We start from the raw sequence: 56,645 nt of genomic DNA on the forward strand, positions 1-56,645 counted from the left end.
GCCCAACGCCATGGTTTCGACCATGACCTTCATGCCGTTCATCCTCACCGGCGCCATCGGCACTCTGACGGCTCTGGATTTTCTCGGTTTCGGCCTGCCGCCCGGCGCGCCGTCGCTCGGCGAACTGGTCGCCCAGGGTAAATCCAACCTGCAGGCGCCATGGCTAGGTATCAGCGCCTTCGTGGTGCTGGCGCTGATGCTGACGCTGCTGGTGTTCATCGGCGAAGCCGCCCGCGATGCCTTCGATCCGAGGAAATAGGATGACCGAGAATCTGATTGAAGTACGCGAGCTCGCCGTCGAGTTCACCCACGGCAGCCAGGCCCAGCGTGTGGTCGAGGGCGCCAGCTTCGATATCCGCCGGGGCGAGACACTCGCGCTGGTCGGTGAAAGCGGCTCGGGCAAATCGGTCACCGCGCATTCGATTCTGCGCCTGCTGCCCTACCCGCTGGCGCGCCACCCCGCTGGGCAGATTCTCTATGGCGGCGAAGACCTGCTGCAGGCCGACGAGAAGCGTATGCGCGGCATTCGCGGCAATCGCATCGCAATGGTGTTTCAGGAGCCGATGACCTCGCTCAACCCCCTGCACACGGTCGGCACGCAGATCAACGAGGTACTGGAAATCCATAAGGGTCTGCGCGGCAAGGCCGCTACCGCTCGAACCTTGGAGCTGCTCGAGCTGGTAGGCATTCCTGATCCGCGCAAGCGCATCCGTGCCTATCCGCACGAACTTTCCGGCGGGCAGCGGCAGCGCGTGATGATTGCGATGGCGCTGGCCAACGAGCCGGAGCTGCTGATCGCTGACGAGCCGACCACCGCGCTGGACGTCACTGTTCAGCTGAAGATCCTGGAACTGCTGCGCGACCTGCAGAACCGCCTGGGCATGGCCATGCTGCTGATCAGCCACGATCTGAACCTCGTGCGGCGCGTGGCGCATCGCGTATGTGTCATGCAGCGCGGTTGTGTCGTCGAACAGGCATCGTGTGAAGAGCTGTTTCGCTCACCGCAGCACCCCTATACCCGCGAGCTGCTGGCGGCGGAGCCCAGCGGCGGCCCGCTGGCGGTCGAGGCGGCAGAGCCACTGCTGGAAGTCGACGACCTGCGTGTCTGGTTTCCGATAAAAAAGGGCTTACTGCGACGCACCGTGGATCATGTGAAAGCCGTGGATGGCGTCAGTTTCAGCCTGCCGAAAGGACAGACACTGGGCATCGTCGGAGAAAGCGGTTCCGGTAAGTCGACGCTGGGTCTGGCGATCCTCCGTCTGATAGGCAGTCGCGGAGCCGTTCGTTTCCAGCAACGCGATCTGCAGTTGCTTTCGCAGCGTGAAATTCGCCCGCTGCGAAGGCAGATGCAGGTGGTGTTCCAGGATCCGTTCGGCAGTCTGAGTCCACGGATGTCCGTAGGCCAGATCGTCGGCGAAGGATTGCGCATCCACCACATGGGCAGTGCGGCCGAGCAGGAACAGGTGATCATCGATGCGCTGCGGGAAGTAGGCCTGGATCCGGAAACCCGGCATCGCTACCCGCACGAGTTTTCCGGCGGGCAACGGCAACGTATTGCCATTGCCCGGGCTCTGGTATTGAAACCGGCGCTGATATTGCTCGACGAGCCCACCTCGGCGCTCGATCGAACGGTACAGCGCCAGGTAGTTGAGCTCCTGCGCTCGTTGCAGGCCAAGCACAACCTGACCTACCTGTTCATCAGCCATGATCTGGCGGTGGTCAGGGCACTGAGCCACCAAATGATGGTGGTCAAGCAGGGCCAGGTGGTGGAACAAGGTGCGGCCGCCGATATTTTTGCCGCGCCGCAACATCCATATACACAGCAGTTGCTGGAATCCGCCTTCATGGCGCCCGGCGCTGCCGAACAACCAGAAGAGGGACAAGCACATGGGTTTTCTCACCGGTAAGCGCGTACTGATCGTCGGCGTTGCCAGCAAACTGTCGATTGCCTCTGGCATCGCCGCCGCCATGCACCGTGAAGGCGCTGAACTGGCGTTCACTTATCAGAACGACAAGCTCAAGGGTCGCGTCGAGGAGTTCGCCGCCGGCTGGGGCTCCAGCGCCGAGATGTGCTTCCCTTGCGACGTCGCCAACGACGCGGATATTGCCAAGGTGTTCGAGGAGCTGGGCAAGAAGTGGGATGGCCTGGACTGCATCGTCCACTCGGTCGGCTTCGCCCCAGGCGATCAGCTCAATGGCGATTTTACCGAAGTAACCACCCGTGAAGGCTTCAAGATTGCCCACGACATCAGCGCCTACAGTTTCGTGGCACTGGCCAAGGCCGGTCGCGAAATGATGAAGGGTCGCAACGGCAGCCTGCTGACCCTCTCCTACCTGGGTGCCGAGCGCACCATGCCCAACTACAACGTGATGGGCATGGCCAAGGCCTCGCTGGAGGCCGGCGTGCGCTACCTGGCCGGCAGCCTCGGCCCGGAAGGCACCCGTGTGAACTGCATCTCCGCTGGCCCGATCCGCACCCTGGCCGCTTCCGGCATCGCCAGCTTCCGCAAGATGCTCGCTGCCAACGAGAAGCAGACCCCGCTGCGTCGCAACGTGACCATCGAGGAAGTCGGCAACGCCGGCGCCTTCCTCTGCTCGGATCTGGCCTCGGGTATTAGCGGCGAGATTCTCTATGTCGACGGCGGTTTCAACACCACCGCAATGGGCGCTCTGGAAGACTGATCGCTTCGCGAGATACAAAAAACCCGCGTTAAACGCGGGTTTTTTGTATCTGCAGATCGTGCGTCAGTAGCGTTCGATTTCTGCCTGTTCCTGCAGCTTCTGGCGATAGGCGGCAAAGTCCTGCTGGCCAACCCGCGAGGCCAGGAAGCGCCGATAGTTATCGCGCTCCGCATCGGAAAGCGCCTGCTCCGGCTCATTCACACCATTGAGTCGCAGCACCACAAAGTCACCATTGGCCAATGACATTCCGGAATAGGTCGGCTGATCCTTGGCGGCAGGTTTGGGCATACGAAAAACAGCCTGCAACACGGCCGGCTGCACGCCTTCCTGATTACGGGTGGCAGCCTCGACGACCTGCCACTGCCGCTCAACAACCTGACCGTCGCGCAGCTTCGTCAGCAACTCCTCGCCTTCGCTACGTGCTTTCTCGGCAGCTTTGCTACGTTGCAGCTGCTGCACGATCGTGTCACGCACCTGATCTAGCTCTAGTGCCTTTGCTTCGAGGTGCTGCTTGACCCGCACGACGACCGTGGTGTTCGGGTCCAGCTCGATCACCGAGCTATTCGCACCATCGACCAGTACTTCGTCGCTGAATGCAGCTTGAATCACCTGCCTGTTGGCAGCAATACCTTCTCCACCTTCACGCGGAAACGCCGGCGTGGTTTGTACAGTGAGGCCTAGTTCCTGCGCTGGCTGCGCCAAGTCAGAAGCTTCGAATGCCGAATCTTCCAGCTGTTTGCTCGCCTCGACGAATCGCTGCTCGACCTGCTGCGCCTTGAGCTCGCGCACCAGCTCCGGCTTCATGCTGTCGAAACTCGGAATTTCCGGCGATTGAACGCCGAGCAGCTTGATCAGGTGCCAACCGAACTCGGTTTGCACGGGCTCGGACACCTGGCCCTCCTGCAGCGCATACAGAGCATCTTCGAAAGCCGGGTCATACACGTCGCGACCGGCAAAACCGAGATCGCCGCCCTCGCTGGCCGATCCCGGATCTTGTGAAAACTCCTTGGCCAGCGCAGCGAAGTCCTCTCCGGCCTGCAGGCGCTTGGAAATGTCCTCAAGCGTGCTCTTGGCCTTGGGATCGTTACCTTCGATCAAGATGTGCGCGGCCCGGCGTTGCTCTGACAGGTTAGCAATCTGCTTCTGGTAGAGCTCCTGCAGCGCCTCGTCAGATACCTCTACCTGATCGAAAAACGCTTCTTTATTCAGCTCGACATACTCGAGAACAACCTGCTCGGGCGAACGAAAACGCTCAGCGTTCTCCTTGTAGAATTTGCGAACTTCATCGTCGGTGGGCGTGACTGCGCTTGAGTCCGCAGATACGACTAGGCTGGAGAAATCGCGCGTTTGCATTTCCAAGCGGGCGAAATTGTCGACCTGCTGCTCGGTCACGAACCCCGTACCGGAAATGCCGGCACGTAGTTGACCGATCAGCATCTCCTGTTTGAGCAGATCGCGGAACTGCAGGCGCGAATAGCCCATCTGCTGGATCACCTGATCGAAGCGTGCAGCATTGAAGACGCCGTCAACCTGAAACTCTGGCGTCTGCAGAATCAGCTGATCCAGCGCCTGGGTCGAAAAGTCGAAGCCGTTTTGCTGCGCGCCCTGAAGCAGCAACGTGCGCTCGATCAACGAGCTCAGGGCTGCATCACGAAGCAGCTTATCGTCCAGCAGCGAGGCATCAAAATCGCCGCCAAGCTGCTGAGCCAGCTGACGACGCTGCATGTTCACTGCCTGATCCAGATCGTAGCGAGAAATCTTCTCGCCATTGACCTCGGCCGCACTGTTGTCATTGCCTACGGTATTGAATATCGCGTCGAAGCCAGTCAGTGCCAAAAGCACGACGATGACTCCGATGATGGTTTTGGCAATCCAGCCTTGTGAATTGTCCCTGATGTTCTGAAGCATGCGTCCCCCAAGGAGTCTGCGGCGCGATGGGTTGCGCAGCACGCGGGTCGAACTGGATAAAAGAAAGGCGCATCCAGGGATGCGCCTTCTCGGAGTTTTGCGGCAGCTGGGAATCGATCCCCAGCGCTTGACCCACAGATTGTAACTGTCGGCAACCGCCTCGCCAGCGTGACATGTGTCAGCCGCCAGCCGGATAGAAAAGACGCTTAGTTGACGGCGTCCTTCAGAGCCTTGCCGGCCTTGAAGCCCGGGATCTTTGCGGCAGCGATGTTGATCGGCTTACCAGTCTGCGGGTTACGGCCAGTGCGTGCAGCGCGCTCCTTGACAGCAAAGGTTCCGAAACCAACCAGTACGACGGAATCACCAGCCTTCAGGGCACCGGTGACAGATTCGATCACTGCATCCAGCGCGCGGCCAGCAACAGCTTTAGGAATATCAGCAGATGCAGCGATAGCATCGATCAGTTCCGACTTGTTCACTCTAAGTCCCCTTATTTCTGTTGAGTCGTATCTTTAATTTTCGGGTGTAAGCAAAGCGGTGCTGGAACGGCACTGACATAAAGGGCCGTTTTATAACAAGGGCCCTGAAAATATGTCAAGAAAGCCTCCCCGGCTAATGCGTGCTGATTCGCTCCTTGGAATCAGACTCGCGCGTATCGTCCTTTGCAACAATCTCGGGAGCCGCATCAGGCAAGGGCTCCGGCGCGTATTGCAGCGCAATTTGCAGGACCTCGTCAATCCACTTGACCGGTTTAATCTGTAGGTCCTGCTTAATATTTTCAGGAATCTCTTTCAGATCACGCTGATTTTCTTCCGGGATGATTACCGTCTTGATCCCGCCGCGATGAGCAGCAAGTAGCTTTTCCTTTAAGCCACCGATGGCGAGCACTTGTCCACGGAGGGTGATTTCACCGGTCATTGCGACATCCGCACGCACCGGAATCTGCGTCAGCGCCGAAACCAAAGCCGTGCACATGCCAATACCTGCGCTGGGACCGTCCTTCGGAGTTGCGCCTTCGGGGACGTGAATGTGAATGTCCTGCTTCTCGTGGAAATCCGGAGCAATACCCATCGCCCGCGCACGGCTGCGTACCACGGTCAAAGCCGCCGTGATCGATTCACCCATCACCTCGCCGAGCGAGCCGGTCTTGGTGAGCCGGCCCTTGCCCTGCACAACCGCCGCTTCGATAGTCAGCAGCTCGCCACCGACCTGGGTCCAGGCCAACCCCGTGACCTGGCCGACCTGATCCTGCAGCTCTGCCAGTCCGTAGCGAAACTTACGAACCCCTAGAAAATGCTCAAGCGAATCAGCCGTCACGTCGACATGGAAACTCTTTTGCGTTGCATGCTCCTTGACCACCTTACGGCACACCTTGGCCAGCTGTCGCTCTAGGCTACGCACGCCCGCTTCCCGGGTGTAGTAGCGGATGATGTCGCGAATCGCTGATTCATCAATGCTGAGCTCACCCTTCTTCAACCCGTTCGCCTGGATCTGCTTAGGCGCCAGGTAGCGGGTAGCGATGTTGATCTTCTCGTCTTCGGTGTAACCCGGCAGACGGATCACCTCCATACGGTCGAGCAGCGGCGCAGGGATGTTCATTGAGTTGGCCGTACAGATGAACATCACATCCGAAAGATCGTAATCCACCTCAAGATAATGATCGTTGAAATTGTGGTTCTGCTCGGGATCGAGAACCTCCAGCAATGCCGAGGCCGGATCGCCACGCATATCGCTGGCCATCTTGTCGATTTCATCGAGCAGGAACAGCGGGTTACGTACACCAACCTTGGTCATTTTCTGGATCAGGCGCCCCGGCATCGAGCCAATATAGGTGCGTCGATGCCCACGAATCTCCGCCTCGTCACGAACGCCGCCGAGGGCCATGCGAACGAACTTGCGGTTGGTTGAGCGTGCAATGGACTCCGCCAGCGAGGTCTTGCCGACGCCCGGCGGCCCAACGAGACACAGGACCGGCCCCTTGAGCTTCTTGACCCGTTTTTGCACGGCGAGATACTCAAGAATACGATCCTTGACCTCATCCAAACCGTAATGGTCGGCATCCAGAACCTCTTCAGCCTTAGCCAGATCCAAGCGCACCTTGCTGGCCGCCTTCCAAGGCACATTTACCAGCCAGTCGATATAGGTGCGCACAACCGTGGCTTCGGCCGACATCGGTGACATCTGCTTGAGCTTGTTCAATTCCGCCTGGGCCTTGGCGTAGGCATCTTTGCTCAGACCAGCGTTCTCGATGCGCTTTTTCAGATCATCGATCTCGTTATGCCCTTCATCGATGTCGCCGAGCTCTTTCTGAATAGCTTTCATCTGCTCGTTCAGATAGTACTCGCGCTGGCTGCGCTCCATCTGCTTCTTCACGCGACCACGAATACGTTTTTCCACCTGCAAAAGGTCGATTTCGGCATCCAGCAGCGCAAGCACGTGCTCGACGCGAGCCGCAAGGTCCGTGATCTCCAGAATTGCCTGTTTCTGCTCGATCTTCAGCGCCATATGAGCCGCCATGGTATCCACCAGGCGCGCCGGATCATCGATGCCGGCCAGAGATGTCAGCACCTCTGCCGGCACCTTCTTGCCCATCTGCACGTACTGCTCGAACTGACTAAGCAGACTGCGGATAAAAACCTCCGCCTCACGAGCATCCGCCTCGCTCTCGTCGATCAGCCGAACCTCGACGCGGCAATGCTCATCCACGTCAAAGAAACGTTCGATGACGCCACGCTGCTCACCTTCCACCAGAACCTTCACCGTTCCATCGGGTAGCTTCAGGAGCTGCAGCACGGTCGCGATCGTACCGACCCGGTACAGCGCTTCTTCGGCTGGATCATCGTCGGCAGGGTTTTTCTGTGCGACGAGCAGAATCTGCTTATCACCAGCCATAGCCGATTCGAGCGCTTCAATAGATTTTTCACGGCCAACGAAGAGCGGGATCACCATGTGCGGGTAAACCACGACGTCGCGCAGCGGCAAAAGGGGCAATTCGGTGGTTGTCTTCATAAATTCTGCTCTACGACGGCCATACGGCGAAAACGGGCGGGTTGCCTAGCAACAAGATGGGGGCATACCGGAGGAAAAACAAGCTGCCCAAAATGCGAAGGGGCCCGCAGGCCCCTTGTTCATCATGCGTCAGGTGCAGCCTTTGCTGGCGGCTCATTGTTCTCGTAGATCAACAACGGTTTGGACGCACCTTCGATCACGCTCTCATCGATGACGACCTTGCTAACGTCCTTCTGCGAAGGAATTTCATACATGGTGTCCAGCAATACACCTTCCAGAATCGAGCGCAAACCGCGTGCACCGGTCTTCCGCTCAAGCGCACGACTGGCGATCGCCTTGAGCGCGTCCGGACGGAACTCCAGATCAACGCCCTCCAGCTCGAATAGCTTGGCGTACTGCTTGGTCAGCGCATTCTTGGGCTCGGTGAGAATCTGAATCAGCGCTGGCTCATCGAGTTCATCGAGCGTAGCGATCACAGGCAAGCGCCCTACAAACTCGGGAATCAGACCGAACTTGACCAAATCGTCCGGCTCGACCGAACGCAGAGCCTCGCCAATCTTCTTGCCCGGATCCTTGCTGCGCACCTCGGCACTAAAGCCGATGCCGCCTCGCGTCGATCGCGCTTGAATGACTTTCTCCAGACCGGCAAACGCTCCACCACAGATGAACAGGATGTTGCGCGTATCCACTTGCAGGAACTCCTGCTGCGGATGCTTGCGTCCACCCTGAGGCGGAACGGAGGCAACGGTGCCTTCGATCAGCTTGAGCAGCGCCTGCTGCACGCCTTCGCCCGAAACGTCACGCGTGATGGAGGGGTTGTCGGATTTGCGAGAAATCTTGTCGATCTCGTCGATATAGACGATGCCCATTTGGGCCTTTTCGACGTCGTAATCACACTTCTGCAGCAATTTTTGAATAATGTTCTCGACATCTTCGCCCACGTACCCCGCTTCAGTCAGGGTTGTGGCATCGGCAATGGTGAACGGGACGTTCAGCAACCGAGCCAGGGTCTCGGCCAGCAGCGTCTTGCCCGAGCCCGTCGGCCCGATCAGCAGAATGTTGCTCTTGCCCAGTTCGACTTCTTCTTTTTTGTCGCGCTGATTGAGGCGTTTGTAGTGATTGTAAACCGCTACCGCCAGGATCTTCTTCGCGCGCTCCTGGCCAATAACGTACTGGTCAAGAATGCCGCTGATTTCCTTGGGCGCAGGCAGCTTGTGCGCGCTGCTTTCCGCCTGGGCTTCCTGCACCTCCTCGCGGATGATGTCATTGCACAGGTCGACGCACTCGTCGCAGATGAAAACGGAGGGACCAGCGATCAACTTGCGCACTTCGTGCTGGCTTTTGCCACAGAAGGAGCAATAGAGCAGTTTGCCGGAATCCTCGCCGTTGCGGGTGTCAGTCATTCGAACAATCCAATCGGGAAGGCTTGAAACACAAGATGAAGGCAATCGTGGGCTTTTTCAAGCCCACGGAGCAGCCGCATATCGCGGGCTGTGGAGATCAGACAGCCAGCTGGCGCTGCGTCAGAACCTGGTCGATCAGCCCGTACTTAACGGCCTCATCACCACTCATGAAGTTGTCGCGGTCGGTATCTCGGGCAATGACATCCATCGGCTGACCGGTGTGGTGCGCAAGCACCTTGTTCAGCCGCTCGCGGATGGTGAGGATCTCGCGGGCGTGAATCTCGATGTCAGATGCCTGCCCCTGAAAACCGCCCAACGGCTGGTGGATCATCATCCGTGAATGCGGCAGGCAGTAACGCTTGCCGGCAGCACCGCCAGTCAACAGCAGAGCGCCCATGGAACAGGCCTGCCCGATGCAAATCGTTGAAACATCCGGTTTGATGAACTGCATGGTGTCGTAGATCGACATGCCTGCGGTGACCGAACCGCCCGGCGAGTTGATATAGAGGTGGATGTCCTTTTCGGGATTTTCTGCCTCGAGGAACAACAACTGGGCCACGATCAGGTTCGCCATGTAGTCCTCGACTTGGCCAACCATGAAGATCACCCGCTCCTTCAGGAGGCGAGAGTAGATGTCATAAGCCCGCTCGCCGCGTGCGGACTGTTCGATCACCATCGGGACCAGACCGCCAGCGGCCTGAATGTCCGGAACTTGCATAAAAGGATTGCGGGACATGTTCCAACGATACTCCCTTGTCATGCCTCAAAGACACAAGCCAGCACGAGGGCTGGCTTGTGTCTGTGCACTCGAACGTTTTGAAGATCAGGCTGCTTGCGGAGCTTCCGCAGGCTTGATGGCTTCTTCGTAAGAGACCGATTTGTCGGTCACTTTCGCCTGCTGCAGAACAGTATCTACAACTTGTTCTTCGAGCACAACCGAACGGACTTCGTTCAGTTGCTCGTTGTTCTTGTAGTACCACGCAACGACCTGCTCAGGCTCTTGGTAGGCCGACGCCATTTCCTCGATGAGTTCGCGAACGCGCGCCTCGTCGGGCTTCAGCTCTTTCTGCTTGACGACTTCAGCGACGATCAGACCCAGAACAACGCGGCGCTTGGCCTGCTCCTGGAACAGCTCTGCCGGCAGCTGGTCAGGCTTGATGTTGCCACCGAACTGCTGGACCGCCTGCACACGCAGACGATTGACTTCGTTGTCGATCAGCGCCTTCGGAACCTCGATCGGATTGCCGGCAACCAAACCTTCCATTACCTGGTTCTTCACCTTGGTCTTGATGGCCTGGCGCAGTTCGCGCTCCATGTTTTTCTTCACTTCCGCGCGGAAGCCTTCTACTCCACCTTCCTGCACACCGAACTGGGCGAAGAATTCATCGTTCAGCTCCGGCAGCTGCGGTGCCGCAACGCTGTTCACGGTAACGGTGAACTCCGCGGTCTTGCCGGCCAGATCAAGGTTCTGGTAATCCTCGGGGAAGGTCGGATTGATCACGCGCTCTTCACCTGCTTTGGCGCCGATCAGAGCGTCCTCGAATCCGGGGATCATACGACCTGAACCCAGGACCAGTTGGGTGCCCTTGGCTGAACCACCAGCAAAGGCCTCGCCATCGATCTTGCCTACGAAATCAATGTTCAGCTGGTCGCCGTTCTCAGCCGCACGATCGACATTTTCGAAACGAGTGTTCTGCTTGCGCAGGATTTCCAGCATGTTGTCGACGTCGCTGTCGGCCACTTCGGCTTGCAGACGCTCGACTTCGATAGCGTCGAAGCCGCCGACTTCAAATTCCGGGAACACTTCGAACGTAGCGACGTACTCGAGATCCTTGCCCTTTTCGAACACCTTCGGCTCGACGGACGGAGCGCCCGCCGGGTTCAGCTTCTCGGCGACAATGGCTTCATAGAAGGTCGACTGGATCAGATCACCCAATGCTTCCTGGCGAGCGGCTTCCTCGTAGCGCTGACGAATAACGCTCATCGGCACCTTGCCGGGACGGAAACCGGGGATCTTGGCACGACTGGCGGTCTGTTGCAGACGCTTGTTGACTTCGGTCTCGATGCGCTCGACCGGCACGCCAATGGTCATGCGGCGCTCAAGAGCGGAGGTGCTTTCAACAGAAACTTGCATGGATTTTCCTCGTTGCACAGACATAAGCCGGGCGTTCCGGCCCCAGAATGGGCAAGCATTCTAGTGGCTCGATAAAGAGAAGTCACCCCGTCGTGGGGCAGAGGCCGCGGCGCTCTACCGCACGATTGGATACGGCAAAGCGCCGGACTGGCGGCGACGCGGGCTATTAAGAAGTGAAGAGTGACAGCTCGCTCAGCGCTTGAGTGTCATCTGCCGACGTTCGAATTCGACGATACGCTGGCGGTAATGCTCGATGGTCTGAGCGGTAAGAACGCTGCGCTGATCGTCTTTCAGTTCGCCATTCAGCTCAGCGGAAAGTTTGCGGGCAGCCGCAACCATCACATCGAACGCCTGCTTCGGATGGCGCGGGCCGGGCAAACCAAGGAAGAAGCTCACCGCTGGCGTGGTGAAATGATCGATATCATCCAGATCGAAAGTGCCGGGCTTGACCGCATTAGCCATGGAGAACAGCACTTCACCGTTGCCGGCCATGCTCTCGTGGCGGTGGAAGATATCCATCTCACCGAAGCGCAGACCGCTTTCGAGAATGTTCTGCAGCAACGCCGGCCCCCGAAACCCCTGAGGGTCACGGCATATCACGTTTATGACCAACACCTCCTCCACCGCTGCCGGGTCACGCGGCTCGTCGCTCGTCTCGTCTGCCTCATCAAGTACAGGATCGAGCAATGTCGGAACCGGTTCATCCGCCGCAAAATGCAGATCGCCCTGGCGCGGCTCGACTGATGCGCGCCGCTTAGCGGGCTCACGGGCACTCATCGATGGCATGTCAGTCTCATCGAGCGACGGCTCGCTGGTGCGACTGACCACTCTGGGTGGTCCGAGCAGCTCTTTCGAATCTTCATCGAGCTCCGGCAGATTCGCAGTCAAATTGCGGTCCAGCTTGAATTTCAGCTTTCCCTTGCCGCCTCGCATACGGCGCCAGCCATCGAACAGAATGCCCGCGATGACAATGATGCCGATGACGATCAGCCACTCGCGCAGACCGATATCCATTAATCCGTTTACCTCTGAACTCGATGATAACGGCGGGAATTCAACCACTTAGGTCAACTTTTCCCGCATCATAAAAAATTGTGCATTAAGCTAGCACGACGAACGGTAGGTTTGCACTGTGCGACAGTTCTCTTTGTATCGCCGAATGAGAATGCCGAAGCGGCGCTACCGTGCCGTGGCGCACCCTGCTCATGCTTCCACCAGCGCTACTGCCTGTTCCACATCCACAGTCACCAGCCGCGAGCAGCCGGGCTCGTGCATGGTCACGCCCATAAGCTGGTCCGCCATTTCCATAGCGATCTTATTGTGGGTGATATAGATGAACTGCACCTTCTCCGACATCTCCTTGACCAGTCGCGCATAACGGCCGACGTTCGCGTCATCCAACGGCGCATCGACCTCGTCGAGCATGCAGAATGGCGCTGGATTCAATTGGAAGATCGCGAACACCAGCGCCAGGGCAGTCAGCGCCTTTTCGCCACCGGAGAGCAGGTGGATGGTGCTGTTCTTCTTGCCGGGCGGGCGCGCCATGATCGCCACCCCGGTATCGAGTAAATCTTCTCCGGTAAGTTCCAGATAGGCGTTGCCGCCGCCGAAGACTTTCGGGAACAGTGCCTGCAGCCCGCCATTGATCTGATCGAAGGTTTCCTTGAAGCGATTGCGCGTCTCCCGGTCGATCTTGCGGATGACGTTCTCCAGCGTATCCAGCGCCTCGACGAGATCGTCATTCTGCGCATCGAGATAACGCTTGCGTTCGGACTGCTGCTGGTACTCGTCGATCGCCGCGAGGTTGATTGGGCCGAGACGCTGAACGCGCTGAGCAAGGCGCTCCAGCTCCCCTTCCCAGCCCTGCTCGCTGGCTTCGACTGGCAAGGTCGCCAGAACACCGTGCAGATCGTAGCCATCTTGGTGCAACTGATCCTGCAGCGCCTTGCGCCTCACGCTCAGTTCCTGCCAGCTCAACCGCTGCTGTTCCAGCTGGCCACGCAACACCTGCGCCTGCTGCTCCGCCTGAGTACGGCGCCGTTCGGCCTCGCGCAGTTCGCGATCGGCATCCTCCAGCGCCAGGCGCGCGTGCTTGAGCTCATCCTCGACACCCATGCGCCGCTCGAGCAACTCTTCGAGTTTCATCCGCAACTCTTCCAGCGGCGCCTCGCCCTCTTCGAGATTCAGGCTCAGCTGTTCGCGCCGCTCGACAGTGCGTTCGAACTGCTGCTGCAGGCGCTCCAACGCTTGGCGGGTCGAGTCGTGTTGCGCCCTGAGCGATCCGACCCGCAGTGCCAGCTGGTGTGCGTGGTCCTTGTGCTGGCGGGCATCCTGACGGATGCGATCGAGCTGTTCACGCAGACCGTCACGACCGGCCAGCAGCGCTTCGCGCTGCTCGGTGTCCTGCGACATGGCGTCCAGCGCCTCCTGCAGGTGCAACCGCGCCTTGCCCAGCTGCTCGATCTCCAGCGCGCGCTGCTCCTGATGCTCGGCCAGCTCCTCATCCAGCCGTCGACGGCGCAGCACCAGCTGCTCGACCTTGGCCTGTCGTGCCGACAGCTGGGCCTTGAGTTCGCCCTGCCGACGCGCCTCGTCCTGTTGCTGACGACGTCGCGCCTCGCGCTCCCCCTCGAGCTGCTGCTGCCTCGCCTGCGCCTGCTGCAGGCGCTGCTGCAGGTCGTCGAGACTCGCCTCTCGCTCGCCGCGCTCGGCGTGCAGGTGCTCCAGTTCCTGGCCGCGCGCGATCAGGCCGGACTTCGCCTCGCCGCCACGGCGCACACGCAGAAAATGCCGACCGACCCAATAGCCTTCACGACTGATCAGGCTTTCGCCCTCGCCCAGCGCAGCACGACCGGCCAGCGCCTGTTCCAGCGACTCCACCGGCCGCACCCCAGCCAGCCACGGCGCCAGGTCGTGCGGGCTGTCGACCTTATCGAGCAGGCTACCCGAGCGCGCGACAGCGCGATCAGCGGAGCAGACCAAACGCAGTTCGCCCTGCTCCAGATCGTCGAAACTCAGCCCGGCGAAATCCTCCAGCACCACCGCCTGCAGGTCGGCACCGAGCACGGTCTCCACCGCCCGCTCCCAGCCGGGCTCGACGCGCAGGCCTTCGGCCAGCCGTGGCAGCTGTTGAAGTTGCTGTGCCTCCAGCCAATCGCCGACGCCCTTGCCCGGGTCCAGCGCGGCCTGTTGCAGGGTTTCCAGTGAGGCGATACGGCCATTGAGCCGCTGCAGATCGCCATGCGCCTGCTGCTGGGCCTGCATCAGTTGCCGCACCTGCTCGCGCTGCTGCTCCGCCTGCTCATCGAGCAGTTCGCCCGCCGCCAGCAGGTCCTCCAGATTGAGCTCGCCGATCGCCAGCTGCTCGCCGAGTTCGAGAATCGCCGCATCCTCGGGATCGGCGGCAAGCAGGGCGCGCTCATCATCCAGTCGGCGCTGGCGCTCGGCCAGTCGCTCCAGGCTCTGCTCGAGCTGGGCGATACGGGCCTGCTGTACTTCAGCCGCCCGACGCGGCTCGGCACTGCGCTGATTGAAGCGCTCCCATTGCTCCTGCCAGGCCTGCATCAAGGTTTCCGCTTCTTCCAGCTGAGCCGCGGACTCCTCCGCCGCCGCGCCGGCCAGCTCCTGTTCCGGTTCGAGCATGGCCAGCTCTTCGTCGAGCGTCGCCAGCAAGGTGCGGTCGTGGCTCAGATGCGATTCGGTTTCCAGCCGCGCCTGTTCGGCCTCGCGCAGATCGTCCTGCAGCTGGCGCAGGCGCTGCTGGCCGTGCTGGATGCTCTGTTCGACGCGGGCGATGTCGCCACCAACCGAATAGAACCGCCCCTGCACCTGATTGAAACGTTCGGACAGCTCATGATGACCGTCACGCAGGCGCTCGATGCTGGCGTCGGCATTGCGTTGCTCGGCCACCAGCGCCTCGAAGGCGACCTCCTGATCGCCAATGATCTGCTCGCGCTGGCCGACCTGCTCGTTCAACGCTTGCCAGCGCAAGGCCGACAGCTGCGCCTTGAGCTGGCGCTCCTCGGCCTTGTACTCCTGGTACTTTTCCGCCGATTGCGCTTGGCGGTGCAAGCGTTCGAGCTGGCGCTCCAGTTCCTCGCGCAGGTCGCTCAGGCGCGCCAGGTTCTCGTGGGTTCGACGGATGCGGTTCTCGGTCTCGCGACGGCGCTCCTTGTACTTGGAGATGCCGGCAGCTTCCTCGATGAAGTTGCGCAGATCCTCCGGCTTGGCCTCGATCAGCTTGGAGATCATTCCTTGCTCGATGATCGAATAGCTGCGCGGGCCGAGGCCGGTGCCGAGAAAGATGTCGGTGATGTCGCGCCGCCGACATTTGGTGCCGTTGAGGAAGTAGGTGTTCTGTCCATCACGGGTAACGCGACGGCGGATGGAGATTTCGGCGAAGGCCGCGTACTCGCCGGTCAGGCTGCCGTCGGAGTTGTCGAAGATCAGCTCGATGCTGGCCTGCGTCACCGGCTTGCGGGTGTTGGAGCCGTTGAAGATGACGTCGGTCATCGACTCGCCACGCAGGTTCTTCGCCGAGCTTTCACCCATCACCCAGCGCACGGCGTCGATGATGTTGGACTTGCCGCAGCCGTTAGGCCCGACCACCGCCGACATGTTGCTGGGAAAGCTCACCGTGGTGGGGTCGACGAAGGATTTGAAGCCGGCGAGTTTGATGCTTTTCAGTCGCATGCGGCCTGTCCGTGGCGGTCAGCGTGAGAAGAAACGAGCAGGGTCGCCGCGAGCATCGGATGTCCTGGCATCGAATGGTGGGTGCAAGGCGGCGGAGTTTATCACGCGGCTTCGCGGCCACGGCACGGGTGATGCGCAGCCGTTCGCAACGCTGATGCCGCGTACGGGCGAGAGTCGCGCGCGACATCCGGGGCAGATTCAGCCGCCGGTCATGCTCATGAAGCGCACCACCTGGACCTGATCGTCGGTATTGAAGTGATGCTTCTCCGGCTTGAGCTGTAGGGCATCGACCAGCGCATTGCGCAGACGCTCGGCGTCGCCCGGATGGGCACGCATCAGGCTTTTGAGGTCCAGCGCCCCCTCATGCCCCAGACAGAGCACCAGCTTGCCCTCGGCGGTGACCCGCACGCGGTTGCAGCTACCGCAGAAGTTGTTGCTGTGCGGGGAGATGAAACCGACCTGAGTCTGCGTCCCGGCCACCTGCCAGTAACGCGACGGCCCGCCAGTGGCATGGCTGCTACGCACCAGCGGGTAGCGCGTTTCGATGCGTTGGCGCACTTCGTCGCTGGAGCAGAAGGTGACGTGCCTCTCGTGGCTGGATACGCTGCCCAGCGGCATCTCCTCGATGAAACTGATATCCAGCCCGCGGTCGATGGCGAACGTCACCAGATCGATGATTTCGTCGTCGTTGCGTCCCTTCAGAATCACGCTATTGAGCTTGATGCGCTTGAAGCCGGCCGCGCGTGCCGCCTCGATCCCGGCCAACACGCGCTCCAGGCGATCACGCCGGGTCAATTCGGCGAAACGCTCGCGCTTGAGCGAATCCAGGCTGATGTTCAAGCGTTTCACGCCCGCCTCGCGCAGCGTCGAGGCCAGCGCGTGCAACTGCGAGCCGTTGGTGGTGATGGCCAGGTCTTCCAACTCCTCGCGCGCACCGAGCCGCGCCAGCAGCGTCGGCAGTCCCTTTCGCACCAACGGCTCGCCGCCGGTCACGCGAATGCGCTTCACGCCCAGGCCGATGAAGGCATCGGCGACGGCGTACAGCTCTTCCAGGCTGAGGATTTCCTCGCGCGGCGCGAAGACCATGTCCTCGCTCATGCAGTAGGTGCAACGGAAATCGCAGCGATCAGTCACCGACAAGCGGAGGTACGTGATGCGCCGGCCGAACGGGTCGACCAACTGTGAATCGGACATGAGCGTCTCCAACTGCCTTGCTGTCCCCTTGTGCCCAGCCTATGCGCTCGGAGCGATTCAGGCAAAGTCTTAAGCCCACCGTTCGGCGCCGGGAGCGCCAGCAATCACCCGAACGGCATCGGCAGCGGGCTGTCACAGCTTCAGATTCGCTACCAGCGGGACGATGCGCATGCCTTTGCTGAAACTGCTGCACTTCACAGCCCTGCTCTGCTGGTGCGGGTCGCTGCTGTACCTGCCGGCGCTGATCAGCGCTGGAACGCGGTCGGGCGATCGGCTGTTCTACCGCGACCACGCGCACCTCACCCGCCTGGTTTTCACCCTGGTCAGCACCCCGGCGGCCCTGCTGGCGATCGGCTCCGGTACGGCTCTATTCCTGCACGATGGCACGCTCGCCGGCTGGCTGATCATGAAACTCACGGTAGTCACCGCAATGGCGCTCTGCCACGCGCTATGCGGCGTGCTGGTGCTGCGCGTCGAACGCGCGCCCGAGCGCAGCGTGACACGCCAGTGCCTGGCCATCGGCGTGCTGGTACCACTGCTGATCGTCCTTACGCTCTGGCTGGTGCTGGCCAAACCCTTCTGACCGAGAAATGACCGTCCGCATGACCGCTCAACCGGCGTCGCCCGAAACGATCCTAGCTATCGAGCTCGACGCCCACGGCATGCTCGTACACCAGCCTTCCGCCGAGAAACGCGGCCAGCGAAATGAGCACGGCCGTCAGCAGCGAGAGAAACAGCCCCCACAGCGCATCGCTGTCACCGCCATCGATGCCCTTGTAGCGCAGCAGCCAGTTCAGCGACGCCAGCGAGAGCATCATCACGGCAAGGATCGCGTGGCACCAGGCAGTGACCTTGCGGCGTATCTGCGCCACGCTGAGCAAATCGACCACCCCGGCGATACTCGCCAGCCAGCCGCCGATGGCGCCGACGCCGGCCAGCCAGAGGCCGGCACGCGACCAGAACGGATCGAGTGTCCACAGGTAGGCAAGATCGGCCGGTACCAGGCCGAGCAAGGCGGCTACCGGAAAGTGGATCATCATCGGATGCAACGGATGGCCGGCAATCGCGGCGTTGCTGCTGATGGACTCGCGGTCGATGGCCATTGGGCACTCCCAGGCGCAGAGGTGGGTGCCGCCCGCGAGATCGCGAAGCGTGGCGGCAGGCTCTTGCAATGGACCACGCTGGCGCTGGCAGTTCCTTGGCTCGCCGGCTGCGGCGGTGCGCAATCGGCGCTGGCGCCAGCCGGGCCGATGGCGCGCGACGTGGCGAACATCTGGTGGGCGATGTTCGGTTTCTCCGCGCTGGTGCTCGCGGTCGTCAGCGCGCTGTGGATACACGCCATGCTGCGCCAGCCGCGCGAAGTCGATGCCGAGCAGGCCGAGCGCATCAACCGGCGCTGGCTGGTCGGTGGCGGCCTGATATTACCGACCGTCAGTATCCTCGCCCTGCTCGCCTTTGGCGTGCCCGCCGGCCGCGGCATGCTGCCGTTACCCGTGCCCGGCAAGCAGCCGCTGCGCATCGAAATCACCGGTCACCAGTGGTGGTGGGAGGTGCGCTACCCGGACAGCGGTGTGGTGACGGCCAACCAGTTCATCCTGCCGGTCGACCGACCGCTGGACGTCGTGGTGACGAGTGCCGACGTGGTCCATTCGTTCTGGGTGCCGCGCCTGGGCGGCAAGCTGGACATGATTCCGGGCCGGACCAACACCCTGCGCCTCGCCGCCAGCGAAACCGGCGTGATGCGCGGGCAGTGCGCCGAATTCTGCGGCAGCCAGCACGCGCACATGATCCTGCATGTCGAGGTATTGGAAGCAGACGCCTTCGACCGCTGGCTGGCCGCACGCGGTTCGCTTGCACACAGCCCGGCGCCTGGCGCTGCCGGCCAGGTCTTCGACGAGCGCTGCGGCCAGTGCCACCGCGTCGCTGGCGTCAGCGACGGCCAGCGCGCGCCGGATCTTAGCGATCTGGCCAGCCGGCCCACGCTGGGCGCGGGCGTCATCGCCAACGATGCGCAAGGCCTGCGCCGTTGGCTGCGCGAGCACCAGAGCCTCAAGCACGGCAACGCGATGCCGAGCCATGACGATATTCCCGCCGAGACGCTCGGCCAGCTCGCCGACTGGCTGGAGACCCTTGCACCATGAGTACGCGATCCAACAGCGCCGCGCCCGCGACCGATCCCGACCAGCTGCATGACCAGTTCAATGAAGTCTGGGGCAACCCGCGCGGCTGGCGCGCGTTGACCATCGTCAACCACACCACCATCGGCCTGCGCTTCATGGTCACCGGCGGGTTTTTCTTCCTCGTTGGCGGGCTGCTGGCGATGCTGATCCGCACCCAGCTTGCCCTGCCCGGCTATCAACTGATGGAGCCGGACGTCTACAACCAGGTCTTCACCATGCACGGCACGGTGATGATGTTCCTCTTCGCGGTACCGATGATGGAGGGGCTGGCGGTCTACCTGATCCCGAAGATGCTTGGCGCGCGCGATCTGGTGTTTCCACGGCTCTCCGCGCTGGGCTACTTCTGCTATCTGTTCGGCGGGCTGATCCTGTTGTCGAGCATCTTTCTCGACGTCGCACCCAAGGCCGGCTGGTTCATGTATACGCCGCTGTCCAGTTCCGCCCACACGCCGGGCGTGAATTCGGATTTCTGGCTGCTGGGCATCACCTTCGTCGAGATTTCCGCGGTGAGCGCGGGCGTCGAGCTGGTGGTGTCGATCCTACGGACCCGCGCCAACGGCATGGCGCTGCACAAGATGCCGCTGTACGCCTGGTACATCCTGGTGATGGCCATGATGATCGTGGTCGGCTTCCCGCCGCTGATCCTCGGTTCGATCCTGCTGGAGCTGGAACGCGCCGCCGGCATGCCGTTCTTCGACGTCGCCCGCGGCGGCGACCCGGTGCTCTGGCAACACCTGTTCTGGCTGTTCGGCCACCCGGAGGTGTACATCATCTTCCTGCCCGGTGCCGGTATCGTCTCGACACTGATTCCGGTGTTCTGTCAGCGCCCGCTGGTGGGCTACCGCTGGGTGGTACTGGGCGTGCTGACCACCGGCTTCATCAGCTTCGGCCTGTGGGTTCACCACATGTTCACGGTCGGCATCCCGCAGCTGGCACAGGCGTTTTTTTCGGCGGCGAGCATGCTGGTGGCAATCCCGACCGGCGTGCAGATCTTCGCCTGGATCGCCACGCTCTGGCTGGGCCGCCCGGTCTATCGGGTGCCCATGCTCTGGCTGGTAGGCTTTCTGCTCGTCTTCGTCGCCGGTGGGCTGACTGGGGTCATGCTGGCGCTGGTGCCGTTCAACTGGCAGGTGCATGACACCCACTTCGTCGTCGCGCACATGCATTACGTACTGGTCGGCGGCATGTTCTTCCCGTTGATGGCCGGACTGTACTACTGGCTGCCGCACTTCTCCGGACGCATGCCATCGGAACGGCTAGGTCGCTGGGGCTTCTGGCTGTTCTTCATCGGCTTCAACGCGACCTTCCTGATCATGCACTGGACCGGCCTGATCGGCATGCCGCGGCGCGTCTACACCTACGACACAGGCCTGGGCTGGGACCTGCCCAATCTGGTGTCCTCGATCGGCAGCTTCATCATGGCCGCCGGGGTCGCTACCATCCTGCTGGACATCCTGTTGCACTTTCGCTTCGGCCTTCCGGCGCCGAAAAACCCCTGGCACGCCGATACCCTGGAGTGGGCGACCAGCCTGCCGCCCAGCGCCTACAACTTCGTCAGTCTGCCGGATGTGACGGATCGCCACCCTCTGTGGCGAGAACCGGACCTGCCGGACAGCATTGCCCGCGGCGAGCATGCGCTGACGGTAATCGACCACGGTCGGCGCGAAACCTGGGGCGTCGACCCGCTGACCGGCAGAATCCGCGAAATCATCCATCTGCCGGGCAATAGCTGGCTGCCCTTCATCGCCGCGGTGTTCCTTGCGGTGCTCTGCCTGAGCCTGCTGAACAAGGCCTACATCCTCTCCATCGTCGCCGCCGTGGCCACGCTGATCGTGCTGCTGCGCTGGTCGTGGGAAAACGGCGCGCATCCTGCCGCCGCACCGGATGCCCGCACCCAGCCTGGCGAGCCGCCGCTGCACTCGCGCACCTTCGACGGGCCGGGCCTGTGGGGCATGGGCGTCACGCTGCTGGCCGATGGCGCGCTGTACCTGTCGTTGCTGTTCGGTTGGTTCTACCTGTGGACCGTATCGCCGCAATGGCGCGTGCCGGACGATCAGCTGAACGGCGGGCCGATGCTGGTGAGCGCACTGCTGCTCAGCGCTGGCACCTTCTGGCTGCATCGCCTGATCAAACGTCTGCGCGCCGGCGATCATCGTGGCCTGCTAGGACAACTGGCGCTGCTCGCGCTGCTGGCCCTGGTGCAGTCGGCGCTGCTGCTTTGGCTGTTGCTCGACGCGGAACTGGCGCCAACCGAAACGGCCCACGATGCGGTGATCTTCGTCCTGCTCGCCTACAGCCTGTTCCATTGCGCGCTGGCGGCAGTCGCCACCGGCCTGCAGGCCTGGCGGGTGAGCTACGGCTATGTCGGCGAAGCCGCGCCGTACGAGCCGGTGGTGGTCGAACAGCTCTGGTACTACAACCTTGGCGTGCTCTGGGTCAGCTATGCGGCGATCGTACTGTTCCCGTCGACCTGGGGAGGCGTTTGATGAAACCTGCGCTCGGCTCGCCGTTCCACCCGCTGCAGATCATCGTCGGGCTGGTCGTCTGGAGCCTGTGGTTCGTGGCGATCTACGGCGGTCAGGCGATTGCCTGCCGAGTCAGCCCACCCGACCCCGCAGAGGGGGTGTGGAACTGGCTGAACGGCAGCCTCGGCCTGCTGACGTTGCTGACCCTTGTGCTGCTGCTTGGCCTGATGCGCTATTTCTGGCGGCTGTCTCGCCAGCGTCCGTCATTGAACGAGCGCGAGCTGTTCGTGACGAAACTGGCCGCTGGCGTGCACCTGATTGCCGCGCTGGCGACTGCGTTCGTCGGCGCACCGCTGCTGCAGCTGCCGCCGTGTCTGTGAGCGCGTGGGCGCTGGTACCGCTGCTGGGCCTGTCGACGCCGGCCCTGGCCCACGGCTTGTTCGACGCGCAGCTGAGCGAACGTGCCCCGCTGCTGTTGAGCGCGCTGCTCATTGGCAGTGCCTGGCTGCTCTACGCGCTCGGTGCGCGCCACGTGCCGCCCAGGCGCAGCGAAGCGTTCTGCCTTCACAGCGCCATGCTGGTGGCCGCGTTTGCCGTCTTCGGCCCCATCGACAACTGGGCGCAACGCAGCACCAGCTGGCACATGACCCAGCACATGCTGTTCATCGTGGTGATCGCGCCGTTGTGGGCGCTGGCGCGCCCGCTGCCGCAGTGGCGCGGCGTCACCGGCCGCTTCGCGCAACCGCTGTGGACGTCCATCCTGCGCGCCGGCCGCTACCCGACCCTGCTGGCGCTGCTGCATGGCGCGGTGATCTGGATCTGGCACACGCCGAAGCTCTATGTGCTGGCGCTGGACAACCTGTGGTGGCACGCCGTCGAGCACGCCTGTTTCCTGTTCAGCGGCTGGCTGTTCTGGTGGTCGGTGCTGCGCGCCAATCCGAAGCAGGTGCCGCAGGCGCTGATGGCCGTGGTGCTAACGCTGATGCACACCGGCCTGCTCGGCGCCCTGCTCACCTTCGGCACAGTCTCGTTCTACGGCACGGGACGTGCGGTGGAAGATCAGCAGCTGGCGGGGCTGCTCATGTGGGTGCCGGGCGGGTTGGTCTACTTGCTCGGTGGCGGCTGGATCGCCTGGCGCTGGCTCACCCGCATCTGGCGACGCCAGCCAGCGCATCGGCTCGATCAGTCGCCCTGACCACGCTCGTTCGACAGCACCGGCTCCTGCTGCAACTGCTCGATCTGCCAGCCACCACCGAGCGCGGCGATCAATTGCACGCTGGTCAGCAGACGGTCGCCCAGCAGCGTCAGATTGGTGCGCTCGTTGTTCAGCGCGGTGGTCTGCACGGTAACCACGCTGAGGTAATCGACGGTACCGGCGCGATACTGGTTCTCGATCAGCCGCAGCGATTCCTGCGCCGCCTCCAGCGCCTCGCGCTGCACCACGCTCTCGTCGCCGAGCACGCGCAGTTGCACCAGGTAGTCCTCGACCTCGCGGAAGCTGTCGAGCACAGTTTGCCGGTAGGTCGCCACGGTCTGATCGTAGGCCGCCTCGGCCCGCTCCAGTTCGGCACGCCGGCCGCCGAAATCCAGCAGCGTCAGCGCCAGCTGCGGGCCAAGCGACCAGAAGCGATTCGGCACCTCGAACAGCTGGTTGAAGCTGCTGTTGCGATAGCCACCGCTGGCCGACAGGGTCAGGTCCGGATACCAGGCCGCCTCGGCGATGCCGATCTCGGCATTGGCGGCCATTACCTCGCGCTCGGCCGCGGCGACATCCGGGCGCCGCTCCAGCAGTTGCGACGGTAACGCCAGCGGCACCTCGGGCAGCGATGGGATGTCATCGCGCACGGCGATGCTCAGCTCGGCCGGCGGCACACCGATCAACACCGCGATGGCATGTTCCAGCTGTGCCCGCTGCCACTTCAGATCGATGGCCTGCGCCTGCGTGCTCTTGAGCTGAGTCTGCGCCTGGGCGACGTCGGATTTGGGCACGATGCCGGCGCGGTACTGATTCTCCGTGAGGCGCAGCGAGCGCGCGTAGGCAGCAACCGTCTGATCGAGCAGACGCTGCTGCTCGTCCATCACCCGCAATTGCAGGTAGGTCTGCACAAGCTCGGCCTGCAAACTCAGACGGACCGCCGCGAGATCGGCCGCGCTGGCCTGCATGGTTGCGCGATTGGCTTCCAAACCGCGGCGCAGCCGGCCCCAGAGATCCAGCTCCCAGGAGGCGCTGAGCCCCGCCTCGTAGCTCTCGCTTACACCGGCACTGACATTGGACGAACTGCTGCCAGTGGTCTGCCGCGAGCGCGTCACTCCGGCATTACCGGACAGCGTGGGGAACAGCTGCGAGCGCGCGCTGCGCACAAGCGCGCGCGCCTGGCGATACTGCGCTTCGGCCACGGCGAGGTTCTGGTTGGACACGTTCAGTCGGCTCACCAGCGCATCCAGCTCGGCGTCGCCGTACAGCTTCCACCAGTCGCCGCGCTGCAGGGCGTCGGCCGGTGCCGCGCTCTTCCAGCCTTCGGCCTGCTTGAACGCGTGGGTAACCGGCAGCGGCGGGCGCTGGTAATCCGGGCCGAGGGTGCAGGCGCCAAGCGCAAGGGACATGACGATCATGGCCAATGGACGGAGGGTGCAGCTCGGACTCATAGCGGATTTTCCATGGCGGCATCGGTACGCACACCGCGCCAGTTATTGAAGCGATGACGCAGGCGGTCCAGGTACAGGTAGACCACCGGCGTGGTGTAGAGGGTCAGGATCTGACTGAGCACCAAGCCGCCGATGATGGTCAGACCTAGCGGCTGGCGCATCTCCGCGCCTTCCGAGCCCCCCAGCAGCAGCGGCAATGCGCCGAGAATCGCCGCCAGCGTGGTCATCAGGATCGGCCGGAAGCGCAGCAAGCAGGCCTTGTGAATCGACTCGGCCGGCGGCAGGCGGTCGTTGCGCTCGAACTGCAGCGCGAGGTCGATCATCAGGATGGCGTTCTTCTTCACCACGCCGATCAGCAGGAACAATCCGAGCAGCGAGATCAGGCTGAATTCGTCGCCGGTGACGATGATCGCCAGCAGCGCGCCGACCCCGGCCGACGGCAGCGTCGAGAGAATCGTCAGCGGATGGATATAGCTCTCGTAAAGCACGCCGAGCACGATGTACACCAGCAACAGCGCGCCGAGGATCATGAACGGCTGGCTTTCCTGAGCGGCCTTGAACACGTCGCCGGTGCCGCCCAGGCGACCCTGCACCGAACTCGGCAGACCGATCGCAGCGACCGCGCGCTCAATGGCCAGCGTGGCCTGATCCAGACTGACGCCCGGGGCGAGGTCGAAGTCGATGTTCTCCGCGGCGAACTGCCCCTCGTGCGTGACGCGATCTTCCTCCAGGCTGCGCTCGTAGCGGGCGAAGGCGGACAGCGGCACGCGGCGACCATCTTCGGTGACCACGTGGATCTGCTCCAGCACCTCCGGGTGCTGCGCGTAGCTCGGATCGATTTCCATCACCACGCGGTACTGGTTGAGCGTCTCGTAGATGGTGGAAATCTGCCGCTGACTGAAGGCGTTGTTGAGCAGCGTGGTCACCGTGCTCATGTCGACGCCCAGCCGCTTGGCGGCGTCGCGATCGACCTGCAGGCTGATCTGCTGCGCGCCCTCGCCTTCGTTGGCATCGATGCTGGTCAGCTCGGGCAGCGCCATGAGCGCCTGGGTGACCTTCGGCAGCCAGGTGCGCAGGTCGGCCAGATCGCCCGCCAGCAACGAATAGGCATACGCCGAACTGCTCTGCCGGCCGCCGCCGAACTGCAGGTCCTGGTCGGCCATGAGGAACAGCCGTCCACCCGGCACCTGCGGCTGATTCTTGCGGATGCGCTCGATCACCTGCTGCGCGGACAGCTCGCGTTCCTCCAATGGCTTGAGCCGCACGATCATGAACGCGTTGTTGATGCCGCCCTGCCCGCCGATGAAGCCGGCCACGCTCTCCACCGCCGGATCGGCGAGGATCGCCTTGCGGAATATCTCCATCTTCGGCTGCATGACCTGGAACGACAGACCGTCGTCGCCACGGATGAAGCCGGTCAGCTGGCCGGTGTCCTGCTGCGGCAGGAAGGTCTTGGGCACCTGCACGTAGAGCACCACGTTGAGTGCGATGGTCGCCAGCAGGCTCAACAGCGTGATGCGCCGATGCCGCAGCGCCCAGCTCAGCGAGCGGTCGTAGTAACCGAGCAGCCACTGGTGCGCGTCGTGACTCCAGCGATGCAGGCGGCTGTCGCGCTCGGCTTGGTAGGGTTTGAGCCAACGCGCACAGAGCATCGGCGTCAGCGTCAGCGACACCAGCAGCGAAACCAGAATCGCCGCCGCCAGCGTCAGCGAGAATTCGCGGAACAGCCGCTCGACGATGCCGCCCATGAACAGGATGGAGACGAACACCACCACCAGTGACAGGTTCATCGACAGCAACGTGAAACCGACCTCGCGGGTGCCGATGTAGGCCGCGCGCAGCGGCGGCACGCCATCGTCGATATGCCGGGCGATGTTCTCCAGCACCACGATGGCATCGTCCACCACCAGCCCCGCGGCGAGGATCAGCGCCATCAGCGACAGGGTGTTGAGCGAAAAGCCGAACAGGTACATCACGGCGAACGTGCCGACCAGCGAGACCGGCACCGCCAGCGCCGGAATCAGCGCGCTGCGCACATGGCCGAGAAACACGAACACCAGCACGATCACCAGCACCACGGCGATCAGCAGGGTGCGCTCGGCCTCATGCAGGGTGGCGCGGATCACCGGAGAGCGGTCCATCGCCACGTTCAGCTCGACACTGCCCGGCAGGATCGCCTGCAATGCCGGCAACTCGGCGCGGATGCCGGCGATGGTCTCGATGATGTTGGCGCCGGCCTGACGGTTGACGATCAGCAGCACCGCCTGTTCGTTGTTGAAGAACCCGCTGTTGTAACGATCCTCCACCGCATCCTCGACCTTGGCCACATCGCTCAGGCGCAGGGTCGCGCCATCCTGATAGCGCAGGATCAGCGGCATGTAGTCGGCGGCGGCGTGCAACTGGTCGTTGGCGCGCACCTGCCAGTGCCGCTCGGCGTCCTCGACCATGCCCTTGGGCCGGCGCACGTTGGCGTTGGCGATAGTGTTGCGCACGTCGTCCAGCGAGACGCCGTACTGCTCCAGCTGCTGCGGCTGCAGCTCGACGCGCACGGCCGGCAGCGAGCTGCCGCCGACCTGTACCTCGCCGACGCCGGGCACCTGCGAGAGCTTCTGCGCGAGGATGGTCGAGCCGATGTCGTACAGCTGGCCCTTGTCGAGCACCTCGGAGGTCAGCGACAGCACCATGATCGGCGCCTGCGAGGGGTTGATCTTGCGGTAGGTCGGCATGCTGCGCATGCCGCTGGGCAGCAGGTTGCGTGCAGCGTTGATCGCCGCCTGCACATCGCGGGCGGCGCCGTTGATGTCGCGCTCCAGATCGAACTGAATAATGATCCGCGTCGAGCCCTGGCTGCTGCGGCTGCTCATCTGGCTGACCCCGGCGATGCTGCCCAGAGAGCGCTCCAGCGGTGTCGCCACGCTGGAAGCCATGATCTCCGGGCTGGCGCCGGGCAGGCTGGCCTGCACGGTGATCACCGGGAAATCCATGTTCGGCAATGGCGAAACCGGCAGCAGGCCGAAACTGACCCCGCCCAGCAGCAGAATCGCCAGGCTGAGCAGCATGGTCGCCACCGGCCGCGCGATGAACGGCGCCGACAGATTCATCGCACGCTCCGTTGCGCCACGTTCGGCTGCAAACGGCCCCGGCTCACGCCTGCGCCTCGCTTGGCACCGCGCCGCGACGGCCGAAGCGCTGGCTCAGGCGGTCGAAGAACAGGTAGATCACCGGCGTGGTGAACAGCGTCAGCAGCTGACTGAGCAGCAGGCCGCCGACCAGCACCAGACCCAGCGGCTGGCGCAGCTCGGCGCCCGAGCCGGTGGCGAGCATCAATGGGATCGCGCCGAACAGCGCGGCCAGCGTGGTCATCAGGATCGGCCGGAAGCGCAGCAGCGCGGCGCGATAGATCGCCTGCTCCGGCGTCATGCCCTGGTGGCGTTCGGCCTCCAGCGCAAAGTCGATCATCATGATCGCATTCTTCTTGACGATGCCGATCAGCAGGATGATGCCGATGATCGCGATCAGCCCCAGGTCATTGCCCGTCAGCAGCAACGCCAGCAGCGCGCCCACCGCCGCCGACGGCAGCGTGGAAAGAATGGTGATCGGGTGGATGTAGCTCTCGTAGAGCACGCCGAGCACGATGTACATGGTCACCACTGCCGCCAGGATCAGCAGCAGCGTGCTCGACAGCGACGCGCGAAACGCCTCGGCCGCGCCCTGGAAGTGGCTCTGGATGCCAGCCGGCAGGCCGATGTCCTGCTTCACCGCTTCGATCACCTCCACCGCCTCGCCCAGAGAAACGCCCGGCGCGAGGTTGAACGACAACGTCACTGCCGGGAACTGGCCGATGTGATTGATCAGCAGCGGCGCCGAATGCTGCTCCAATCGCGCCAGGCTCGACAGCCGCACCGGCGTGCCGCCCTCGCTCTGCACGAACAGCTGCTCCAGCGCCTGCGGACCCAGGCGATTGCCGGCCTCGGCCTCGAGCACCACGCGGTACTGACTGGCCTGGGTGAAGATGGTGGAAATCTGCCGTTGGCCGAAGGCGTCGTACAGCGCATTGGTGATCGCCGAAACCTCGATGCCCAGGCGCGCGGCGGCGTCGCGGTCGATATCCAGGTAAATCTGCAGGCCGTCGCTCTGCAGGTCGCTGGCCACATCGGTGAGTTCCGCCCGTTCGCGCAACGCCTCGACCAGCCTGGGCGTCCACTCCTGCAGCAGCGCGCCATCTGGCGACTCCAGGCTGAACTGGAACTGCGTGCGGCTGACCCTATCCTCGATGGACAGGTCCTGCACCGGCTGCAGGTACAGCGCGATGCCCGGCAGCTTGGCCAGCTCCGGGTGCAGACGTTCGATCACCTCGCTGGCAGTGACGTCGCGTTCGGCGTGCGGCTTGAGGTTGATCAGCAGACGGCCGCTGTTGAGCGTGACGTTGTCGCCGTCCACCCCGATATAGGACGACAGGCTGGCGACCGCCGGATCAGCCAGGATCACCCGGCTCAGCGACTGCTGGCGCTCGCTCATGGCGCGGAAGGAGATCGACTGCGGTGCCTCGCTGATGCCCTGGATCACGCCGGTGTCCTGCACCGGGAAGAAGCCCTTGGGCACGGCGAGATAGAGCACCACCGTCAGGCCGAGGGTGGCCACCGCCACCAGCAGTGTCAGCGTCTGGTGACCGAGCACCCAGGTCAGCCAGCGCGAATAGCCGCCGATCAGCCGCTCGACCCAGTCCGGGCGCGCCGGATCATGGCTCACCGGCTTGAGCAGGCGCGCGCACATCATCGGCGTCAGCGTCAGCGACACCACCAGCGAGATCAGGATCGCCACCGCCAGGGTGATGGCGAACTCGCGGAACAGCCGGCCGACCACGTCCTGCATGAACAGCAGCGGAATCAGCACGGCGATCAGCGAGAAGGTCAGCGAAATCAAAGTGAAGCCGATCTGCTTGGCGCCCTTGAGCGCAGCATTCAGCGGCGTCTCGCCCTCCTCCAGATGCCGGGCGATGTTTTCCAGCATGACGATGGCGTCGTCGACCACGAAGCCGGTGGCGATGGTCAATGCCATCAGCGTCAGGTTATTCAGCGAGAAGCCGCACAGGTACATCACCGCGAAGGTACCAATCAGCGACAGCGGCACGGCGATCGAAGGGATGACGGTGGCCGAGAGCTTCTTGAGGAAGATGAAGGTCACCATCACCACCAGGATGGTGGCGAGGATCAACTCGTGCTGCACGTCGGTGACCGCAGCGCGGATGGTCTGGGTACGGTCAGTGAGAATGGTCACGTCGAGCCCAGCCGGCATGCTGGCGGTGACTTCCGGCAGCAGCGCCTGGATACGCTCGACCACGTCGATGACGTTGGCGCCGGGCTGACGCTGGATGTTCAGCAGCACCGCCCGGTTCTCGTTGGCCCAGGCCGCCAGCCGCTCGTTCTCGGCGCCGGCAATGATGTCGGCGACATCCTTGAGCCGCAGCGCGGCGCCGTTTTCATAGGTAAGGATCAGCTCGGCGTATTCCTCGGGCGTCTTCAGCTGGTCGTTGGCGTCGAGCATGGAGACCCGCGTCGGACCGTCGAAGTTACCCTTGGGCTGGTTGACGTTGGCGTTGCCGATCAGCTCGCGCACGTCGGCCAGTGACAGGCCATAGGCGGCCAGCGCCTCGGGATTGGTGCGGATGCGCACCGCCGGCCGCTGCCCGCCGGCGATGCTGACCATGCCGACGCCGCTGATCTGCGCCAGCTTCTGCGCCATGCGCGTGTCGACCAGATCGTGCAGCTGCGGCAGCGGCAGCGTCGCCGAGGTCACCGCGAGGGTGATCACCGGCGTATCGGCCGGATTGACCTTGTTGTACACCGGCGGCGCCGGCAGGTCGCTCGGCAGCAGGTTATCTGCCGCGTTGATCGCCGCCTGCACCTCTTGCTCGGCGACATCCAGCTCCACATCAAGCGAGAAGCGCAGGGTGATCACCGAGGCGCCGCCTGAGCTGCTCGAGGACATCTGCGTCAGCCCCGGCATCTGCCCGAACTGGCGCTCAAGCGGTGCAGTCACAGCGCTGGTCATCACCTCCGGACTGGCACCGGGATACAGCGTCAGCACGCGGATGGTCGGATAGTCGACCTGCGGCAGTGCCGCGACCGGCAAAAGCTTGTAGGCGATCAGACCGGCCAGCAGGATGGCGACCATCGTCAGGGTGGTCGCTACCGGCCGCAGGATGAACAGCCGCGAGATGTTCATTGCGCCGGACGCTCCCCGGCGCTCTCACCGCCCACCTTGGGTTGCTGCGCCGCCTCTTCGGCCATCGTCGCGCGATCGACGACTTCCACTTCGTTGCCGTCGCGCAGGCGATCGGTGCCTTCCATGACAATGCGCTCACCGGCCGTCAGGCCCTTGGCGATCACCGTGGTCTCGCCGTTGCTCGGGCCCACCTCGACGCTACGCAGCTGCACCTTGCTGTCCTCGCCAACGACGTAGGCGAAGTTGCCCCGCGAGCCGAACTGCAGCGCCGCCGAGGGAATCAGCGTGGCGTCCTCGAGGGTTTCCACCCGCAGGCGCACGTTGACGAACTGATTGGGGATGAGCATTTCGGTTTCGTTGTCGAACCGCGCCTTGAGCTTCAGCGTACCGGTGGTCACATCGATCTGGTTGTCGACGCTCTCCAGCACGCCCTCGCCCAACAGCAGTCGCTCACCACGATCCCACGCCTGCACCTTCAGCTCGGCGCCCTGACGAAAACGCGTCAGCACCGGCAGCAGATCGCCCTCCGGCAAGGTGAAGGTGACCGCCATCGGCTGGCTCTGGGTGATCACCACCAGCGGTGTGGTGTCGCTGGCCGAGACCAGATTGCCGATGTCCAGCTGGCGCAGGCCGAGGCGGCCGTCGATCGGTGCGCGGATCTGGGTGAATTCCAGGTTGAGCTTGGCTTCGTTGACCGCCGCCTGATTGGCCGCCAGCGTGCCTTGGTACTGGTTCACCAGCGCCTGCTGGGTATCGAGCGTCTGCTTGGCAATGCTGTCGTCGGCGTATAGCCCGCGGTAGCGCTCCAGATCGACCTGGGCGTTCTGCAGCAGCGCGCGATTCTGCTGCAGCGTGCCCTCGGCCTGCTGTAACGCGACCTTGTATGGCCGTGGATCTATCACCGCCAGCAGCTCACCGGCCTTGACCCGCTGGCCCTCCTCGAAGCGCACCTCGACCAGTTCGCCGGCGACGCGGCTGCGCACGTTCACCGTATTCAGCGGCGTCACCGTGCCGAGCGACTTGTAGAACACCTCGAACTCGCCTTGCTTCACCGCCGTCACGCGTACCGGCACCGGCCCGCTGAACGCGCCGAAGCCCGGTCGACCGCCTGGTTGCGGCGACTTCGCCGAAGGGCTCGGCCATAACCACCAGGCAAGCAAGGCGATGGCCAGCACGGCAAGACCGATGATCAGCCAGCGACGACGGGTAGCAGCAGGAGACGAATGCGCGACGGACATGAACTGGGTTCGCTCGGGAAGGAGCGTGAACCTTAAGCAGTCGCGCCCGCCTCGCAAAGGGGATTTACGGCATTTTTACGTATCGACGCTTGTCCACCCGCGCGCGAACGGCCGGAACCATGCCGCGCCGGCTCAGTCTATGTAGCGTTCGACCAGGGGCCAGCATGTCGCCAGCCCTGGCAGACGGAACTGTCCCAGGCACACCGCCCAACCGAACGGCGGCGCGCCGTATTACCGGAGTACCGCAGGCTGGCCTGCTACAGGATCAAGGAATGAATGCATCACTGGTCATCCTGGCATTGACCGTCGCCAGTTTTCTGCTCGGTTTCCTGCGCGATCTGTTCATCGCCCGCGCCTTCGGCCTGAGCTGGGAAGCCGACCTGATCTTCGTCGCGCTGATCCTGCCGCTTTTCTTCGAGAACTTCCTCGGTCTCGCCCTGCGCGACACCATGATTCCCTACCTGCAAAAGCTGCGCAGCCAGTCGGAGACGCTGTTCGAGTCGGTCAGTCGATGGCTGTACTGGCGCGTAATGCTGATGGGCGTGGCGGCCAGCGCCCTGGTGATCGTCGCCAGCTACTGGATTCTCACCCTGCTGGCACCGGGCTGGAGCGCTGAGCAGGTGGCGACCGGGCAGGTCGTGTTCTGCGTCGGCGCGCTGCTAATCGCCGTGCAGGCGACGCTGTACTGCCAGGGCGCACTGCTCAACATGGATAGCGTATTCATCCTGCCGATGACGCGCACCGTGCTGCTCAACGCGGGAGCGATCATCGGCATTCTGCTGTTCGAGCCGACCGGCATGGTGATTTTCATCGGCATGCTGCTGCCGCAGTTCGGCCTGATCGTCGCCCAGCACCGGCGCCTGGCCTATCTGCGCGGCGAACGGCACCCTGTGGCCGAAGGACACGGCAGCGCCTTCGGCCTGGCCTTCGCGCCGGTATTGCTGGCCGCCGGCGCGCAGCAGGCGTGCATCCTCGCCGAGCGGATGTTCGCCTCGTTCCTCGATGAGGGCAGCATCACCATGCTCTCGTTCGCCTTCCGCATTGTCACCATTCCGCTGACGCTGTACGCGATGTCAGTGCTCTCCGTGCTGTTCCCGCAATTCTCGGCGAGCTGGAACGATAACGACCACGGCGCCCACGCCGCGGTGATTCGCAAGGGGCTGCTAGCCACGCTGCTGTTCCTGGTGCCGGCGGCTGTGGTGCTCTGCTCGTTTCCGGACACCGTGGTCGCCGTGCTGCTCGAGCGCGGCCAGTTCGGCGCGGCGCAGACCAGCGCCACCGCCTCGCTGGTGATCATCTATGCGTTCGGCCTGCCGGCGATGGGGCTCGCCCTGCTCTGGGGGCGCGCCCTGCTCGCCCAGCACCAGACCCGGCTGTTCCTGGTGCTCACGCTGATCAGCTCGGCGCTGACCATCGGTCTCGACGCGGCGCTGTATCGCCCCTACGGCGCCGAAGGACTGGCCATCGCCTTCTCCAGCGGCGCGGCATTGCAGGCGCTGTTCATGGGCTTGTATGTCTACCGCGCATCGCCCAAGGGTCTGGGTATTGCCGTGCTGCTGCGCTGGGCGGCCACCGCCGCGGCGCTGGCGGTGGCATTGCACTGGCTGCCAGAGCCACAGGGCTTTCTCGAGCTTTGCCTGTACATCGCGCTGGTGCTGGCCGGCTTCGCTCTCGGCGTGGTGCTGCTGGGCGAGCGCGACCTATTCCGCCGCAGCTACTGGTCGATGCGACGCGCCTGACGTGCGCTTCGGCTATTGCTGATCGACGCGCTGCAGCTGCTGCGCCTCGTATTTCGGATAGAGATGGGTGACGCTGCGGATCAGTTCGAAGCGCGTCAGGCTGATGCCGGCGAAGCGCTCGGGGATCGGACTGTCGATCACCTCGTTCATGTCTGCGCCGCTGGCCGCGGCGTCGCGCAGCAGACCGTCGAGCCAGCGGAGGTAATCGCGCATCTGCACGAGCGGCGCGTCGTCGCTGGCGACCGGCCCGTGACCGGGCACCAGCAGCTTCCACGGCTGGGCCTGCAACTCATCGAGATCGGCCAGCCAGATGTCCAGTCCCGGGCTGTTGGGCGTGGTCAGCGCGCGCTGGTAGAACAGGATGTCGCTGGCGAACAGCACGCCGCTGTTCTCATCGAGCACCGCCAGATCGGCGCCGGTATGCCCGCGCAGGGCGAGCAGGCGCAGCCTGTGGCCGCCGATTTCCAGTGTGCCGGGCTGTAGCGTTTCGTTCGGCAACACCACTTCGGTGCCGCGCATCCAGTCGCCAACCAGCCGGTACATGTTTTCCGCCATCGCATCGCCCTGCTCGCGCAGCAGCTCGGTGGTGCCGGCCAGCGCGGCGATGGGTACGTCGGCGAATGCCTGGTTGCCGAGCACATGGTCAGGATGGTGATGGGTGAGCAACACCTTGATCACCGGACGGTCGGTGACGCCCGCAATGGCCTCGCGCATGGCCTCGCCATAGCGTTTGGACGGCCCGCTGTCGATCACCACCACGCCCGTCTCGGTGACGATGAAGCCGGTGTTGACGATGTTGCCGCCGTTGCGCTGCTCGAAGTTGTCGGTCGAACCTTCGAGCAGCCAGACATTCTCGGCGATCTGCTTGGGCCGCAGGTCGTAGCGCAGCTCGGCCTGCGCCGGCAGCGCCAGGCAGCAGGCAAGGATCAGGGTGAAAAGGCGCATGACGTCTCCTTGGCTGGGTGAACGGACGCAGGCGCGGTAGCGCTACAGCGCCGCCTCGAACTCATTGCCGTTGTTGTCGCGCAGCCACAAGCGGGTTTCCTCCTGGCCCTGGACCTCCAGGCTCAGGCTGGGGTTCTCGCCGACTGCAGGAAACAATTCCAGCGTCGCCAATACCTCGCCATCGACGGTGCGCAGTTCGGCCTGGTTGACGAAGAATTCCGGAATGCCACCCACCAGGCCATTGTCCATCGGGTGCGAAACCTGCATGCGCAGTCGGCTGAATTCCCCGCGGGCAAAGCGTGCGCCGTGGACTTGGCCGAGACGGTCTTCCCACCCTGGCTGGGCCCGCACCACGCTGGGTGCCGTGCAGCCGCCACCGGCTGCATCGACCTTGGCGCCGCCGACATGCCAGACGCCGTCGCGTGTCAGCACTGCCGCGCGGATCGGCGTAGCCTGTTCGACGCGAATGCGGATGGCCACCAGCGACTCGACGCGCTCGCCGGGCGTGAAGGTAAAGATGCGCGGAATCGGATTGAGATCGGCCCAGGCCTCGATACGCACCACCTCGTCACCGAGGGCGCGTGCATCGATATGCACCGGCACCTGCCGGGCATCTTCGGCGAACGGCGGGACTTGTACCTGCACACGCTCGTCGAAGACGTAGGGCTCGCCGTTGAGCAGATTGCGGTGGTGGTGTTCCCACATCACCGATTGCAGCGGATCGGGTTCGCCAGCCAGCAGGTTGCCGGCCTGGGCGAACGTCAGAAGCAACAGCAGAACGCGCATGCTCATCTCGAACTCCTCGGGCGTTACCCGGCGGCCCGCTGAAGGATGGCGTCAGTTGCCGGCCGCCATCTCGTTCTCTAAATCCTGATAAAGCCCGGGCAGCTCGTAGCGCAGCCCATAGCCAGCATAGATCTTCGCCAACCGTCCCTCGGTGATCATTGGCTCCAGCACGCCTTCCAGCGCATAGGCCAGCTGGCGGTTGGACTCGTGCACCGCCATGCCCAGATCCCAGACCTGCTTGCCCATGTCAGGGTAGGCATTCTCCGCGAGCTTCAGATGGCTGTCGTTGGCCTGCTTGAGCAGCCAGTCGATCTCCCCACGCATGGCCATCGTCGCGTCCACCTCACCGGCCTGCATGGCGGCGAACGCGGCCTGCGGGCTGGGATAGTGGTGCAGCATCTTGCTCATGCGCCCGCCGAACACCGACGACAGGTAGAACGACGGCACGCTCTCGACCTCTACGCCCACCGGGTGGTACTGGAAGACCGCCACGGTCGGCACCTCCTTCAGACGGCGATCGTCGAAGGCGGACTGCCAGCGTTCGCGCTGATAAGGCCCGAACATCACCACCAGCTCATTGATCAGCTCGCCCAGCTCGTTGCGCTTGTAGGAGAACTCGCGGTCGTAGGGCACGCGCAGCATCACGTCGGCCAGCACGTTGGGGCGCAGGTAGTGCCCCTTCCAGATGAAGTTGCGCAAGTCATCGTCCAGCGTTTCGTCCGGCGCGACCCACAGCACCTCCAGCTTGAGGCCGAGGCCATCCGCCAGCTCGCGCGCCATCTCCACGTCCACGCCGCGTGGCTGGCCGTCGACGACGAAGCTGTACGGCGGGAAGTCCTGGTACATCGCCACCTTGAGCACACCCGAGGCGATGATGTCGTCGTAAGCGCGCACCCGCACCACGTCCGCCTGCGCCAACGCGCAGACGGCCGACAGGCACAGCGCGACGAGCCAGCGGCCGAGGCGCATCACCGCTTGGCCGCTTCGCTTTCGATATAGGTACGGATCGCCCACAGCGCTTCCTGGCTGAGGGTGTCGGCCATGCGCGGCATGTACACCGCACCGTCGCGCACCGCACCGTTGATCACACGTTCCTTGAACCACTCGTCGCCGTCGTAGCTGGCTTCCAGATCGCGCAGGTCGGGTGCGATACCGCCGGAGATTGCCTCCAGGCCGTGGCAACGGGCGCAGTTCTGGTTGTAGGCGGACGAACCGATCTGCACCGCCAGATCATGGTGTTCGCTCGGGGCGCGATAGGGGTTTTCTTCTGCCCACTCCTCGCCAAGGGATGGCAGGCCCTTGGTGTCCACCGCCTGCGGCGTCACATCACCATGCGCCAGGACCAGGCCGGACATACCCAGGACACCCGCCGCCAGCAGCGAGCGCAGAAAGTTCTTGTTGTTCATGACTACCACCTCTGTTCGGAACCTGTACAAGGCAGCCCCATCGGAGCGCATGGTGGCCATGTTGGCGGCGCGACCCGGCCGGCAGAATCCTGCTTTGGACGCCTGCATCTCCTCCCTTGGTACTAGGTTTTATCCCCGTCTTTTGCAGCGGGTCGTGGTGGCACCGCGGTAGCAAGGCGAAAACAGCGCACCGATGGGAAGTTTTCCCGGCATCGGCGGGCGTTTTTCCGTGTCGGCACGCGCGAGCGCGCTCCCACTATTCGTATCGCCAGGCTACCGGCAGACGGCGGCCTCGTCCGAATCGACCAAGGGAATCGCAACCATGACAACAAGATCGCACCCCGGCACAACCCGCCCGCTCGCCCTCGCCGTGCTGATCGGCAGCCTCGCGCTGGCCGGCGTTGCCCAGGCCAAGCCGGTCAGCTGGGAAGACATCGCCAACGACCATCTGTCCACTGAGAACGTGCTGCAGTACGGCCTGGGCACCCATGCACAGCGCTGGAGTCCGCTGGCCCAGGTCAACGACAAGAACGTGTTCAAGCTGACGCCGGCGTGGTCGTTCTCCTTCGGTGACGAGAAACAGCGCGGCCAGGAATCCCAGGCCATCGTCCACGACGGTGTGATTTACGTGACCGGCTCCTACTCGCGCGTGTTCGCCCTGGATGCGAAAACCGGCAAGCGCCTGTGGAGCTACGCCCACCGCCTGCCCGACGACATCCGCCCCTGCTGCGACGTGGTCAACCGCGGCGCGGCGATCTACGGCGACAAGATCTACTTCGGCACACTGGACGCCCGCGTCGTAGCGCTGAACAAGGACACCGGCAAGGTCGTCTGGAACAAAAAATTCGGCGATCACGGCGCCGGTTACACCATGACCGGTGCGCCGACGCTGGTGAAGGACGGCAAGACCGGCAAGGTGCTGCTGGTTCACGGCAGCTCGGGTGACGAGTTCGGCGTGGTCGGCAAGCTCTTCGCGCGCGACCCGGACACGGGTGAAGAAGTCTGGATGCGTCCCTTCGTCGAGGGCCACATGGGTCGCCTGAACGGCAAGGACAGCACGCCGACCGGCGACATCAAGGCACCCTCCTGGCCGGACGATGCCAACTCGCCGACCGGCAAGGTCGAAGCCTGGAGTCAGGGCGGCGGCGCACCGTGGCAGAGCGCGAGCTTCGATGCCGAGACCAATACCATCATCGTCGGCGCCGGCAACCCGGCGCCGTGGAACGGCTGGGCGCGCACCTCCAAGGACGGCAAGCCGCAGGACTACGACAGCCTCTACACCTCCGGCCAGGTCGGCGTCGATCCTTCCACCGGCGAAGTGAAGTGGTTCTACCAGCACACCCCGAACGACGCCTGGGACTTCTCCGGCAACAACGAACTGGTGCTGTTCGACTACAAGGACAAGAACGGCAAGACCGTGAAAGCCACCGCCCACGCCGACCGCAACGGCTTCTTCTACGTGGTCGATCGCAAGGACGGTAAGCTGCAGAACGCCTTCCCCTTCGTCGACAACATCACCTGGGCCAGCCACATCGATCTGAAAACCGGCCGCCCGGTGGAGAACGAAGGCCAGCGCCCGCCCAAACCCGAACCCGGCGAGCAGCACGGCAAGTCCGTAGAGGTTTCTCCGCCCTTCCTCGGCGGCAAGAACTGGAACCCGATGGCCTACAGCCAGGACACCGGCCTGTTCTACGTGCCGGCCAACCACTGGAAGGAGGACTACTGGACCGAAGAGGTCAGCTACAAGAAGGGCTCGGCCTATCTCGGCCAGGGGTTCCGCATCAAGCGCATGTACGACGACCACGTCGGCATCCTGCGCGCCATGAACCCCACCACCGGCAAGGTCGCCTGGGAACACAAGGAAAAACTGCCGCTGTGGGCCGGCGTGCTGGCCACCAAGGGCAACCTGGTGTTCACCGGCACCAGTGACGGCTACTTCAAGGCATTCGACGCGAAAACCGGCGACGAGCTGTGGAAGTTCCAGACCGGCAGCGGAATCATCTCGCCGCCGATCACCTGGGAGCAGGATGGCGAGCAGTACCTCGGCGTGACCGTCGGCTACGGCGGCGCCGTGCCGCTGTGGGGTGGCGACATGGCCGTGTTGACCAAGCCGGTCGCCCAGGGTGGTTCGTTCTGGGTGTTCAAACTGCCGGAGTGGGAGAAGAAGACCGCGCAGCGCTGAGTACCACGCCGTGCCCGCTACGGCCGGCACGGCGCTTCCCTGTAAGACGGTTCGCGGAGCGTTCCCATGGCATGTCTGGCCCCGAGTTGGCGCTCTCGCCGGCGCGCCACGCGAGCCTCCGCGCAACCGCCCCTCCCTACCGCTTCGCAGGAGAACCGTCATGAAGACCTCCCCGCTACTGCTTTTGCCTCTGGCCCTGCTCGCCGGTAACGCCGCGTTCGCCGCCAGCGACCAGCCCGCGGTCATCAATGGCTGCGTCATCCAGCCGGAAAGCCAGTGTCCGAACGCCGATCTGCGCGGCGCGGACCTGAGCAATCAGGATCTGCGCAAGATCAATCTCGCCGGCGCCAAGTTGGCCGGCGCCAACCTGCGCCACGCCAACCTGGACCTGGCCAATCTGGAGAAGGCCGATCTCAGCGGCGCCACGCTCAACCGCGCCAGCCTGCAGCAGGCCAATCTGCGCCTGGCCAACTTCACCGACGCCAAGCTGGTCGCCATTCAGGGCTGGGGCTTGTTCGCCCAGGCGGCACGATTCAATGGTGCCGACCTCACCGGTGCCTATCTCGAATTCGCCCGCCTGAGCGGCGCGAAGATGCAGCGCAGCACCCTGCGTGCCGCCGATCTGGAAATGACCTGGCTGAGCAAGGTCGACCTCGCCGGCGCCGACCTGACCGATGCCAACCTGCAGGAAGCCAAGCTCAACGATGCCAACCTGGCCGACGCCGTGCTCAGCGGCGCGCGACGGCATTACGCCACGTTTCAGGGAACCAATATGGAAGGCTGCAAGGATTGTCCGCACGACTGGGAAAAGTAGCCGGCGCCGGGTGGATTCGGCATCGACTTGCCCGCCGCGCTCGGCTAGCGTTGCCTGATCGCTCCCGCTGGCGAGCCCCGGAGCACCGACGATGCAGCAGCCCATCCGCATTCCCCACCCTGACGACGACACCCTGCCGGCCTTCGCCGCGCTGACGGCCGCACACATCGTCATGCCCGCCGATGCCGCAACGCTGGCCAGTGCCATCGGCGAACTGCGCGCCTGCCCCTGCGTCGGCTTCGATACCGAATCCCGGCCGACCTTCCGCGTCGGCGAAGTCTCCACCGGCCCGCACCTGATCCAGCTCGCCACGCCGACGCAGGCGTACCTGTTCCAGGTCGCCGTGCCGGGCTGCGTCGAGGCGGCGCGCACGATATTGCAGGCGCCCGACGTGCTGAAGATCGGCTTCGGTCTGAAAGCAGACCGCAGCCGGCTGCGCGGCAGGCTCGGCATCGATCTGGCGAACTGTCTCGACCTCGGCACCGTGCTGCGCTACCAGGACCGCAAGGGTCAGGTCGGCCTGCGCGGCGCGGTGGCCGGTGTGCTTGGCGCACGCATTCACAAGTCGCGCCGCGTGACGACCTCGAACTGGGCCAGCGCCGAGCTGAGCGAGGCTCAGCAGGTCTACGCAGCGAATGACGCCTATGCCGCGCTACAGGTATTCCTCGGCCTGCCCGTCGAGCGGCAACATCTGCTGCTGCAGCTGGCCAGCACGCCGCCCCAACCGCGTCGCGCCAAGCCCAGGCAGCCGCTGCATGTAGACGGTTCGCGATGATCCTCCTGACGGTTCGCTGGCAGCGCTGATCGACGAACGCGGCCAGAGCTGCGGCCGTTGCCGCTCAACCGAGACCACGCGCGGTCCGCTGCAGCAGTGACAGCGCACCGTACGCCAGCACGCCCAGCGCGGCCGACAGCCACAGTGCGCCGCTGCCGTAATCATCGATCAACAGCGCGAAGACGAACGGCGCGAAGGCCTGGGCGAAACGCGCCGGCACCATCAGCAGCCCCTGGCGCAGGCCATAACCGTGCGGGCCGAAGATCACCAGCGGCAAGGTGCCCTTGGCGATGGTCAGGATGCCGTTGCCACCGCCGTGCAACAGGGCAAACCCGGTGGTCGCCGGTGCGCCGAACAGCATCACGCCGAGCGCACCGATGGGATGCGCGATGGCCGCCAGGCGTGCCGAGAGCAGCGGATGGAATCGCTGCAGCAAAACGAATTCCAGACAGCGCGCACCGACCTGCGCCGGCCCGACCAGCGCCGCGACGGCGATGGCCGCCGCCGCCGACAGCCCGGTCTCCTGCAGCAGTCGCGGCAGGTGCGCCGCCATCGCCGTGCTGACGAACCAGGTGGCGGCGAAAACGAACGCCAGCAGCCCCATGGTCAGGCCGGCACCAGCCGGTTCCTGCACAGGTCTGTCGCCCGGCGGCGATGCGGGCTGGATACCCAGCGGAATCATCAGGCGGTTCAGCGGCAGACCGAGGACGATATGCGCCGCGGCCCAGACCAGGCAGGTGCCACGCCAGCCGAGCGCAGCCTCCAGCCAGCCGCTGATCGGCCAGCACACAGTACTGGCGAACCCGGCAAGCAAGGTGATCCCGGTGATCGCACCGCGCGCATCGCGGCCGTAGATGCCGGTGAGTGTGGAGAACGCCGACTCGTAAAGCCCCAGCGCCATGCCGATGCCGATCACCAGCCAGCCGAGCCAGAGCATCAGCGGCCCGTTCGCAAGGCCGAGGGTCGCCAGCCCTGCCGCGAAGACCAGACTGGAAAGCGCCAGCACATCACGCCCGCCGTGATGGTCGATGCGCTTGCCGCACAGCGGCCCGAGAACGGCCGTCACCACCAGCGCCAGGGAAAATGCGGCGAACACGGTGCCGGTGGCCAGGCCCAGCTCGCGCGCCATCGGCTCGGCGAGAATCGCTGGCAGGTAGTAGGTCGAGCCCCAGGCCAGCGTCTGCGCGCTGCCGAGTGCGAACACGACGCGCAGGCGCGACGAGCTGATCAACGCGTCTGGCCTGCCGCAGTCAGGTGTGACGACCTGGAACGGCGGATGACTGCACAAGCGTGGTTCATTGGGGCTCCGCTGGTCGCGCCGCACAGGATGGCGGCCAAGCACACCAGCATACGCAGTCTGCCGTGACTTTTTTGCGTCACGCCTGACACATCGCCCCGCAAAGCCGGCAAGCCGGACGCAAAAGACCCGTACGGTCTGCACGGGCCTTTATCCGTTCAGCTACAGCGCGTCCCATTGGTAGCGCACGCCCAGCCAGCCCGCGCGGGGTGCACCGGGGGCGATGAACTGCTCGTGGCGCCAGCCGTCCGGGTCGTCGGCGAAGGCGTTGCCGGCGCCGACGAAGGGGTTCTCCGCCAGCGCGCCGCTGGTGGCGTAACGCTTGTCGAACAGGTTGTCGACGCGTCCGAACAGCGTCCAGTCGCGGGCGAAACGGTAGTCGGCGGTGAGGTTGAGCACCGCGTAGCCCGGCAGCTTGCCGCTGCCCTCGAACTCGCCGCTCGCCTGGTGGCGGTTGTTCTCGTTGCCGCGCACGTACTGTCCGGAATAGGCCAGCAACGTGGTGCCCAGGCGCAGGCGCTCGTTCAGGTTCCAGTCCAGGCCGAGCTTGAGATTGTGCTTGGGCAAGCCCGGCAGGTGGTCGCCGCTGGCGATACGGATTTCGTCATCCGGGCAGCCACCCTCGCCTTCGGTGCTGTTGTTCTCGGCGAGGATGCATGCCGAGGAGCGGAACGTCGCCTGCAGGTAGGTGTAATCCGCGCGCCAGTCGAATGCACCGTAGCTGCCGTTCAGCCCCAGCTCGATACCCTGGCGCCGGGTGCGGCCGAAGTTGGTGAAATAGCCCTGGCTGCCACCGGTGCCGACGAACAGCAGGTCGTCGTGGTTCATGCTGCGAAACGCGGTGACGTTCCACTCCGCCCCGCCGGCCAGCTGTCCGCGCACGCCGAGTTCGAGGGTACGGGTGACCACCTGCTCGAGGAACGGGTCGGCGGCCATCGCGTTGGGCAGACTGCAGGGGTTCTGCGGATCGGCGCAGCCCAGCTCGATCGGCGTGGGCGCGCGATTGCCCTGCGAGAAGCCGCCATAGACGGTCAGCGCCGGTTGCAGCTGCCAGGCGAAACCCAGTGCCGGGTTGAGCTTGCGATAGGTGAAGTCGCCGTCGAGGTCATCGCCCATGCGATCGCTGTTGACCACGCGTGTGCGGTTGTAGCGCAGCGAGCCAGTCAGCTGCAGCGCCTCGGTCAGCGCCCAGGTGTCGGTTGCGTAAAGGCTGGAGGTGCGTGTACGACCGAGCAGGCTGTTGGCCTGTTCCTCGTCCTCGGTGGGCAGGATGCCGCGCTCGTCGGTCAGCTCGCCGCCCTGCTCGCTCTGGTGAAAGCTGGCGCGGGTGTTGTCATGCGACAGGCCGAAGGCGAACTGGTGATCGCCGGCATAACGCGTCCACTGCAAAGCCAGGCCGTAGGCGCGCTGCGCGGTGCGGGTACGGTTGAGCACGCCGCTTTGCGGGCCTTCGCCGATAAAGCCGGCGTCTTCCCACTCCTCGTACTCGTCCTCGTACTCGTCGTTGCCGTCACCGTTCAGCGTCGCGGTGCGGGTACGGCGCAGATAAACGGTGCCGGACAGCCGATCGGCATCGCTCAGCCAGTGACTGGCCGACAGCGCCATCAGATGGCTGCGGTTCTCGGTCTGGTCGGGATAGGTGAAGATCGCGTCGTGATCGCGGTCATGCATGCTCTCGGGCAGCAGGCCGTTGCCGATCAGGTCGTTGTCGGCGTGCGCGAGGGTCAGCGCGATGTCGGTGGTCGCGGTGGTCCAGGCGAACTTGCCGAACAGCTGGCCGACATCCGATGGCGAGTGATCGCGCCAGCCATCCTCCTCCATGCCCTCGGCCGCCATATACCAGGAAAATTCTTCATGCTGGCCGCCGTGCTGCACCGCGCCACCCTTGCGCCCGAACGAGCCGGCGTAAACCTCGGCGGAACCGCCGGGATGGGTGTCGCCGCGCTTGGTCTGCAACGCCAGCGCACCACCCAGGGTGTTCAGGCCGTACAACGGGTTGGAGCCGGGCACCAGCGCCATGTCGGCGATGGCGCTGCGGGGAATCAGGTCCCAGTGCACCACATCGCCGAAGGCCTCGTTGACCCGCACGCCGTCGAGGAATACCGACAGACCCTGGGCAGTGCCCAACAGCGGCGATGCGGTGAAGCCGCGGTAGTTGAGGTCGGCCTGGTACGGATTGCCCTGGGTCTCGTTCAGATTGACGCTCGGCAGCCCGCGCTGCAGCGCCTCGGCGAGCGACTGGCCGCCGAGCTTGCGCAGTTGCGCCTCGTCCAGCGTCTGGACGTTGGCCGGCAAGCGATCCTTGGACAGACCGATACCCGGCAACGGTGTGGTGGCGACGATTTCTTCGCTGGCCAGTTCGAGCGGTTCGGCGGCATGCGCCATACCTGGCAGCAGGCTGGCGATGGCGAGCGAAAGCAGCGTGCGCCGGGGCAGCGCGCGGCGGCAGACCTGATACGACATGGATATTCCTTGTTGTTGTGCGGCGAATCGAACGGATCACGGCTGCATGCTGGCAACCTGCCAGACCGATTATCGAAAGCCGCCGAGTCGCGCCGACAGGGAAGAATTCCCGGTTCGCCCGGGAAAATTTCCCGAACCGCCGGCACTTGGTCGTACGACCGATGGCGCGGTACGGATGAAGACCTGCGTGGCGACCGGGCACGCCGAAGCCGCCCGCCAGCGACGGCAGGCGGCTTCGCGAACAGGAACAGGCAGAGTCGTGGCGGGCTCAGGCCTCGCAGAGCATGCGTTCGCCGACGCGCAGCAGGCCCTGGTCGATGGCCAGGTGCACCAGCTCCGCCTGGGAGCTGACGTCCAGCTTGCTCTTGAGCAGAGCCATGTGATTGGAGACGGTCTTGCTGCTGATGCACAGCCGCTCGGCGATCTCACGGTTGCCGATGCCGCGGGCGAGCATGATGAAGATCTCCATCTCGCGCGGGGTCATCTCGGCCAGACGCCCCTGCATCGGTGAGGTGCTGGGACGCTGGCGCGCCAGTGCGGTGGCCAGCGGCTGCTCGATGAAGGGCTGACCGGCAAGCACCTTGCGCACCGCCTCGACCAGCACGTCCGGCGCGCAGCGTTTGGTCAGGTAGCCGGACGCCCCGGCATCCAGCGCCTGGCGTACCAGCGCCAGTTCGTCATGCATGCTGAAAATCAGCACCGGCAGCAGCGGCAAACGCTGACGCAGGCGCCGGCAGGTCTCCAGCCCGCTGATGCCAGGCAGCCCGAGGTCCAGCACGACGAGGCTGGGAATTTCCTCCTGCACCCGTTGCAGCGCCAGCTCGCCGCTCTCGGCCTCGGTCACCACCACCTCGGGCAGCAGCGCGGTAAGCAGGCTGGCGTAGCCCTGGCGCACCACCGCGTGATCGTCCACCAGCAGGATTTTCATGCTGTCGCTCCTTTGCACGGCAGGTTGAGATAAAGCGTCCAGCCCTGTCCCGGGCAGTGCCGCAAACGCAGGTTGGCGCCGAGGCAGCGAGCGCGCTCGCGCATTGAACGCAGACCGACTCCGGCACGCTGCGGCGGCTCGCCGTGGCCATCGTCACGCAACAGCACACGCAGCCCATGCGCGCCGCCGCGCAGGCGCAGACGTACGCAACGGGCCTGCGCATGACGCGCGACATTGGTCAGCGCCTCCTGCAGCAGCCGGTACAGGTGCAGCTTGTCCTCGGTGGTGAACGCGGGAATCGCTCCGCACAGCTGGAGCTGGCATTCGATGCCCTGCGCGCCCTGCCATTGCTCGACCAACTGGCCGACAGCTTCTTCCAGCGGCAGGTGTTCGAGCATCACCGGATAGAGATCGCGCACCAGCGTGCGAAATCCGTTCTGCAGATCGAGGCTGTGCCGTTCCAGATGCGCCGCGGTTTCACGCACCGCATCCGGTTGCTCGGCCTGGATGCGCAGCAGGCAGGCGCGGGCGCGAATGCCTGCAACGTACTGACCCAGATCATCGTGCATCACCTGCGCCAGACGGGTGCGTTCGCGCTCCTGCAGTTCCAGCAGCGTACCGGTAAGCCGCGCATTCGCCGCCTCGGCCTCCTCCAGTGCGCCGGCCATCTGGTTGAAGTGTCCGGCCAGCCGGCGTGCCTCCGGCAGCCGCCGCGCGACCAGCCGTGTGGCCAGCTGCCCGCGGGAAATCTGCCGCAGACCGCCGAGCAGGTCTTCCAGCACACCGAGTGCGTGGCCGACCGCCCAGCGTATGGTCAGCAGGCTGAGTGCCAGCGCCAGGCCGAACAGCGCGAGCAGCTGCAACAGCGAATCCCAGACTTCTTCCACCTCGTCGTCGGGATTGACCGCCAGGCGAATCTGCTCGCCGTTCGCCCGCTCGATGACACGCGCCGGCATCACCTGCGGGTACAGCCAGCGGCTCAGCCAGGGCCGATCGAATGGCTCGGCAGGCTGTTCATTGCCGGCCGATACCCGCTCGATGCGGATATGCCGCAGGCTTTGCTCCAGGCCGGCCGCCAGTGCTTGCGGCTCATCGCGCAGGCTGAGTGCCAGGTAGTCCACAACCTGCTGCGCGGCATCGAGTTCGCGCTGCACGTCATGCGCAGCCTGGCGCAGCAGCACGGCCGTGCAGACCAGCGCCACCGCGACGAAGAACAGCGTCACCAGCAGGTAGGTACGCCTGAGCGCACTCATGGCCGCGCCCTCACTTGATCACGAAGCGCCCTTCCATGCCCTTGTTCTGCAAGCCCTTGCAGTAGAACGGGTAGGTGCCGGGCTTGACCGGCAGGAAGAAGATTTCCGCCTCGCCGGCGTCCTCGAACTCCAGCTCGACCAGCGTGACCGCCTTGATCTCCACGCCGCCGGCCTCGACCTTGCGCAGGAAGATCGACTGGGCAAACTCCGGCGCCTGGAAGGCGCATTCCTTCTGCCCGTCGGCAATCACCTTGAGCTGATAGGCGACGCCGGTTTCCAGCTGGTACTCCTTCTGCGAGACGGCGTAATCGCTTTCTTCGGAGCCGAACTTGAGGTCCGGCAGCGCCTGGGTGCGGCGGGTGAGATCGCCGGCGGCCTGACTCTGGTCGAAGCCGAGCAGGCTGCCGATGAACAGCAGATTGAGCAGCATGGCTTTGCATGTGGGCATGGTGATGGCCTCTTTATTGTTTTGGATGCCCCATCCTAGGCGCCCGCGCGCCATCCACCCTCCTACCTTGGTACCGATCCGATACCGCCGCCCATCCCCGCCAGCGCCTGACGGAACGAAAAACACCGGAGTCCGCCGGTGCCCCGATCCGTTTTCGCCCGCCGCGCCGCGCAGCACCGCGCCTGCGCCGGTGCCCGCCAGAAGCCACGCCAAAAGCCGTATCGCGCGTACCGCTACCAACGCAGCAGTACCAAGGTAGCGATCAATTTCTCGGCCGGCGCGCCGCAACATTCGGCATCCGGGATGCCGTTTTGCCATCGGCGATCTTCGGCCGCCCTTCGGCGTTCAGGCACGCCCCCGCAGGTTCTTTTGCATTGCTCAGGAGTAGGAACCGTCATGACACTCAGATCCATACAACAGCGAATCGCTCTCATCGGCGGGCTATGCCTGCTCGCAACGGCGGGCATTCTCATCGGCTACAGCGTCTACCTCGCAAGCTCCACGCAGCAACTGGTGTCGAACCGCGTCAGCCAGCAAGCGCAGGATGAGGCGCTGCAAACCCTGCAACACCTCGGCGGCAAGTACGCAGGGGAAATCCGCGCGGAGTTCACCAAGGCGCTGGAAGCCGCCCGCGGCATGGCCACGACCTTCGCCGTCGCGAAGATGAGCGCGGCCGACAATGGCGGCCTCGAGATCGGCCGCGACCAGGTCAATGCCGTCCTGCTGAACGTGCTCAAGAGTTACCCGGACTTCAACGGCACCTACTCGTGCTGGGAGCCGGACGCCATCGACGGCCAGGACGCGCTGTTCGCCGGTACGCAGAACGGCAACAACGAGCAGACCGGGCGCTTCACGCCCTACTGGACGCGCGGCGCAGACGGCAAGATCGCCGTTCAGCCGCTGGTCGAATACGACACCATGGACAAGCACCCGAATGGCGTGCTGAAAGGCGGCTGGTACATCGGCCCGAAGGAAAACCGGCGCGAAAGCGTGCTCGGCCCGCTGCCCTACATCGTGCAGGGCAAGCAGGTGTGGCTGGCGACGCTTTCCGTACCCATCGTGGTCAACGGGCGCTTCATGGGCGTGGCGGGCACCGACTACAACCTCGATTTCGTGCAGAAGATCAGCCAGGAAGTCTCCGGCAAGCTGTTCGACGGCCAGGGCGAGGTGGCGATCATCAGCGATCAGGGGCTGGTCGTCGCGGAAAGCCGCCATCCCAACCTGATCGGCGAACACTTCAAGCAGGTGCTGCCCGATGACTGGCAAGCCGCGCTCGGCTCCATCCAGAAAGGCGAAGAGCTGGCACGGCTGGACGACAGCGGCATGGTGATCGTCTTCGCACCCATCGCGCTTGGCCGGACCGGCAAGCCGTGGTCGATGATGCTCAAGATCGACAAAGACATCGTGCTGGCAAAAGCCGCCGCCCTCGAAGCGGAAATGCAGACCCAGAGCAGCCGGAGCATGCTTCAACAGATCGGCGTCGGGGTGTTCATCTCGCTGCTCGCGGTCATCGCGCTGTGGATCTCCTCGCGCTCGGTGGCGCTGCCGATCCGCAAGGCGGCGCAGCTCGCTGGCGCGATACAGCGCGGCGACTTCTCGCAACGCCTCGCACACCGCTCGGCGGACGAAGTGGGTCAGCTTTCCGCCAGCCTCGACCGCATGGCCGAGAGCCTGCAGCAGCAGGTGCATGTCGCCGAGCGCATTTCCCAGGGCGATCTGACGGTCGACGTACGCCTGGCCTCGGACGGCGATCAGCTCGGCCTGGCACTGCGGCGGATGGTCGACAACCTCAACGAGCTGGTCTCCCAGGTGCAGCTCAGCTCGGCGCTGATCAACGACAAGGCCGGCGAGGTGACGCGCCTGAGCCATGACCTGTCCGGAGGCGCGACGGAGTCGGCCTCGGCGGTCACCGAGATCAGCGCCACCATCAACCAGATGGCTTCGCAGATCCGCCAGACTTCCGAGTACGCCGGCGAGGCCAATTCGCTATCGCGCGATTCCGAGCGATCAGCGCGTGGCGGCAACGAGCTCATGGCGACGCTCAAGGGTGCGATGCAGGAAATCAACCAGTCCGGTCAGGACATCACCAACATCATCCGCGCCATCGAGGAGATCGCTACCCAGACCAACCTGCTGGCCCTCAACGCGGCCATCGAAGCGGCGCGTGCTGGTGAGCACGGACGCGGCTTCGCGGTGGTGGCCGATGAAGTGCGCCAGCTTGCCGCCCGCAGCGCCGAAGCGGCGCAGCGCTCCACCCGTCTGATTCAGGAATCCAACGCGCGGACCGTCAAGGGCATGGAGCTCACCGACGAAACCGCCCAGGCGCTGGAAGCGATCGTCCAGGGCGCCGCGCAGGTCTCGCAGCTGGTCGACGAGATCGCCTCGGCCTCCAGCCAGCAGGCGTCCGGCATCGAACAGGTCAGCCTGGCCATCGAGCAGATCGATCAGGTCGTGCACCACAACAGCAGCAACTCCGAGCAGTCGACCCAGGCCGCGCAGGAGCTGACGCAACAGGCCGAGCAGATGATCGTGCAGGTCGGTCGTTTCACCGTCAGACGCACCCGCTGAGCACCCGAGCGGCACCCTCGCGGTGCCGCTTCGATCTGTCGCATTTCTACGACCTTGGTACACCACGACTGGTACTTTCTGCATATTCCCCCCTGCTGGAGCGCTTCCTATGCTGCCCGCAAGCCTCAGGAGTCGCCCCATGCATCCATTCGCGTTCCATGCCGCGGTCTGTCTGATCGCCCTCGCTTGCGCCGACGCGTTCGCCGCGCCGGCCACGCCCGAGCCGCTGGAGGTACGCATCGGCTATCTGGGCTATCGGCCCGATCCGGGGCCGCTGCTGTCCAACGTCATACCCGAGCCGGAAGACGCCGGCCTGCGCGGCGCCGAGCTGGCCATCGTCGACAGCAACAGCACCGGACGCTTCCTCAAGCATCACTACCGGCTCGATTCCGCCACCAGCGAAACACCCGAAGCGCTGCTCGAGCAGGCGGCGCGGCTGCACGCCGACGGCCTGCGCCTGTTCGTGGTCAACGCCCCGGTCGACACGCTGCGCCAGCTGTCCGCGGCGCTGCCCGACAGCCTGCTGTACAACGCCGGCAGTGCCGACGATGCGCTGCGCAGCCAGAGCTGCCTGAACAACGTGCTGCACACCCTGCCCAGTCGCAGCATGCTGGCCGATTCCCTCGGCCAGTTTCTCGCCGCGCGGCGCTGGAACCGCTGGCTGCTGATCAGCGGGCCTACGGCGGACGATCAGGCCTACGCCGACGCGCTGCGCCGTGCGGCCAAGCGTTTCGGCCACAAGATCGTCGCGGAGAAACCCTGGAGCTTCGAGAACGACCAGCGCCGCACGGCGCAGGCCGACATGCCGCTGTTCACCCAGACCACCGAGTACGACGTGGTCGTAGTGGCCGACGAACGCGGCGATTTCGGCGAGTACGTGCCCTATCACACCTGGTATCCGCGCCCGGTCGCCGGGACCCAGGGGCTGACGCCCACCGGCTGGCACAAGACCGTGGAAACCTATGGCGCCGCACAGCTGCAGAAGCGTTTCGAGGCGCACGCCGGGCGCTGGATGAACGACCGCGATTTCGCCGCCTGGATGGCGGTGCGCAGCCTCGCGGCCGCGGTGACCAAACTGCGTACCGCCGAGGTGACGACGATCCGTCAGCTGTCGCTGAGCGATGAGCTGCCGCTCGATGGCTTCAAGGGTCGCAAGCTGAGCTTCCGCTCGTGGAACGGCCAGCTGCGCCAACCGATCCCGCTGGTCCACCCGCGCGCGCTGGTCTCCACCTCGCCGCAGGACGGTTTTCTGCACCCCACCAGCGAGCTGGACACCCTGGGCTTCGACGCCCCCGAGAGCCGCTGCCGGCTGAACGAGGCCCAACCATGAAGCGCCTTCCCGTGGCCGCCCTGCTGGCATTGGCCGCCCTGCCCGGCACCTCGGCGCTCGCCGACGAACTGGGCTACGAGGCCTATGTCGACAGCCCCAAGCGCATCAAATGCCTGTACGGCTACGTCACCGCCAAGACCGGCAATTTCGAGGCGGCCAAGGCCATCTTCGAGGACTGCGTCGCGCGCTGGAACGACGTCTACTCGCTGATCTCGCTGGCGCAGATGTACGAGAGCGGCAACGGCGTGGAGCAGGACCTGAGCAAGTCCGCCGCGCTGCTCAAACAGGGCGCCGAACAACCCGACGACGCCAGCTACGTGAGCCTGGCGCGCTATCACTGGGGCGTCGCGCTGGCCGAAGGCCGCGGTGTGGAGGCCGACCGCGTCGCTGCGCGCGACTGGCTGCAACGCGCCGCCGCCGGCGGGCAGAGCGAAGCCGACGAATACCTGCTGCGCCTGGATGCCACCCGCGCGCCGGCCCGCTGACACGCCCACGCCTATAACAACAAAGGACTCCCTCATGCCCAGAACCCTGCTTGCCTCCGCCATCGCCTGCGCCCTGAGCTGCCTGGCCGGCTCCGCCCTGGCCGCCACCGCGTACGTTTCCAACGAGAAGGATGACAGCATCAGCGTCATCGACCTGGACAAGATGGAAACGGTCGAAACCCTCGAAGTCGGCATGCGTCCGCGCGGGCTGACCCTCTCGCACGACAACAAGCTGCTCTACATCTGCGCCAGCGATTCGGACACCGTGCAGGTGATGGACCTGGCCACGCGGCAGATCATCAAGCAGCTGCCGTCCGGTGCCGACCCGGAGCAGTTCGCCCTGCACCCCAACAACAAGTGGCTGTACATCTCCAACGAGGACGATGCACTGGTAACGGTGGTCGACGTCGAGAAGGAAGAGGTGCTGGCACAGATCGACGTCGGTGTCGAACCCGAGGGCATGGCGGTCAGCCCGGACGGCAAGTGGGCGGTCAACACCAGTGAAACCACCAACATGCTGCACTGGATCGATACCGCTACCAACCAGCTGGTGGACAACACCCTGGTCGACCAGCGCCCGCGGCACGTCGAGTTCACCAAGGACAGCAAGACCCTCTGGGCCTCGGCCGAAATCGGCGGCACGGTCAGCGTGGTCGACGTAGACAAGCGCGAAATCCTCAAGACCCTGACCTTCAAGATCAAGGGCGTCCACCCGGACAAGGTCCAGCCGGTGGGCATCAAGCTCACCTCCGACGGCAAATACGCCTTCGTCGCGCTCGGCCCGGCCAACCACATCGCCGTGGTCGATGCGAAAACCTACGAGGTGCTGGATTACCTGCTGGTCGGCCGGCGCGTCTGGCACATGGCGTTCAATCCCGATGAAAGCCTGCTGCTGACCACCAACGGCGTGAGCAGCGACGTGTCGGTCATCGATGTCGCCAAGCTCAAGGTGACCAAGTCGATCAAGGTCGGCCGCTATCCGTGGGGCGTGGTGGTCGCGCCATGAATGCGCTGGAAGTCGAGGGCGTCCGCTTCGCCTACGGGCCGCGGCAGGCGCTCGACGACGTTACCTTCGCCACCAGCGCGGGGCGCTTCACCGCCCTGCTCGGCCCCAACGGCGCCGGCAAGTCGACGCTGATCGCGCTGCTGACGCGGCTGTATGACCTGCAGCACGGCGCCATCCGCATCGCCGGCGCCAGCCTGCGCCAGCAACCGCGCGAGGCGCTGCGCCGGCTCGGTGTGGTGTTCCAGCAGAGCACGCTGGACCTCGATCTGACCGTGGAGCAGAACCTGCGCTACCACGCCGCGCTGCACGGCATGCCGCGCGTGCTGGCCAGCGAGCGCATCGAGCGCGAACTGGAGCGCCAGCAACTCGGCGACCGCCGCAAAAGCAAAGTGCGCGAGCTCAACGGTGGCCATCGCCGGCGCGTCGAGATTGCCCGCGCGCTGCTGCACAAGCCCAGCCTGCTGCTGCTCGACGAAGCCAGCGCCGGCCTCGATCCGGCCAGCCGCCAGGCGCTCAACCGACATGTACGCGAGCTGTGCCGCACAGAGGGCATGAGCGTGCTGTGGACCACACACCTGCTCGATGAAGTTCAGACGGACGACGACCTGCTCATTCTCAACCGCGGCCGGCTGGTCGCGCAGGGCCGGGCCGACACCCTCGCTCAGGATGATGCCAGCCTGGAACAGACCTTCGACCGCCTGACCCGTAATCCCGCAGCGGAGCCTTCGTCATGAGCCTGTACTGGGAATGCCTGCGCGGCATCGTGCTGCGCGAATGGCTGCGCTTCGTTCAGCAGCGTTCACGCTTCTTCAGCGCGCTGGTGCGACCGCTGCTGTGGCTGGTGGTGTTCGCCGCCGGTTTTCGCGCCGCACTGGGCATCGCCATCATCGAACCGTACGACACCTACATCACCTACGAGACCTACATCGTTCCCGGTCTGGCCTGCATGATCCTGCTGTTCAACGGCATGCAGGGCTCGCTGTCGATGGTCTACGACCGCGAGATGGGCAGCATGCGCGTGCTGCTCACCAGCCCGCTGCCGCGCGGTTTCCTGCTGGCGAGCAAGCTGTTGGCCACGGCGTTGATTTCGCTGCTGCAGGTCTACGCCTTCCTCGCCATCGCCTGGGTGTATGGCGTGCAGCCGCCGCCGCTCGGCCTGCTGACTGCCCTGCCCGCGCTGCTGCTGGTGGCGCTGCTGCTCAGCGCGCTGGGGCTCCTGCTGTCCAACGGCATCCGCCAGCTGGAGAACTTCGCCGGCGTGATGAATTTCGTCATCTTCCCGATGTTCTTCCTTTCCTCGGCGCTGTATCCGCTGTGGAAGATGCGCGAGGCCAGCGAGTGGCTGTACTGGGTCTGCGCGGTCAATCCGTTCACCCATGCGGTGGAGCTGGTGCGCTACGGGCTGTACCAGCGCCTCGAACCGACGGCGCTGGCCGTGTGCGTCGGCCTGACGGTGCTGTTCAGCCTGCTGGCGGTGGCCAGTTTCAATCCGCAGCATGCGGCGCTGCGGCGCTCGGCATAAGGCAACCGGTACTTTGGTACTGGTTGGCGCGTCCATCGTAGGATTTCAAAGACACCTCCTTTGCTCTGTAATCGACCCCACCGACGTACGGAGAACAAAGATAAATGCCCAGGTCGTTGCTGCCCCTGCTGTTCGTCGCCCTCACCGGGATCGGCCTGAGTCCGCTCGCCAGTGCGACCGAAGACCCGGCACTGTTCTCCGCCGATGGCTACCGCCAGACGCAATACCGCAGCCCCACCCCGGCGACCGCCGAAGGCGCGCAAACCGTGGATACCGCGACGCTCCAACGCCTGCTCGCCGAGCGCTCCGACATGCTGCTGGTGGATGTCTACCGCCGCCAATGGCTGGCCGGTCAGTTCATCGACAACGAGGCGCACGCCAACCTGCCGGGCAGTGTCTGGCTGGCCAACACCGGCGACGGCTCGCTCACACCGCAATGGGCGGACTACTTCAGCAAGAACCTGGCACGCATTACCGAGGGCGACCTGCAACGGCCGCTGGTGTTCTACTGCCGCTCCGACTGCTGGCTGGGCTGGAATGCCACCCGGCGCGCCCGTGCGCTGGGCTACACCGACCTGTACTGGTACCGTGACGGCATTGATGGCTGGGAGCAGGCTGGTCTGCCGCTGCACCCTGCGACCCCCGAGCCCGTGCAGAGCAGCCAGCACGCTGACTAAGCTCACCATAATCAAAACAAAGAGGTGACCGGCCTTGTACAAGATTCTGATTGCCGACGACCATCCGCTGTTTCGCGAGGCCATTCACAACGTCATCCGCGACGGTTTTCCGGACAGCGAAATCCTGGAAACCGCCGACCTCGACAGCGCCCTGGCGCTGACCCAGGAGCATGACGACCTCGATCTGGTGCTGCTCGACCTGAACATGCCCGGCATGCACGGGCTGAACGGCCTGATCAACCTGCGCAACGAGGCGCCAACCATCCCGGTGGTGATCGTCTCCGCCGAACAGGACAAGCAGATCGTGCTGCAGGCCATCACCTATGGCGCGGTCGGCTTCATCACCAAATCCTCGCCGCGCGCGCAGATGACCGAAGCCATCGAGCAGATCCTCAACGGCAACGTCTACCTGCCTTCGGACATCATCCGCAGCCAAAAGGCCACCAGCCGCCATACCCATCACAGCGAACCGTCGATCCCGCCGGAGTTGCTGCAGGCCCTGACGCGCAAGCAGCTGCTGGTGCTGGAACGCATGACCAAGGGCGAGTCGAACAAGCAGATCGCCTACAACCTCGACATCGCCGAAACCACCGTGAAGGCGCATGTCTCGGCGATCCTGCGCAAGCTCAACGTGCACAACCGCGTACAGGCGATCCTCTCGGCCGGCGATATCGATTTCACCGCGTACCTGCGGCGCTGAACGGCGCCGTAGCGCGCAACGCCAGCCACGAGCCGGCGAGCAAACATGCGGCTTCCCGATGAACGAAGCCCGGCATGACGACGCGACGCTAAGCAGCCCCTCCGAACAGCGCCGGCAGCCGGCGCCGGCGCCATTCTCTCCCGAATCCCAACCCTCGCCCCCTAGGGGTCGCCCTGCTCAAACCGGCGGTTCGATACCTTGCAAGCGCATGCGGCGATACACCGTCGGCCGTGAAACACCCAGCTCCCGGGCGACCGCGCTGACGTTCCAGCGCTGGCGCCGCAGCAGGCTGCGCAGGTCGTCGTCCGCCTCCGGACCAGCGGTCGGCACAGCAACGCGCGTCACCGCGTGGGGCAAACATTCCTCAGGGAGGTCGTGCACGGTGATTTCGTTGCCCTCGCAGGTAGCCAGCGCGTACTGCAGCACGTTGCGCAGCTCGCGAATGTTGCCCGGCCAGGGATAGGCCAACAGCGCACTCATCGCATCGCCGCGCAGGTGCGGGGCATTGCTGCGCCCTTGGGCCAGCTCGGCGTAGACCCGTTCGATCAGGTAGCCCTTGTCGGCCCGCTCGCGCAGCGGCGGCAGTTTCAGCAATGCGCCGTTGAGGCGGTAGAACAGGTCTTCGCGGAATTCGCCGGCCTCGACCATCTGCCGCAGGTCGCGGTGGCTGGCGGCGATCACGCGGAGATCCACCTTGACCGACCGCTCGGCACCCAGCGGGGTGACCTCGCGCTCGGCCAGTACACGCAACAGGCGCGTCTGCAGATGCAACGGCATGTCGCCGATCTCGTCGAGGAACAGCGTGCCGCCGTCCGCCTGCTGGATCAGCCCGCGCATGCCCTTGCTCCGTGCGCCGGTGAAGGTTCCCGGCGCGTAGCCGAACAGCTCGCTTTCGATCAGCGACTCGGGCACCGCACCGCAGTTGATCGCCACGAACGGCGCCTGGCGGCGGCTGCCGCTCTCGTGCAGGGCGCGCGCCAGACGCTCCTTGCCGGTGCCGGTTTCGCCGTTGAGCAGCACGTTGAGCGGCTCGCTGCACAGTCGACGGGCGCGGGCGAGCATCTTGCGCATCGCCGGGTCGTCGTCGGCCAGGGCATCTAGCGCGCAGCGCGGCGCGCCCTGCGTGCGCTCGGCGGGCAGCGGTGCCGCGCGGCGCGGCTCCATCAGCGCGGCGAAGAACAGCCGGTTGTGCCGCTGGGTGCGGAAGGCGCGTACCTGGTCGTGACTGGCGTAGGGAATGCTCAAGATATCCGCCAGCTCGCAGTCGAAGAATTCGTCGATACGCGCCCGCGTCAGGCTGCCGAACGGTCCCGGCGTCATCAGTCCGTGCTCGGCGAGCAGGCCGCGGGCGGCGGTGTTGCCGGCCAGCAGCTCGCCGTCGTCGCCAAGCGCCAGCAGGTAGTGGCGGTTGATCAGCACGAACTCGCGCGAGGCATCGAAGCAGAGGATCGGCCGGTCGCGGTACAGGCGCAGGAAGTAGGCGTCTTCGATCATCCGCGCGTACTGCTTGACCAGTTGCAGGGCAAAAGTCTGCGAGTCTTTCGA

General features: G+C 64.5%; 44 protein-coding genes and 1 pseudogene (1 of these 45 cut by a window edge). 21 read left to right on the plus strand and 24 right to left on the minus strand.

Annotated elements, in window-relative coordinates:
* The 3 genes in view from U8L64_RS19830 to fabI are tightly spaced (at most 1 nt apart) and all read left to right on the plus strand, a layout consistent with a single transcriptional unit that may run on beyond the window.
* A protein-coding gene (locus U8L64_RS19830; RefSeq protein WP_043295650.1) for an ABC transporter permease crosses the window boundary here: on the plus strand, positions 1-259 show its 3' end. The gene continues 761 nt to the left of window position 1, outside the view; only the last 259 of its 1,020 coding nucleotides appear in the window; its start codon lies beyond the left edge, outside the window; its stop codon occupies positions 257-259.
* Position 260: 1 nt separating this feature from the next.
* Positions 261-1,907: an ABC transporter ATP-binding protein gene (locus U8L64_RS19835; RefSeq protein ID WP_333398763.1), complete on the plus strand. Its 1,647-nt coding sequence runs from the start codon at positions 261-263 to the stop codon at positions 1,905-1,907.
* Positions 1,888-2,682: an enoyl-ACP reductase FabI gene (fabI, locus tag U8L64_RS19840; protein ID WP_043295652.1), complete on the plus strand. Its 795-nt coding sequence runs from the start codon at positions 1,888-1,890 to the stop codon at positions 2,680-2,682. The genes U8L64_RS19835 and fabI overlap by 20 nt, the downstream gene beginning before the upstream one ends.
* A 63-nt stretch (positions 2,683-2,745) precedes the next feature.
* On the opposite strand, the gene U8L64_RS19845 is transcribed toward fabI, so the two are convergent.
* The 9 genes from U8L64_RS19845 to moaA all read right to left on the minus strand — a co-directional run bounded on the left by U8L64_RS19845 (position 2,746) and on the right by moaA (position 17,022).
* A complete protein-coding gene (locus U8L64_RS19845) occupies positions 2,746-4,590 on the minus strand; it encodes a SurA N-terminal domain-containing protein (RefSeq protein ID WP_333398766.1) in 1,845 nt (614 codons plus the stop codon).
* Between the two features lie 206 nt (positions 4,591-4,796).
* A complete protein-coding gene (hupB, locus tag U8L64_RS19850) occupies positions 4,797-5,069 on the minus strand; it encodes a nucleoid-associated protein HU-beta (RefSeq protein WP_003282502.1) in 273 nt (90 codons plus the stop codon).
* A 133-nt stretch (positions 5,070-5,202) separates the two neighbouring features.
* A complete protein-coding gene (gene lon / locus U8L64_RS19855; protein WP_333398783.1) occupies positions 5,203-7,599 on the minus strand; it encodes an endopeptidase La in 2,397 nt (798 codons plus the stop codon).
* Between the two features lie 122 nt (positions 7,600-7,721).
* Positions 7,722-9,002, minus strand: coding sequence for an ATP-dependent Clp protease ATP-binding subunit ClpX (gene clpX / locus U8L64_RS19860; protein WP_008567895.1), 1,281 nt, complete (start codon positions 9,000-9,002; stop codon positions 7,722-7,724).
* A gap of 97 nt (positions 9,003-9,099) precedes the next feature.
* Positions 9,100-9,738, minus strand: coding sequence for an ATP-dependent Clp endopeptidase proteolytic subunit ClpP (gene clpP / locus U8L64_RS19865; RefSeq protein WP_037019733.1), 639 nt, complete (start codon positions 9,736-9,738; stop codon positions 9,100-9,102).
* Positions 9,739-9,825: 87 nt separating this feature from the next.
* The gene (gene tig, locus U8L64_RS19870; RefSeq protein WP_054093077.1) at positions 9,826-11,136 is read right to left on the minus strand and encodes a trigger factor; all 1,311 of its coding nucleotides are present in this window, start codon (positions 11,134-11,136) and stop codon (positions 9,826-9,828) included.
* A 192-nt stretch (positions 11,137-11,328) separates the two neighbouring features.
* On the minus strand, positions 11,329-12,150 hold the full coding sequence (gene zipA, locus U8L64_RS19875) for a cell division protein ZipA (protein ID WP_054093078.1): 822 nt from the start codon (positions 12,148-12,150) through the stop codon (positions 11,329-11,331).
* A 189-nt stretch (positions 12,151-12,339) separates the two neighbouring features.
* Complete coding sequence (gene smc, locus U8L64_RS19880) at positions 12,340-15,828, minus strand: chromosome segregation protein SMC (RefSeq protein WP_333398788.1); 3,489 nt, start codon at positions 15,826-15,828, stop codon at positions 12,340-12,342.
* A 198-nt stretch (positions 15,829-16,026) separates the two neighbouring features.
* Entirely contained in the window at positions 16,027-17,022 is a 996-nt protein-coding gene (moaA, locus tag U8L64_RS19885) for a GTP 3',8-cyclase MoaA (protein ID WP_043295663.1), read from the minus strand.
* Between the two features lie 169 nt (positions 17,023-17,191).
* Here moaA and U8L64_RS19890 point away from each other — a divergent pair, with 169 nt between their 5' ends.
* Positions 17,192-17,605 (plus strand): CopD family protein, encoded by a 414-nt coding sequence (locus U8L64_RS19890; protein WP_333398790.1) that lies wholly within the window; start codon positions 17,192-17,194, stop codon positions 17,603-17,605.
* A gap of 52 nt (positions 17,606-17,657) precedes the next feature.
* On the opposite strand, the gene U8L64_RS19895 is transcribed toward U8L64_RS19890, so the two are convergent.
* The gene (locus tag U8L64_RS19895) at positions 17,658-18,125 is read right to left on the minus strand and encodes a DUF2231 domain-containing protein (protein WP_008567904.1); all 468 of its coding nucleotides are present in this window, start codon (positions 18,123-18,125) and stop codon (positions 17,658-17,660) included.
* 147 nt (positions 18,126-18,272) lie between these two features.
* Between U8L64_RS19895 and coxB the strand changes: the two genes are divergently transcribed.
* From coxB to U8L64_RS19915, 4 genes are read left to right on the plus strand one after another with little or no spacing between them, the layout of a single operon-like run.
* Positions 18,273-19,163, plus strand: coding sequence for a cytochrome c oxidase subunit II (gene coxB / locus U8L64_RS19900; protein WP_333398842.1), 891 nt, complete (start codon positions 18,273-18,275; stop codon positions 19,161-19,163).
* Complete coding sequence (ctaD, locus tag U8L64_RS19905) at positions 19,160-21,688, plus strand: cytochrome c oxidase subunit I (RefSeq protein WP_333398793.1); 2,529 nt, start codon at positions 19,160-19,162, stop codon at positions 21,686-21,688. The genes coxB and ctaD overlap by 4 nt, the downstream gene beginning before the upstream one ends.
* Positions 21,688-22,047 (plus strand): hypothetical protein, encoded by a 360-nt coding sequence (locus U8L64_RS19910; protein ID WP_043295669.1) that lies wholly within the window; start codon positions 21,688-21,690, stop codon positions 22,045-22,047. Before ctaD ends, U8L64_RS19910 begins: the two co-directional genes overlap by 1 nt.
* A complete protein-coding gene (locus U8L64_RS19915) occupies positions 22,038-22,862 on the plus strand; it encodes a cytochrome c oxidase assembly protein (RefSeq protein ID WP_442965301.1) in 825 nt (274 codons plus the stop codon). The genes U8L64_RS19910 and U8L64_RS19915 overlap by 10 nt, the downstream gene beginning before the upstream one ends.
* Here U8L64_RS19915 and U8L64_RS19920 read toward each other — a convergent pair.
* The 4 genes from U8L64_RS19920 to U8L64_RS19935 are packed head-to-tail and all read right to left on the minus strand — an operon-like array spanning position 22,850 to position 31,776.
* A complete protein-coding gene (locus tag U8L64_RS19920) occupies positions 22,850-24,313 on the minus strand; it encodes an efflux transporter outer membrane subunit (RefSeq protein WP_333398795.1) in 1,464 nt (487 codons plus the stop codon). The genes U8L64_RS19915 and U8L64_RS19920 overlap by 13 nt on opposite strands.
* Complete coding sequence (locus U8L64_RS19925; RefSeq protein WP_043295674.1) at positions 24,310-27,414, minus strand: efflux RND transporter permease subunit; 3,105 nt, start codon at positions 27,412-27,414, stop codon at positions 24,310-24,312. Before U8L64_RS19925 ends, U8L64_RS19920 begins: the two co-directional genes overlap by 4 nt.
* A gap of 43 nt (positions 27,415-27,457) precedes the next feature.
* A complete protein-coding gene (locus U8L64_RS19930) occupies positions 27,458-30,538 on the minus strand; it encodes an MdtB/MuxB family multidrug efflux RND transporter permease subunit (protein ID WP_333398797.1) in 3,081 nt (1,026 codons plus the stop codon).
* Positions 30,535-31,776: an MdtA/MuxA family multidrug efflux RND transporter periplasmic adaptor subunit gene (locus tag U8L64_RS19935; protein WP_333398799.1), complete on the minus strand. Its 1,242-nt coding sequence runs from the start codon at positions 31,774-31,776 to the stop codon at positions 30,535-30,537. Before U8L64_RS19935 ends, U8L64_RS19930 begins: the two co-directional genes overlap by 4 nt.
* A 272-nt stretch (positions 31,777-32,048) precedes the next feature.
* Here U8L64_RS19935 and U8L64_RS19940 point away from each other — a divergent pair, with 272 nt between their 5' ends.
* Positions 32,049-33,515, plus strand: coding sequence for a lipid II flippase MurJ (locus U8L64_RS19940; protein ID WP_156714664.1), 1,467 nt, complete (start codon positions 32,049-32,051; stop codon positions 33,513-33,515).
* 12 nt (positions 33,516-33,527) lie between these two features.
* Here U8L64_RS19940 and U8L64_RS19945 read toward each other — a convergent pair whose 3' ends face one another.
* The 4 genes from U8L64_RS19945 to pedF are packed head-to-tail and all read right to left on the minus strand — an operon-like array spanning position 33,528 to position 36,652.
* The gene (locus tag U8L64_RS19945) at positions 33,528-34,460 is read right to left on the minus strand and encodes a quinoprotein relay system zinc metallohydrolase 1 (RefSeq protein WP_333398802.1); all 933 of its coding nucleotides are present in this window, start codon (positions 34,458-34,460) and stop codon (positions 33,528-33,530) included.
* Between the two features lie 42 nt (positions 34,461-34,502).
* Positions 34,503-35,252, minus strand: a complete 750-nt coding sequence (locus U8L64_RS19950) for a quinoprotein dehydrogenase-associated SoxYZ-like carrier (RefSeq protein WP_043295684.1) — start codon at positions 35,250-35,252, stop codon at positions 34,503-34,505.
* A gap of 45 nt (positions 35,253-35,297) precedes the next feature.
* Positions 35,298-36,215, minus strand: coding sequence for a substrate-binding periplasmic protein (locus U8L64_RS19955; protein WP_333398805.1), 918 nt, complete (start codon positions 36,213-36,215; stop codon positions 35,298-35,300).
* Positions 36,215-36,652 (minus strand): cytochrome c-550 PedF, encoded by a 438-nt coding sequence (gene pedF / locus U8L64_RS19960; protein ID WP_077683417.1) that lies wholly within the window; start codon positions 36,650-36,652, stop codon positions 36,215-36,217. The genes U8L64_RS19955 and pedF overlap by 1 nt, the downstream gene beginning before the upstream one ends.
* A gap of 322 nt (positions 36,653-36,974) precedes the next feature.
* On the opposite strand from pedF, the gene exaA reads away from it, so the two are divergent.
* The 3 genes from exaA to U8L64_RS19975 all read left to right on the plus strand — a co-directional run bounded on the left by exaA (position 36,975) and on the right by U8L64_RS19975 (position 40,423).
* Complete coding sequence (exaA, locus tag U8L64_RS19965; RefSeq protein ID WP_333398807.1) at positions 36,975-38,834, plus strand: quinoprotein ethanol dehydrogenase; 1,860 nt, start codon at positions 36,975-36,977, stop codon at positions 38,832-38,834.
* A gap of 160 nt (positions 38,835-38,994) precedes the next feature.
* Positions 38,995-39,648 (plus strand): pentapeptide repeat-containing protein, encoded by a 654-nt coding sequence (locus U8L64_RS19970; protein ID WP_333398809.1) that lies wholly within the window; start codon positions 38,995-38,997, stop codon positions 39,646-39,648.
* 91 nt (positions 39,649-39,739) lie between these two features.
* Positions 39,740-40,423: a 3'-5' exonuclease gene (locus tag U8L64_RS19975; RefSeq protein ID WP_333398811.1), complete on the plus strand. Its 684-nt coding sequence runs from the start codon at positions 39,740-39,742 to the stop codon at positions 40,421-40,423.
* Positions 40,424-40,487: 64 nt separating this feature from the next.
* Here U8L64_RS19975 and U8L64_RS19980 read toward each other — a convergent pair whose 3' ends face one another.
* From U8L64_RS19980 to U8L64_RS20000, 5 genes are all read right to left on the minus strand, one after another.
* Positions 40,488-41,654 carry an MFS transporter gene (locus U8L64_RS19980; RefSeq protein WP_333398813.1) on the minus strand — a complete coding sequence of 389 codons (1,167 nt, stop codon included), beginning with the start codon at positions 41,652-41,654 and terminating at the stop codon, positions 40,488-40,490.
* Between the two features lie 228 nt (positions 41,655-41,882).
* Complete coding sequence (locus tag U8L64_RS19985) at positions 41,883-44,183, minus strand: TonB-dependent receptor (protein WP_333398815.1); 2,301 nt, start codon at positions 44,181-44,183, stop codon at positions 41,883-41,885.
* 268 nt (positions 44,184-44,451) lie between these two features.
* Positions 44,452-45,111, minus strand: a complete 660-nt coding sequence (locus tag U8L64_RS19990) for a response regulator (RefSeq protein WP_008567927.1) — start codon at positions 45,109-45,111, stop codon at positions 44,452-44,454.
* Positions 45,108-46,364, minus strand: coding sequence for a HAMP domain-containing sensor histidine kinase (locus U8L64_RS19995; protein ID WP_333398818.1), 1,257 nt, complete (start codon positions 46,362-46,364; stop codon positions 45,108-45,110). Before U8L64_RS19995 ends, U8L64_RS19990 begins: the two co-directional genes overlap by 4 nt.
* A 10-nt stretch (positions 46,365-46,374) precedes the next feature.
* On the minus strand, positions 46,375-46,812 hold the full coding sequence (locus U8L64_RS20000) for a copper-binding protein (RefSeq protein WP_102828321.1): 438 nt from the start codon (positions 46,810-46,812) through the stop codon (positions 46,375-46,377).
* A 663-nt stretch (positions 46,813-47,475) separates the two neighbouring features.
* Between U8L64_RS20000 and U8L64_RS20455 the strand changes: the two are divergent.
* The 9 genes and pseudogenes from U8L64_RS20455 to U8L64_RS20040 all read left to right on the plus strand — a co-directional run.
* Positions 47,476-48,480, plus strand: a pseudogene (locus tag U8L64_RS20455) (PDC sensor domain-containing protein); the annotation flags it as partial.
* 108 nt (positions 48,481-48,588) lie between these two features.
* Positions 48,589-49,380 (plus strand): methyl-accepting chemotaxis protein, encoded by a 792-nt coding sequence (locus U8L64_RS20460; RefSeq protein WP_442965303.1) that lies wholly within the window; start codon positions 48,589-48,591, stop codon positions 49,378-49,380.
* A 139-nt stretch (positions 49,381-49,519) separates the two neighbouring features.
* Complete coding sequence (locus U8L64_RS20010; RefSeq protein WP_333398821.1) at positions 49,520-50,710, plus strand: ABC transporter substrate-binding protein; 1,191 nt, start codon at positions 49,520-49,522, stop codon at positions 50,708-50,710.
* Complete coding sequence (locus U8L64_RS20015; RefSeq protein ID WP_102828318.1) at positions 50,707-51,195, plus strand: tetratricopeptide repeat protein; 489 nt, start codon at positions 50,707-50,709, stop codon at positions 51,193-51,195. Before U8L64_RS20010 ends, U8L64_RS20015 begins: the two co-directional genes overlap by 4 nt.
* Positions 51,196-51,229: 34 nt before the next feature.
* Entirely contained in the window at positions 51,230-52,201 is a 972-nt protein-coding gene (locus tag U8L64_RS20020) for a YVTN family beta-propeller repeat protein (RefSeq protein WP_234302419.1), read from the plus strand.
* Positions 52,198-52,935, plus strand: a complete 738-nt coding sequence (locus U8L64_RS20025; protein ID WP_333398826.1) for an ABC transporter ATP-binding protein — start codon at positions 52,198-52,200, stop codon at positions 52,933-52,935. Before U8L64_RS20020 ends, U8L64_RS20025 begins: the two co-directional genes overlap by 4 nt.
* A complete protein-coding gene (locus tag U8L64_RS20030; RefSeq protein WP_234302421.1) occupies positions 52,932-53,723 on the plus strand; it encodes an ABC transporter permease in 792 nt (263 codons plus the stop codon). The genes U8L64_RS20025 and U8L64_RS20030 overlap by 4 nt, the downstream gene beginning before the upstream one ends.
* A gap of 104 nt (positions 53,724-53,827) precedes the next feature.
* A complete protein-coding gene (locus U8L64_RS20035) occupies positions 53,828-54,400 on the plus strand; it encodes a PQQ-dependent catabolism-associated CXXCW motif protein (protein ID WP_043295711.1) in 573 nt (190 codons plus the stop codon).
* A 34-nt stretch (positions 54,401-54,434) separates the two neighbouring features.
* Entirely contained in the window at positions 54,435-55,100 is a 666-nt protein-coding gene (locus tag U8L64_RS20040) for a response regulator transcription factor (RefSeq protein ID WP_043295713.1), read from the plus strand.
* Between the two features lie 177 nt (positions 55,101-55,277).
* Here U8L64_RS20040 and U8L64_RS20045 read toward each other — a convergent pair.
* On the minus strand, positions 55,278-56,645 hold a 1,368-nt coding region (locus U8L64_RS20045; protein WP_333398829.1), incomplete at its 5' end, for a sigma-54-dependent Fis family transcriptional regulator.

The organism is Pseudomonas sp. FIP_A4 (assembly GCF_036701605.1).
Lineage (GTDB): Bacteria > Pseudomonadota > Gammaproteobacteria > Pseudomonadales > Pseudomonadaceae > Stutzerimonas > Stutzerimonas phenolilytica.

Excerpts from the sequence above, each read along its gene's own strand:
- U8L64_RS19835 (WP_333398763.1), top strand. The coding sequence starts at position 261 with ATGACCGAGAATCTGATTGAAGTACGCGAGCTCGCCGTCGAGTTCACC.
- fabI (WP_043295652.1), top strand. The coding sequence starts at position 1,888 with ATGGGTTTTCTCACCGGTAAGCGCGTACTGATCGTCGGCGTTGCCAGC.
- U8L64_RS19845 (WP_333398766.1), bottom strand. The coding sequence starts at position 4,590 with ATGCTTCAGAACATCAGGGACAATTCACAAGGCTGGATTGCCAAAACC.
- lon (WP_333398783.1), bottom strand. The coding sequence starts at position 7,599 with ATGAAGACAACCACCGAATTGCCCCTTTTGCCGCTGCGCGACGTCGTG.
- clpX (WP_008567895.1), bottom strand. The coding sequence starts at position 9,002 with ATGACTGACACCCGCAACGGCGAGGATTCCGGCAAACTGCTCTATTGC.
- clpP (WP_037019733.1), bottom strand. The coding sequence starts at position 9,738 with ATGTCCCGCAATCCTTTTATGCAAGTTCCGGACATTCAGGCCGCTGGC.
- tig (WP_054093077.1), bottom strand. The coding sequence starts at position 11,136 with ATGCAAGTTTCTGTTGAAAGCACCTCCGCTCTTGAGCGCCGCATGACC.
- zipA (WP_054093078.1), bottom strand. The coding sequence starts at position 12,150 with ATGGATATCGGTCTGCGCGAGTGGCTGATCGTCATCGGCATCATTGTC.
- smc (WP_333398788.1), bottom strand. The coding sequence starts at position 15,828 with ATGCGACTGAAAAGCATCAAACTCGCCGGCTTCAAATCCTTCGTCGAC.
- moaA (WP_043295663.1), bottom strand. The coding sequence starts at position 17,022 with ATGTCCGATTCACAGTTGGTCGACCCGTTCGGCCGGCGCATCACGTAC.
- U8L64_RS19890 (WP_333398790.1), top strand. The coding sequence starts at position 17,192 with ATGCCTTTGCTGAAACTGCTGCACTTCACAGCCCTGCTCTGCTGGTGC.
- U8L64_RS19895 (WP_008567904.1), bottom strand. The coding sequence starts at position 18,125 with ATGGCCATCGACCGCGAGTCCATCAGCAGCAACGCCGCGATTGCCGGC.
- coxB (WP_333398842.1), top strand. The coding sequence starts at position 18,273 with ATGGCGCGCGACGTGGCGAACATCTGGTGGGCGATGTTCGGTTTCTCC.
- ctaD (WP_333398793.1), top strand. The coding sequence starts at position 19,160 with ATGAGTACGCGATCCAACAGCGCCGCGCCCGCGACCGATCCCGACCAG.
- U8L64_RS19910 (WP_043295669.1), top strand. The coding sequence starts at position 21,688 with ATGAAACCTGCGCTCGGCTCGCCGTTCCACCCGCTGCAGATCATCGTC.
- U8L64_RS19920 (WP_333398795.1), bottom strand. The coding sequence starts at position 24,313 with ATGAGTCCGAGCTGCACCCTCCGTCCATTGGCCATGATCGTCATGTCC.
- U8L64_RS19925 (WP_043295674.1), bottom strand. The coding sequence starts at position 27,414 with ATGAATCTGTCGGCGCCGTTCATCGCGCGGCCGGTGGCGACCATGCTG.
- U8L64_RS19930 (WP_333398797.1), bottom strand. The coding sequence starts at position 30,538 with ATGAACATCTCGCGGCTGTTCATCCTGCGGCCGGTAGCGACCACCCTG.
- U8L64_RS19935 (WP_333398799.1), bottom strand. The coding sequence starts at position 31,776 with ATGTCCGTCGCGCATTCGTCTCCTGCTGCTACCCGTCGTCGCTGGCTG.
- U8L64_RS19940 (WP_156714664.1), top strand. The coding sequence starts at position 32,049 with ATGAATGCATCACTGGTCATCCTGGCATTGACCGTCGCCAGTTTTCTG.
- U8L64_RS19945 (WP_333398802.1), bottom strand. The coding sequence starts at position 34,460 with ATGCGCCTTTTCACCCTGATCCTTGCCTGCTGCCTGGCGCTGCCGGCG.
- U8L64_RS19950 (WP_043295684.1), bottom strand. The coding sequence starts at position 35,252 with ATGAGCATGCGCGTTCTGCTGTTGCTTCTGACGTTCGCCCAGGCCGGC.
- U8L64_RS19955 (WP_333398805.1), bottom strand. The coding sequence starts at position 36,215 with ATGCGCCTCGGCCGCTGGCTCGTCGCGCTGTGCCTGTCGGCCGTCTGC.
- pedF (WP_077683417.1), bottom strand. The coding sequence starts at position 36,652 with ATGAACAACAAGAACTTTCTGCGCTCGCTGCTGGCGGCGGGTGTCCTG.
- exaA (WP_333398807.1), top strand. The coding sequence starts at position 36,975 with ATGACAACAAGATCGCACCCCGGCACAACCCGCCCGCTCGCCCTCGCC.
- U8L64_RS19970 (WP_333398809.1), top strand. The coding sequence starts at position 38,995 with ATGAAGACCTCCCCGCTACTGCTTTTGCCTCTGGCCCTGCTCGCCGGT.
- U8L64_RS19975 (WP_333398811.1), top strand. The coding sequence starts at position 39,740 with ATGCAGCAGCCCATCCGCATTCCCCACCCTGACGACGACACCCTGCCG.
- U8L64_RS19985 (WP_333398815.1), bottom strand. The coding sequence starts at position 44,183 with ATGTCGTATCAGGTCTGCCGCCGCGCGCTGCCCCGGCGCACGCTGCTT.
- U8L64_RS19990 (WP_008567927.1), bottom strand. The coding sequence starts at position 45,111 with ATGAAAATCCTGCTGGTGGACGATCACGCGGTGGTGCGCCAGGGCTAC.
- U8L64_RS19995 (WP_333398818.1), bottom strand. The coding sequence starts at position 46,364 with ATGAGTGCGCTCAGGCGTACCTACCTGCTGGTGACGCTGTTCTTCGTC.
- U8L64_RS20000 (WP_102828321.1), bottom strand. The coding sequence starts at position 46,812 with ATGCCCACATGCAAAGCCATGCTGCTCAATCTGCTGTTCATCGGCAGC.
- U8L64_RS20460 (WP_442965303.1), top strand. The coding sequence starts at position 48,589 with ATGGTCGACAACCTCAACGAGCTGGTCTCCCAGGTGCAGCTCAGCTCG.
- U8L64_RS20010 (WP_333398821.1), top strand. The coding sequence starts at position 49,520 with ATGCATCCATTCGCGTTCCATGCCGCGGTCTGTCTGATCGCCCTCGCT.
- U8L64_RS20015 (WP_102828318.1), top strand. The coding sequence starts at position 50,707 with ATGAAGCGCCTTCCCGTGGCCGCCCTGCTGGCATTGGCCGCCCTGCCC.
- U8L64_RS20020 (WP_234302419.1), top strand. The coding sequence starts at position 51,230 with ATGCCCAGAACCCTGCTTGCCTCCGCCATCGCCTGCGCCCTGAGCTGC.
- U8L64_RS20025 (WP_333398826.1), top strand. The coding sequence starts at position 52,198 with ATGAATGCGCTGGAAGTCGAGGGCGTCCGCTTCGCCTACGGGCCGCGG.
- U8L64_RS20030 (WP_234302421.1), top strand. The coding sequence starts at position 52,932 with ATGAGCCTGTACTGGGAATGCCTGCGCGGCATCGTGCTGCGCGAATGG.
- U8L64_RS20035 (WP_043295711.1), top strand. The coding sequence starts at position 53,828 with ATGCCCAGGTCGTTGCTGCCCCTGCTGTTCGTCGCCCTCACCGGGATC.